Consider the following 57,671-nt stretch of genomic DNA (forward strand, 5'->3'; position numbering starts at 1 on the left):
GCATTGGAGACGTTTCAAATTGCCAGCGAAATTTCTGATTTAGATGATGCCCTAAAACAACAAGCCAGGTTCCAGCGGGCTTGGGTGTTGTATTATAATCAGGCGTATGAACAGGCACAGCCGGATTTTGCGCAAGTTCACAGCGAAGCCCCTCAAAGTGATTTGGGAAGCGAAGCCTTGTTTTGGAGTGCCGATGCTAATTTCCAGATGGGTGAATATGGCCAGGCCGCAACTCAGTTCAATTCATTTATCCGGCAATACCCTGAGCACGAACTGGTAGGTGCAGCAAAATACAGCCTGGGTTGGAGCTATTTTCAAATGGGTGATTTTGCTAATGCCACGGCTCCGCTTATCGATTTTCTGAATAATTATGAGCCGCCTCCAATTGTACTCTATCCGTACGAAACCGATACAAGATTACGAATCGGGGATTCTTATTTTGCTCAGGGGCAATATCAGGAAGCTCTTGAATATTATCGGGCAACGATTGGAGCCGAGCCCGGCGGCGATTATGCAATGTACCAGGTTGCCAACAGTTATTATAGAATGAGCCGGAATTTTGAGGCCGTAACGGAATTCCGCCGATTGTTGAGAATATATCCGTTCAGCAGTTTGAGAGAACAGACAGCTTACAATATCGCTTACATTTATTTGAATACGGGTAATTACGATCAGGCCATTGAGGAGTTCCGCGCTGTAATATCAAAATATCCGAATACGGAATGGGCGGCGCGTTCGCAATACAATATTGGAGATTCTTACTACAATGCGGGTCAGTATGAGGAAGCCATTGCTGCATATCGCCAGGTTTTAGAAGAGTATCCCAGAAGTGATTATATCATCGAAGCTATTGACGGTATTGAGTATGCACAGCTTTCTGCCGGAGGCGAAGATACCAGTACAGATGTTTTGGAGGATTTTCTTGGCGATAATCCAACGTCGACAACGGCCGACAGGCTTCGGTTCCGTCAGGCTGAAAATGTATTTCAATCAGGTGATTACGAAGCCGCGGTTCGGGAATTCCGACAGTACCTGCGGGTGACGAATAATCAGGAAATGATGCCGGATGCGTATTATAATCTTGCAAATGCTTATACGCGATTGGATAGCCTTTCACAAGCCGCAGATGTACTTCAAAGCCTGACAAATGATTTTCCGAATTCTGAGCGTGCGGCTCCGGCACTTGCCGAACTTGGGCGCATCCAATATGAAATGGGTAATTACGATCAATCCCTTCAAAGATACCAGGAACTCGCCGAGAAAGATGACAGATATCAGCAGGAAGCATATCTCGGAATTGGGAATGCCAATCTTGCTCTTGGCAATATCAATGAAGCGCGCCAGAATTTTGAACGGGTGTTGTCTGCCAACTCCGAGAATGCCGCTGCCAGGGTAGGACTTGGGAAGGTATTACTCAGGGATGGAAGAACAGACGAAGCACGGCGGTTTTTTGAGTTGGTTGCTGAAAATAATACAACCGAGGTTGGAGCAGAAGCTCAATATCTGATCGGGGAATCGTATGTTACTGATAACAACAGGGAAGCCGCGTTGGAAGCTTTTTCGAGAGTCAGTACACTTTTTGAGGCCTTTTCTCAGTGGGTGGCGGAAGCACAATACAGAACCGCAGAAATTTATATCCGCGAGGGCAGAAGAGGCGAAGCCAGAAATGTACTCAATTCAATTCTTGAAAATTATCCTGATACGCCCGGAGCACAAAAAGCAAGACGTTTACTGCAAAATAACTAGGAATGAATAAAGCTGTTAATCCGGTTGCTAAACTATCCGGAGAAATTCTACCACCACCTGACAAATCCATTTCTCACCGTTCGGCCATGTTTGCTGCTATCTCTTCGGAGGATAGTATCATACAAAATTATTCGCCGGCCGCTGATCCGCAAAGCACTCTCGAATGCCTGAAGCAGTTGGGGGTTGAAGTTCAAAAAGAGAACTCGACTGTAAAAATTTCAGGTGTGGGAAGAGACGGATTCCAAAATCCGGATGAACCACTTGATTGTGGAAACTCGGGAACAACCATGCGATTATTAAGCGGAATTGTAGCAGGAGCCGGTGTCGAGTGTTCAATGATTGGGGATGAGTCGCTGTCCTCCCGAACAATGAAGCGCGTAATCGCTCCCCTTCAAAAAATGGGATGTAAAATTGACGGGAGAGATGGCGTGTACGCTCCGCTTAACATTCATTCGCACCAAGGTGTAAAAGCAATACGGTTTCCATTGCCGATTGCCAGTGCCCAGCTAAAATCGTGTGTACTTCTTGCGGGACTTTTTGGCGAGGAACCAACCGCAGTGATCGAAAATGTTTTGAGCCGGGATCATACCGAGCGTCTTCTTGAACTGGATTCTGAACCCTACGGATCAGGAAAAATCATTCGAAGCAGTCGCGATCATGTTATTCCTTCACAGAATTACAGTGTACCGGGAGACTTCTCTGCTGCGGCTTTTTGGCTTGTAGCCGGGGCCATTCATGAAAATGCAGAGATTCATTTGAAGGGAACCGGGGTAAATCCAAGCCGTGATGCTGTTTACTATATTTTGGAAGAGATGGGGGCGAGCTTCAAAAAAACCAACAACAAGCTGGAAGGCAGAGAGCCGGTTTCAGATTTGTATGTTGAATCATCCGAACTTAAACCGTTACATCTGGACCCCGCGCTCATTCCCAATTGCATTGACGAACTTCCCATCCTGATGGTAGCCATGTGTTTTGCAGAAGGAAAATCTGTCATTACCGGCGCCGAGGAGCTTCGCCACAAAGAAACGGACAGGCTCGCAGCAATGGCAGAAATTCTGAATTTGGCCGGAGCGGATATTGAGCTGAAAAAAGACGGAATTGTCATTGAGGGAAAAAGAGATTTTAAACCGAAAGCTGCCACGTATCCTACCTATCACGACCACCGGATGGCTATGGCCGCAGCCGTATTGGCTACCAAAGGTACAGACAGCTCGACAATCACTCATGCCGATTGTACTGCCATCTCTTATCCAAATTTCTGGAATCACCTGCAGACTTTGAGCGATTCTGTAATCTAAACTGGCATGAGGTCACATTTCTGACTTTTTCTATGTCAATACGTCAGTGAAGCCTTAACGCAAGGTTAATTGGCATTGAGGTTGCTACTTACATGGTAAAAATGGTAAAACTATGAGCAATCTGAACATCGACTTAGAAAAACAACTTTCACGACTTGGCAAAGATATCCAGGGAATTGTTGAACGATTTGTTCCTTTGAATGTAGAAGCCGGTGACTTTAAGCCTGCTTGCGATATTGTAGAAAGCGAGGACGTCTATTCGCTTTTGATGGATTTGCCGGGTATGCAAAAGAAAGATATCAACATCTCTATGAAAGACAGGGTTCTCACAGTCAGTGGCGAGCGGGAACTTTTTCTGGAAGATAGTGAAGTGTTGAAACGTTCAGAACGAACCCAGGGATCTTTTTCTCGCTCATTTGCACTCCCCGAAAATGCAGATGTTTCGTCTGTAAGCGCCACATTTAAAGAGGGTGTGCTCCAGGTAAAAATTTCCAAGACAGGAGTGGAAGGTGACGATTCACAATCCATTCCCATCAACTAAGTAAGAATTTAAAACGAATAAAAATTAAGATAGGTAGATTATTATGGGTAAGATTATTGGAATTGACTTAGGTACTACAAACTCATGCGTTGCCGTAATGGAAGGTGGCGAACCTGTAGTTATCCAAAATTCTGAAGGTGGCCGGACAACCCCGTCAGTCGTTGCTTTTTCAAAAGATGGCGAACGATTGGTTGGTGCCCCCGCCAAACGGCAAGCGATTACAAATCCCGATAAAACCGTTTCTTCCATTAAGAGATTTATGGGACGGATGTACAACGAGGTAAAAGATGAAATCGGCCAGGTTTCTTATAACGTTGTAAAATCCGATGACGATGGTACGGCACGGGTAAAAATTGACGACAGAAATTATGCTCCCCAAGAAATTTCTGCGATGGTACTGCAAAAAATGAAGCAGACCGCAGAAGAATATCTTGGAGAGAAAGTAACGGAAGCCGTTATTACGGTTCCTGCATACTTTAATGATGCCCAGCGGAAAGCAACCCAGGAAGCCGGCAAAATTGCAGGTCTCGAAGTAAAACGAATTATTAATGAGCCGACTGCCGCTTCTCTTGCATACGGACTCGACAAAAAAGATCAGGATCAAACCATCATTGTCTATGACTTGGGTGGAGGTACATTTGATGTTTCTGTTCTTGATCTTGGTGATGGCGTATTTGAAGTGAAATCCTCCTCCGGTGATACTCACCTCGGTGGTGACGACTTCGACCAAAGAATTATTAATTTCCTGGCCGATGAGTTCAAGAAAGATGAAGGCATTGATCTGAGAAAAGATCCGATGGCCATGCAGCGATTGAAAGATGCAGCCGAGAAAGCCAAGATTGAGCTTTCAAGTTCACAAAAAACCAACGTAAACCTGCCGTTTATTACGGCTACGGATTCTGGACCGAAACACTTGAATATCGACCTCACCCGATCCAAGTTTGAGCAGTTGGTGGATGATCTTGTGAAGAAAACCATCACTCCGTGTGAAAAAGCGATTAAAGACGCCGGAATTTCCAAGAATGAGATTGACCAAGTAATCCTTGTGGGTGGTTCTACCCGAATTCCGAAAATCCAGGAAGTTGTTAAAGAATTCTTCGGAAAAGATCCGAGTAAAGGTGTGAACCCGGATGAGGTTGTGGCCGTCGGTGCTGCAATCCAGGGTGGTGTGATGAGCGGAGACGTTGAAGACGTTGTACTGCTGGACGTTACGCCGTTGACTCTCGGTATCGAAACGTTGGGAGGCGTAATGACCAAACTTATTGAAGGTAACACGACGATCCCAACGAGCAAGAAGGAAACTTTCTCAACCGCCGCCGATAGCCAGACGAGTGTGGAAATTCATGTTCTTCAGGGTGAACGGGCCAAAGCCCAGGATAACCGAACTCTTGGCCGGTTCCATCTGGATGGAATTCCACCGGCACCCCGTGGCGTACCACAAATTGAAGTAACCTTCGATATTGACGCAAACGGTGTTCTGAATGTAAGCGCCAAAGACAAGGGTACCGGAAAAGAACAAAGCATTCGAATTGAATCTTCATCTGGCTTAAGTGATGATGAAATCGAAAAAATGCGTGATGCTGCCAAAGAGCATGCTGAAGAAGACAAGAAAATCAAAGAGAAAGTGGAAGCACTTAACAAAGCAGATTCTCTGATTTTCTCCACAAGAAAGCAGCTTAAAGAGCACGAAGATAAAATTTCTGAAGGCAGCAAGCAGAAGATCGAAGATGCATTGAACAAGCTTGAAGAAGCTCACAAGCAGGAAAATATGGATGAGATCGAACCTGCTATCGAAGAACTGAACCAGGTATGGGCAGCTGCATCTCAAGAAATCTATCAGGCTGCTGAAGCCCAGCAAGGCGCAGAAGGCGGACCATCTCAAAATGGTGCCGGCGAAAGCGAAGCATCTGCTGACGAAGGCGATGATGCTGTAGATGCTGATTTCGAAGTTGTGGATGAAGACGAAGACGAGAAAAAATAAATATTGAATTCGTTGAATAATTCGAAGCCCTCCGTTTTTTAAACGGAGGGCTTTTGTATTTTAAAGCTCCGCAGAAAAAATTGTATCTTTATGTTTTTTAAGTTTATCGTTCGCACATCGTGAGCTTTACCATCCAAAAAACGGATTACTTAATTGTCGGTAGCGGAGTTGCCGGCCTGAATGCAGCACTTGAAGCAGCTAAATACGGAGAGGTGCTTCTTGTTACCAAAACCTCGTTGGATGAAAGCAGCAGTTACTGGGCTCAAGGTGGTGTTGCAGCGGTTCTGGAGGGATCCGATTCCTACGAAAATCATATAAAAGATACACTTGAGGCAGGCAGAGGTTACTGCAATCCGAAAGCGGTTGAAATTCTGGTAAAAGAAGGATCCGATCGAATCAAGGAATTAATAGATGACGGAATGCCTTTCGAGAGGAAGAATGGACGTCTGAATCTTGGCATGGAAGGTGGTCATTCGAATCGAAGAATTTTGCATGCCAACGGCGCGGCTACCGGTAAAGCACTGGTTGATTTTCTGATTTCGCGAATCAGGGAAACGGATCGGATTACCATTGCCGAAAATGTTTTTGTTTATGACCTGATCAGTGAAAATAGCCGATGTTTTGGCGCTCAGGCCTACCTCTATAAAGAGAACAAAACAGTTCAAATTCAAAGCAAGGCAACGATACTGGCCACCGGCGGTTACTCTGGATTGTACACACGAACGACGAATCCTCACACATCCACCGGCGACGGTCTGTGGCTGGCTTTAAATCACGGAGCGATACTTAAAGATTTAGAGTTTATCCAATTTCATCCTACCGTTTATACCGATTCTAAGGGCGATGGATTCCTGCTAAGTGAAGCACTTCGGGGAGAAGGGGCAAGGTTGTTCAATCTTAAATGTGACCGTTTTATGGAGAAATATACCGACATGGAATTATCACCCAGGGATGTGGTTTCCAGGGAAATTTTTAAACAGATTTCCAATCAGGAAGAGAATTTCGTCTACCTTGATTTCAGACATCTGAATACCGACAAGATCAAGAAGCGTTTTCCCGGTTTAATGCGCCGTATTGAAGAGCAGGGAATTGATATCAGTAAACAGGGAATTCCGGTTGCGCCGGCAGCTCATTATTGCATTGGTGGTATTGAAACCGATCTGGATGGACAGACTAATATTGAAGGACTTTATGCATGCGGCGAAGTTGCCGTAACGGGTGTCCACGGAGCAAACCGCCTCGCCAGCAATTCGCTTTTGGAATGTCTGGTTTTTAGTAAACGGGCGGTTGAGCACGCCATTAAATTGCCGGCCCGTTCCCATATGATTGGAATGACGCTTAAACCGTTTACATTGTCGCACGATCTGGAAGAGCCATTTATGGTGCAGAAAAAAACAGTGACTTCTTTACTGAACCGGTTTGCCGGAATTGAGCGGGATGACGCAGGCCTGCACCAGGCGCTGAATCAAATTGATAGCGAACTGAAATCTCCTCTTTATAACCAAGGGAATGAATATTTCTTTTTACGGATGAAAGAGATGGTGAATATCGCGGAACTTATTATTGTAGGAGCACTTCATCGGAAAGAAAGTCGTGGTGTACATTTCAGAATAGATTTCCCCGGACCGGATGATTCCCAAAAAGAACCCATGCGATTTTATAAAAACCGTTTCAATAAGATTCAGGCTGTATCATGATTTTTCCTGAGGTTTCAAATCAAAAATGGCTGGATGATCTTATTGATGTAGCTCTGGCTGAAGATATCGGCGGCGGTGATGTGACAACTGAAGCAGTAATTGATGATCAAAAAAAAACCAAAGCAGTTTGGGTTGCCAAACAAGCCGGAATTATTGCCGGGTTACAAATTGCACAACGGGTTTTTGAGAAACTGGATGAAAATATTGAGTGGCATCCTTTTTTTAATGGTGGCGATGAAGTGAGAACCGGAGAGACGGTTGTTGAATTTTCAGGAAACTGTCGTGCTGTATTGATTGCCGAGCGGACAGCACTTAATTTTGCACAGCGGATGTCAGGCATTGCCACAAAAACAAATGAAATTGTTCGCGAACTGAAAGGATTTCCCGCCAAGATTTTAGACACCCGAAAAACTGTGCCGGGACTCAGAAAGCTCGATAAAATTGCTGTTAAAGCCGGAGGTGGCGTTAATCACCGAATGGGACTTTACGATTTGGCTATGATCAAAGATAATCATATCCAGGCAGCTGGAAGTATTTCCAAAGCTGTAGAGCGTGTCCGGGCCAAAAATCCGGACATAAGAATTGAAGTAGAAACCACGAATCTCGAAGAAGTGGATGAAGCATTGAAATCCGGCGCTGATATAATTATGCTCGATAATATGAGCGTTGAAATGATGACAAAAGCAGTTGAACGAATCGGAACGCGGGCTGAAACAGAAGCTTCCGGGAATATCACCTCCAAAACCATTCGTGAAGTGGCCGGAACCGGAGTCAATTTTATTTCGGTTGGGGCGTTAACTCATTCGGTTCAGGCTTTTGACATCAGCCAGCGAATCAAAGAAATTTTTTAATCATATTCAGACCCATGGAAACAGTAGTAAATGAAGATTTAGCAACAGAAGTTCTTGAGTTGAAACGGCAAAAAAATGCGGTGATTTTGGCTCACAATTATCAAATCCCTGAAATTCAGGATATTGCGGATTATGTGGGAGATTCACTCGGTTTATCTCGTCAGGCGGCCAAAGCGGATGAAGACATAATCGTTTTTTGCGGCGTACATTTTATGGCCGAAACAGCATCGATCATTTCACCCCATAAAACCGTTTTGATTCCCGATCTGGATGCCGGCTGTTCGTTGGCAGACAGCATCACCGCCGGGCAACTCAAAGAGTGGAAAGCTCAGCACCCGGGAGCAGTCGTGGTTTCTTATGTGAACACCACTGCGGCAGTTAAAGCCGAAAGCGATTATTGCTGTACATCATCCAATGCGGTGGGGATTGTTGAATCAATTCCAGAAGACAAAGAAATTTTGTTTTTACCGGACAAGTTTTTGGGAGCTTACGTGGAAATGATGACCGGCCGTGATTTGAACATTTGGCAGGGTGCATGCCACGTTCATGAAAAAATCGGAGAACTGAACCTGGCTGAAAAACAGAAAGAACATCCGGATGCCGAGTTCCTGATTCATCCCGAGTGCGGTTGCTCAACATCATGCATGATGAAATCAGCTATGTACTTTGACTGCAAAGACGGCCATGTACACTCAACAAGTGGAATGCTGCAGCGGGCAAAAGAATCGGATGCGGAGGAATTTGTAGTTGCAACAGAAACGGGCATTCTTCACCGGATGCGGAAAGATAGCCCCGAGAAAAAATTCTATGCCGCCAGCGAAGATTCCGTGTGCGATTATATGAAAATGATTACGCTCGAAAACCTCCGGGATGCCCTTAAATTCAATCAGTATGAAGTGAAAGTGCCGTTCGAATTGGCTGAGAGAGCCAAAGTGCCAATCGACCGAATGCTTCAAATAGGTTAGTAATACGAGATTGATATTGGATGATTTTACTCGTTCCGCAGTTCCTGCTTCGGAACGACAAATTGAAGTTTCGCTTCTTTTAAAATGTTAATCACTGATCGAAAGCAGAGCGTCAGAGAATGCGGTCCGGAAAGAAGATATTCGGATCAAGAAAAATAGTAGGATAAAGACAGAATATGACTGTTTTAGGCATCGAATCTTCATGTGATGAAACGGCTGCGGCCGTTTGGTCGGATGGCTCCATTCTATCGAATATAATTGCCTCTCAGGCCATCCATGAACAATTCGGTGGAGTGGTTCCGGAGCTTGCTTCGCGCGCGCATCATAAAACCATTTGGAAGACGGTTAACCAGGCCTTGGAAGAAGCGCAGGTTTCTTTGGATGAAATTGATGCCATCGCGGTAGCACAAGGTCCCGGTTTGATGGGGTCTTTATTGGTTGGCCTGAGTTTTGCCAAGGGATTATCCATCTCTCAGGAGAAACCGATTATAGGCGTCAATCATATCGATGCGCACATGTATGCCAACTTTATTGAACACGAAGAAGTATATCCCTTTCTTGCACTCATTGTATCGGGTGGACACACGAGATTGGTACATGTTGATAAACTATTCTCTCACAATGTCTTGGGGAAAACCCGGGATGATGCCGCCGGTGAGGCTTTTGACAAGATAGGTAAACTGTTGAACCTGGATTATCCGGCTGGCCCGGTTATCGATAAACTCTCAAAAAAAGGAGATCCCGGTTTTCACGATTTTCCGCGATCTATGATTAACAAAGGTCTCGATTTTAGTTTCTCAGGATTGAAAACGAGCGTGCTCTACTACACACAAGAGAAAGGGGATGCGTTTGTTCAGGAACACTTGAATGACATCTGTGCAAGTGTTTCGGGTGCCATTACGGATGTGCTCCAGGTAAAGCTGAAAAGAGGGGTAAAAAAAACCGGGGTAAAAAATATAATGTTGGCAGGCGGTGTATCAGCTAATTCAATGTTAAGAGATAAAGTGGGAATGATGGCGCAAAAAATGGGACTAAACCTCATGATTCCTTCCAGTCAATATTGCACCGATAATGCCGCAATGATTGCCGTCACAGGTGCGTTAAAAGCAAGAGAAGGGCATTACGACGATTTGCATATCAAGCCATTTGCAAGGTTACAGGAGAGTTAAATCGGAAAATGGATCAGAGCGAGGGAGTGCAACGGCTGCTGCAATCTTCTAACGAGCGTCTGGAGATTACTTAACTCTGTTCGAAATGACAGAATCACATCCAAAAACAAAAGACAAAACTTGAAAAAAGGATTTGAAAAAACGCGTATACTACTTATTTAACGGTTTTTGCAAAATATTCGAATTTTAGACTTCCTTTTTATCATATTTTAAAAATGAGAACTTCGTTTATAAAAAAGGAGTTTAATAATAAATGAGGTAGATTTTTGAGTGCCTATGGCAAATGTGGATACAGACATTCGCAATCAGGTTGACCATTACGAGCTCGACAAGAAACAAATGAGCGGGTTGCGGGGATTGTTGCGTCTCTGTCACACCCATTTGGATGAGACGGACGATGATTTGATTACCCGGGCATTCAAGCTTTGCTGCAAATCACACGAGAATGTAAAAAGAGCATCCGGGGAGCCCTACTACGAACATCCGCTTGAGGTTGCTAAAATCATGGCGGAGGAATTTAATATTGATGATATCTCCGTTGCAGCTTCTCTTTTGCATGATACGGTTGAAGATACCAGCGTTACGCTGGATGAAATAGAAGAACTTTTCGGCACAACGGTTAAGCATATTATTGACGGTCTCACAAAGATTACCGGCGTTTTTGAAAACCGGGATACCAAGCAGGCAGAAACCTTTATGAAGCTGCTCCTGTCGATGGCCGAAGATATTCGTGTGGTTCTGATCAAGTTTGCGGATCGCCTGCACAATATGCGTACCATCCAGCATTTGCCAAAGCAGAAGCAGCTCAACAAGGCCACAGAGACGATTGAATTGTATGCACCGCTCGCGCATCGGTTTGGGCTTTTTAAGATCAAAAATGAGTTTGAGGATCTATGTTTTAAAGTCATTGATCCGAATTCATACAAATATCTGGTAAGAAAGCTCAGGGAGAAGCGTGAAGCAAGAGAGGCATTTATTGAAGAATTCATGCAGCCGATCAAAGGCGAGCTGGATAAACAGAAATTTAAATTCGAAATAAAGGGGCGACCAAAGCACATCTACTCGATCTACCGAAAAATGCAGACGCAGCAAAAGCCATTTGAGGAGATCTATGACTTGTTCGCCATCCGTATAATCCTTGAAGATCCACACACAAAAGAAGACTGCTGGAGAGTCTATTCCATCATCACCGATTGGTATACGCCCATTCCCAAACGGTTTCGTGATTTTATTTCCGTCCCCAAAGCCAATGGTTATCAATCGCTTCACACAACGGTAATTACAAAACAGGGACGTAAAGTAGAAGTTCAGATCCGAACCCGGAAGATGGATTATATTGCTGAACAGGGACTTGCCGCACACTGGAAGTATAAAGAAGGAAGCAGCGGGGGAAGTAATGAACTCGACAAATTCGTGAATTGGGTGCGAGATGTTCTCGAGACACCACGGCCTGACGCCGCTACGGAATTTGTAAAAGATTTCCAGCTGAATTTGTACCAGGATGAAATCTATGTGTTTACTCCACAGGGGGAACTGAAGACCCTGCCGAATGGTGCTTCCTGTATTGACTTTGCATTCGAAATTCACAGTGAGATTGGTGAACGTGCGGTTTCTGCAAAAGTGAATGGAAAAATGGCTCCGCTACGCCAGAAGTTGAAAATTGGTGACCAAGTTGAAATCATAACCGGAAACAGAATCAATCTGAATGCTGATTGGATGGAGGATGTGGTAACACACAAAGCCAAGGCTCGTATCCGCCAGTTTATCAAACAAAAAGAGAGGAAAGTTGCCAACGAGGGAAGGGAAGCCTGGGAAAAGCGGGCTTCTCGCGGAAAAGTTGAAATTTCTGACCAGGAGCTCACAAAAGTTGCCAAGCGCTTTAAGTTCAGCGATGCCCAGGACATGTTTTATGAAATAGGTTCCGGCGCGTTTGAGGTAAATGAATTGTTCAAGATCGTCAAGCAGCTTAAAAGCAAAGGCAGGTTGGATGACGAGTCGGAGGATCAGCAAAAGAAACTCTCGGATGAAGATATTTCAGAAGAGTATTTTACTACAGCCCGCTCTGTGGGCGATGGTAAAGCACTTTTGGTTGAAGGTGAACTGAGCAACGTTAAATATTCATATGCGAACTGCTGCAATCCCATTCCGGGAGATAACGTGATTGGTTTCATCAGCCGGAATGGTGATGTAAAAATTCACAGGTCTAATTGTAAAAATGCCCATCACCTGATACGTACCGACAGTGAACGAATTGTGGATGTTTCCTGGGCAAGAAATATTGACGAACAATTTTTGGGCGCTATAAAAGTTGTAGGAGAGGACAGGGTTGGATTGGTCAATGATTTAACTGAGGTACTCTCAAAGTCCATGCAAACAAATATGAAGAGTATCAATGTGAGCAGTGAGGGCGGTATGTTTGAAGGAATCATTACAGCTCATGTTAATGACCTGAAACACCTCGAAAAAATTATCAGGAAACTTGAAAAAGTTGAGGGAATTAAAACCGTTCTCCGGTATGAGTAAAATTTGCTATGTATCATAGGTGCAAACACTTATATCGCCACTACAGCAAGAAATTTCTATGGACTTACTTTAAATATTTTTATTTTTAACGAACGTTAAAGTGTTCGTTAATAATCAGATAGAGCGAAAAAAATAATAATAGGATGGTTACTTATACAAAACGCGATATAGTACGTACAGTCGCCGATAAAATGGATGTACCCCTGAATCAAGCAGAACCATGGGTTGACAATGTAATTGATTCTTTGAGAGACAAGATGATGGCAGCAGACCCTACTTGCAGAATTGAACTCAGAAATTTTGGTGTGTTCGAGGTGAAAGAGACGAAAGCGAAACCAAAAGCACGAAATCCAAAAACCAATGAAGTGATTTACGTTCCGGCCCACCGGAAAACGCATTTCAAACCGAGCAAGAAACTTAAGAAGTTCCTTAAAAAACCTCTCAGCGAGGTAAAAGAGGAAGATTGATTGACGGACTTCGGTAGAGTTTTGGGTGTTGATGTTGGAAGTAAACGAGTGGGTTTGGCCAGAACCGATCTGCTCAGAACCAATGCTAACCCTTTCGGCACCTTTGCACCGGATGAATCCATTATAGAAATTGAGCGGCAGGTGAAATCAGAAGGCCCGATCAAGGCTATTGTGGTTGGCTGGCCGCTTACTCCCCAGGGAGATCCGACAGATGCTACGGAATTGGTGGAAAACTATATTAACACCTTGAAAAACAAATTCCGTGATGTTAAAATCTATACGATGGATGAGCGTTACAGCTCCCGCCAGGCACAGAAGCTTATGGTCGATGCCGGTGTACCAAAAATGAAGCGCCGCCAAAAGGGCAGGGTTGATCAGGCGGCAGCTGCATTAATTTTACAACAGTTTTTAGAAGCATACCCCGAGATTTAAAAATGTCAGTTTTACCGATAGTTACATATAACGACCCGATTCTTAAGAAAAAGACAAAGCCGGTTTCTGAAAATTCAGAAGAACTTCAGGCATTGATTGACGACATGTTTGAAACCATGTACCATGCAAGCGGAGTTGGACTTGCTGCTCCGCAGATTGGCGAACCCCTTCAACTATTTGTGATGGACGCCGATGCAATTACCGAAGATATTGAGGATGAAGAAGATGTCGGTGCCATCGTATTTATTAACCCGGAAATCATCGAAAAGGATGAGGAAACTGTGAAAATGGAAGAAGGATGTTTAAGCATTCCTGAAGTTCGTGATGAAGTTTCCCGGCCGAAATCGATTACAGTTTCTTACAAAGACCGGGATTTTAATGAGCAAACGCTGAAAGCATCTGGATGGCTGGCGAGGGTGATTCAACATGAGTACGATCACTTGCAGGGAGTTCTTTTTCTCGATTATTTGAGTGCGTTCAAGCGGAGGCTTCATAAATCTACCCTGCGGAAGATTGAAAAGGGCAAGCTTGAAACAGAGTATCCTCTGGTTCCCAAATTATAGAATAGGTCATGCACTCGTTAAAGATTATTTTTATGGGATCGCCCGATTTTGCGATACCCAGCCTGGAAAAAATCCATGCCTCCAATCATACCATTCAGGCAGTTGTAAGCAATCCCGATAAACGGCGTGGACGAGGCGGAACACCAGAGCCGACCGCAGTAAAAAAACGCGCTCTTCAAATGGGATTGAAAACCATTGATGTGCAAGATGTGAAGTCAGATGAATTTCACAAAAGCATCCGCGACCTGAATCCTGATCTTCTTGTTGTGGTTGCTTTCAGAATTTTGCCGGTTTCCGTTTTAAAGATTCCTTCGATCGGGTCTGTAAACCTTCACGCTTCCCTTTTGCCGAAATACCGTGGAGCGGCACCCATTCATTGGTCCATCATCAAAGGAGAAAAGGAGACGGGATGTACCGTCTTTTTCTTGAATGAGAATGTAGATACGGGAGAAATTATCGCACAAAACCGTACAAAAATCGGGGAAAATGAAACGACCGGTGATTTGTATAACCGTCTGAAGGAGACAGGTGCAGATTTATTGTTGGAGGCTATCAATCAAATTGCAGGGGATTCGGTACAAACAACCAAACAAGATCACCAGCTGGCAACCCCGGCTCCCAAACTTTTCAAGGAAAATACACGAATTGATTTCACCCGGCCGGCAAAAGATGTTCACAATTTTATTCGCGGATTGAGTCCGTTTCCAACCGCCTGGTGTTTGTACGATGGAAGAAAAATGAATATTTATCGATCCCGATTAGCGGAAAAACTAAACCTGAAACCGGGTGAGCTACATTTTGAGGATGAAAAACTTTTTGTGGGATGCGGGGACAACCCGATTGAACTTATCTCCGTACAAGTGCCGGGTAAACGAAAAATGAGCGGAAAGGATTTTGCAAACGGTTATGATTTGGATGTTTATCTTCAATAACGAAATAAGACGATTATAAAACTGAAATTTAATACAGGAAAGTTGACTAAGAGCAGTTTTTTTGAGATATACACAACAAGAATTTTTCCAAGAACAAGAAATTTTAAGATTTAAAACAATTTAAAAATGGAGCTTTCATCTTTTTTACAGGCTGCCCGGGAAGGTGACCTAAAACGTGTTTCAGAGCTGCATCAGGAAGGAGCGGATATAAATGAAACAGCTAAAAACGGCTCCTCTGCACTGATTTATGCAGCAGAAGGAGGGCATATGGATATTGTTAAATATCTGATTGACCATGGAGCTGACCCCACGATTCAAACGAAAATGGGGGGGACGGCTTTAAACCGTGCTGCCGAAACCGGAAATCTTGAGTTGATGAGATATCTGCTCGATAATGGTACTCCCATCGGCGAACTCGCACTTATTGTAGCTGCCCGGGAGGGAAATATTGAGGCCGTTCAGCTGTTGGTGAAAAACGGGGCAAACGTCAATGCTCAGCAACGCTGGGGACAAACCGCGCTGATGCTCGCCGCAAGAGAAGGACATTCATCGGTCGTTAAATATCTCCTCGATTCGGGAGCAAATGTACGGCTGAGAGATAAAAATGGTGATTCAGCGCTCAACATTGCCCTTGATAATGACAATCCCGACATCGTGATGCAACTGCGACGGGCAGGTGCAAAAGCTCAGATCAAAAAGAGCAGTCCCGTACAAGGAGCTGATGAAGATGAGGAGGATGACGATGATTCCTCAGATGTGGATGAACTGATTTCTGATGATGATATTCCGGATGATGTAGATCTGGAAGATGATATTTAGAGCACATCTTCGTTCGGCCGGTTTTTGGATGTGGTGATCCTCTTTTTTGAGATTGCCACATTCACTCATTTTATTCATTAAAATCGTGCTGATCAGGTTTTTTAAAACTCATTTATAAGTTTAAGTTTTAACTGTAATTAGAAGCGCTTTCATTTCTTGTAAAAATGGAAAGAGAGCAGAGAATAAGTTATTTTATATTGATTCAACTAATACAGTCAAATCAAATAATTTGAATTGAAAAGGAGTAAAAATTTATGGCTAAAATTAAAGTAGGTATTAACGGATTTGGACGCATTGGACGACTGGTAATGCGTGCCATACTGAAATACCAAAGCGACAAAGTAGAAGTAGTTGGAATTAACGACCTTACCGATGCCAAAACCTTAGCACACCTGTTTAAATATGATACCGCCCAGGGCAAATTCGACGGCGAAGTATATGCCGACGGAACCGACTTGGTAATTAACGGGGCAAAAATTGGTGTAACAGCAGAGAGAGATCCGGCAAACCTGAAATGGGGCGAGCGTGGAGCTGAAGTGGTTATCGAGTCTACCGGTATTTTCCGAGATGGAAAAGGTGCAGGCAAACATCTTGAAGCCGGCGCTAAAAAAGTGATTATCTCTGCTCCGGCAAAAGGAGCTGACATCCAGACCATCGTACTGGGCGTTAACGACAGCGAAATTGATAAAGACAATACCATTTTCTCAAACGCAAGCTGTACTACCAACTGTCTTGCACCAATGGTAAAAGTACTTGACGAAAACTTTGGTGGCGTTCAAAAAGGTTTTATGACCACCATTCACGCATATACAGGCGATCAGGCTCTGGTTGACGGTCCTCACAAAGACCTGAGAAGAGCCCGTGCTGCTGCTACCAATATTGTACCGACTACAACCGGTGCTGCTGCAGCTGTTGGCCTTGTACTGCCACACCTTGATGGAAAACTTGACGGTGGCGCCGTTCGTGTTCCTGTTCTCACAGGTTCATTGACCGATTTTACCGCCATTGTAGGCGACGATACGACTGCAGATGAAGTTTTGGCTGCATTCAAAAAAGCCGCTGAAGGCGATCTGAAAGGAATCCTCGAATATACAGAAGAAGAGCTTGTTTCTACCGATATTATTGGTAATCCACACTCTTGTATTTTCGACAGTGGAACCATTAAAGTGGATGGCAACCTTGTAAAAGTAATTGGCTGGTACGATAACGAAGCCGGTTACTCTGCAAGAACCGCCGAATTGATTTCACGAATTGTATAAACTTTACCGTTCGTAATTATTGAACCCGTTCTGGAGCAATTCAGAACGGGTTTTTTTATGGCTGATTAACTCAGTGATGCAAAGCTGATTATTGAAAACACAAAACAACTTGAACGGTTTCTGTGCGAATTACAAAAACTGCTCCGGTAGGAGCAGCATATTTGTAAAAAGATAGTTTGTGCTTCATAAGACCCGCACCAGAGGTGCGGTATGTTTCTTTATGTGGAGATAGTAATTTGATATCCGTCTATTCCAGATTTTAAATATAAATGGTAGCATACTGCTCTTTGGGACAAACAGTAGGTGAGAAAAGATTCTTTCTTTTTAAAAATATCCCGCCTCTACCAAAGCGGGAAAAAGGTTATAAGGGTTTGAAATTAAACATTCTAATCGCACAAAAAGATCATTCACACTCACAATCAACGCAACCTTTTGCAGCACATTTTCCGCAGGTTTGTTCAAGTTGATCGTGCAGTTGCTGGCGAGCCCGATGTCTGCGAACTTTTAAATTATTACGTGTGATACCCAATTCTTTGGCTACTTCGTGTGGATCTCCCTCACCAAGTTCCATTTGCTTAATGAGTTGAGAATATTCAGGCTTTAATTTCGGCAGGATTTCCCGGTAGCATTTGCAAACCATTTTTTCATCCTCTGACGATTCATAAAAAGATGAGGCGTCCCGGACAAACTTCTCATAATGTTTTGACTGAGTTTTTGTTCTCCTGTAATGATCAATAATCTTATTACGGACAATCTGATAGAACCAGGATAAGATTTTTTTTTCATCTTCGAGATCCGGCAATGCATTCAACGCTTTTAAAATACTGTCCTGTAAAATATCTTCAGCCAACTCCCTGTCGGATACTTTGGACAAGATAAAATTCAGAAGTCGCTCCCGATGGGGAAGCAATTCTTCAGCTAGTAATTCTTTCTTTTTATACTCGTTCATCATTAAATAAATCTTACTAAAAGAAACTGATTAATTACGAAATTGTTATAAAGAAAAACAGTTGAAATGGTGAATGATAATCATCCTAAAAAAACTGTAACCGATCCAATTTTTTGCGTCTGTATGGGTGAATGATGAAACAGAATTCATCTGAATTTTTTAAAAATATTGTATTTAAGGTAGAGATATGAAAAACTCAATTGAAACAGACGAACATACAAAACAAATACCTGCATCTGAAGCAGATCCAAAGACGGCTCCAAAAGGCACTGACTCTATTCTGTTCGATGTAGAAGGAATGCATTGCGCCTCCTGTGTGAATAATGTTGAAAAAGCGATCAAAAAAGTACAGGGTGTGGAAGATGTTACCGTAAATCTGGCTACGGAAAAAGCAACGGTTTCTTATCGGACAGGAGAAACAGATACCACTAAAATTGTAGATGCCGTTGAACAGGCGGGATATCAAACCAGGGTTGAAACCTTACAATTTAGTGTGAAAGGAATGCACTGCGCTTCCTGTGTTGGAAATGTGGAAGGAGCCATTCTTCGAACTCCCGGAGTAAAAGATGTTTCGGTAAATCTTGCGACTGAAAAAGCGACGGTCCGAGTGATACCGGGAACGATAAATCCCTCGAAGCTTGTAGAAATCGTTCAGGATGCGGGATACCAGGCCGAACTTATCAATGAGGTGGACAGAGCCAGCCAGACGGATCGGCAAAAAAAAGAACGTGAGCAGGAACTGAACAGCATCAAACAATCGCTGATGATTGCCGCTACGTTCAGCATCCCAATCTTTCTGATTGAAATGGCATCGCATTTTATAACGCCGTTTCATAGCTGGCTGAGTGCTTCGGTGGGTATGCAAAATCTTTATTACCTGTTTTTTGTACTGGCATCAGTTGTTCAGTTCGGACCCGGTTTGAGATTCTACAAACAAGGCTGGCCATCGTTAAGAAGAGGCACGCCGGATATGAACTCGCTTGTAATGTTGGGAACTACAGCCGCGTATGGATATTCGGTTGTTGCTACATTTTTTCCACAGGTGTTGCCCAGCGGAACCGTGAATGTCTATTTCGAAGCTTCGGCGGTCATTGTCACTCTTATTTTATCAGGTAGATATATGGAAGCCATCGCGAAAGGGCGAACAAGCGAATCCATAAAGCGGTTGCTGAGCCTCCAGGCAAAGAATGCGAGAATCATCAGAAATGGAAAGGAAATGGAAGTTCCCGTAGAACAGGTTCAAATCGGGGATACCATTCTTGTCCGGCCCGGCGAGAAGATTCCGGTTGATGGAGAAGTGGTGGACGGAGATTCTTATGTGGATGAATCCATGATTTCCGGAGAACCCATCCCGGTTCACAAAACCAAAGGCGATGAGATGGTCGGAGGCACGATCAACAAAAACGGAAGCATTCGTTTTAAAGCGACAAAAATTGGCGCTGATACCGTTTTGGCCCAGATCATAAAAATGGTGGAAGAAGCCCAGGGCTCAAAACTGCCAATCCAGTCTCTGGTGAATAAAGTGACGAGCTATTTTGTGCCCGCTGTAATTACGTTGGCATTGTTAACATTCGGAATTTGGTTCATCTGGGGACCAGATCCCGCGCTCACATTTGCACTTGTAAATGCTGTAGCTGTTTTGATTATTGCCTGTCCGTGCGCGATGGGTTTGGCCACGCCGACTTCCATTATGGTTGGAACGGGGAAAGCGGCCGAAATGGGCGTATTGTTCCGTCAGGGTGATGCATTGCAAGCTCTCCGAAATACCGATGTGATTGTGTTGGATAAAACCGGAACGCTTACAAAAGGCGAACCTGAATTGACTGATTTTGAAGTCGTTGAAGGTTATGAATCAAATAAGATTTTGCAGCTTGTTGCATCTGCAGAAAATCGCTCAGAACATCCCATTGCCGAGGCGATTGTAAAAGCCGCCAGGGATAAAAAAGTTGAACTGGCGGAGGCGGATGATTTTAATGCAAAACCGGGTTTTGGAATTGAAACAACAGTTAATGGAACCAGGGTTTTTGTTGGAGCTGACCGTTTTATGACTCAGTTAAAGCTTGATATCAGCCACTTTGACGAAGTGCGGGATCATCTGACCAAAGAAGGAAAAACTCCCATTTATGTCGCGATGGATGACAAATTAGTAGCAGTAATGGCAGTGGCCGATCCCATCAAAGAATCCACCCCAGCCGCGATTAAAGAACTGCATCAGCTTGATTTGAAAGTAGCGATGATTACGGGTGATAATGAACAAACTGCCCGGGCAATCGCCAATGAGCTTGGAATTGATGAAGTTGTGGCCGAAGTATTGCCTGAGGATAAGGCCAATGCCGTTAAGCAACTTCAGTCCAACGGAAGAAAAGTGACATTTGTAGGCGACGGAATCAATGATGCTCCGGCCCTCGCTCAGGCGGATGTGGGAATTGCAATCGGAACGGGAACCGATGTGGCTATAGAAAGTGCCGAAGTGGTATTGATGTCCGGCGATCTCAGAAACGTTCCCAATGCGATTGCGCTTTCTAATTCTACGATACGCAATATCAAAGAAAACCTGTTTTGGGCGTTTGTTTATAATATAATATTGATTCCGCTGGCAGCCGGCGCTCTTTACCCGGCGTTCGGAATTCTGTTATCCCCGATCTTTGCGGCCGGAGCGATGGCAGTATCAAGCGTATTCGTACTTGGAAATGCATTGAGGTTAAAGCGGTTTCGTCCGCCGATGAAGGTTGTGAATGGTTAGATTAAGTTCTATTGGGTAAAGACTTTCTTTCGAGATCAATCTTTACAGAAGCAAGCGGTGAGTTTTTGAAAAAATTCCACAAGCGAGGTTTTAGGACGTTCCAATTTTTGATAAGCTTCTACAGATAGAATAATCAACTCTATCTGTATAAAAATTATTCTTCTTCTGGTTTTTTATTCAAGTTTACAGTCCTTTTTAATTCTAGTTCTTTTAACTCTAATTCGATTTCTAGAATTCTGTCTTGTTTCTTTTGATGTAAAAAGAACCATCCAAAATATCCTATAGCCGTCCAAACTATTCCAGCAATCAGAAATAGGATGGAGTATTTGTGATATTTTGATGTGCGTTCAATAGAATATGAAATAAGATTATTTTTTAATGCAATATCATTCATTTTTGAGTTGATACTGTGTGAGAGTTGAAAGATTGAATCAGTTTTAGATCTGAGATTTTGTAGTTCATTAGCGGTAATTTGATCTCGTTCAAGTAGTTTTTTTGAAAGAGAATCAATTTCGTCAATTTGAAATTCCCACATTCGATTATCAAACATTAGTTGAGAAGTTTGTCCCTCTAATTTGATTAAATTCTCATTATCTATTTCTATTCTTTGAATGAGATAATAAAAGGTTGAAAAAATTATTAATAATCCTGCCAAATATTGAAATTTATAAAAATTATCAGTGGGGATATTATTAAGCACTGGTTCTCTTTTTTAATTTACTATGTCTTCGCAATAAGTATTCTTACAATAAAATTTAAATAGTTAATCAGAAGTTTTATTGACTCGGTTGAAGCCACTTCACAGACACCAACGTAACCGGCCCCGCCATCCCCGATGGTTTTGGTGACCACCCCGAAGCATCAAAAATCCCCTGTTCATTCCTGTTTTCTTCCATTCGCGAGGGAAAATTAACATTATAGAATTTCTTCCATGGCAAATTTTCTCGCTCCATCCATGCAATACGATTGGCCATCAGATTACTGATTTCAATGATCAGCTCATTTTCATCATTCAGCCAATCGGGAGAGAGATAGAGGTTGTATTCAGGCCCGAAAAGTGTCCCTCGTCTTTCTCCATTGATGTAAACGGTGGCACTTTCATACACGTCACCCACGTCCAAAAGCCAGCCATCTTGATTTTCAGAAGGCCGGTTAAAGGTGATGCTGTAATGCGCTGTCCCGGAGAAATGACCGAAATGTTCACCATCGAGTTCTGTCCATAAAACAGGTTGATCCAAGGATTGTTCTGATGGAAGTTCAGGTCCACCTTCGATGAAACTTAGTGTCCAACTCCCAGAAATAGGTTGAGGTTCCCTGGCGGATTCCACATAAGGATAGGTTGGAGAGTTGTTTCCGGAGTCCAATGTTTGGACAATTACAGACTCACCTTTGTCGAGTTGAAGATAAATCTCCGAACCATTGTCTGTCTCATTCCGAAGAGCTGCATATCCGGTTTTTTCATGAAGCGGATCAAAAATGTAAGCTGAATTTGTATTCTTAGATAAAGGTATCCATCCGTCTATTTTTTGATCGCTCCAATTGGTGATAAAATAAATATGCCCGGTATCATTGCTTCGCCGGACAAACTGCAACTCCTCATCTACCATGGGCTCACGCGGTATATCTGCGTATTGCAAAAGATCTTTCAAACCATCACCACATATCAAGCGCCCTTCGCCAATCGCAGCTTCATCAATATTATTTTGGTTCGTGGAATTGAACTCAAGTCGTTTAATAAGATCGGTGTATTCTTTCTGTCGGGAGTCCAACTCATATATTCCCGGCACACTCTTGGGGAGTTCGCCGTATGCAATGATTGTTGCTCCATTATCAGCCAACTCTATCAATTTGTTGAATGTTTCAAGCGGAATAAACTGACTTTCAGGAATTACGATTGTTTGATACTCTATATCACCTGATTCAATTTTGCCATTCGAAAGTGAGATATCTTGCAACTGTGCATCAGAAATAAAATCGAACGTGTAGCCTTTCTCAATTAATTCCTCAGCCCCGGTTTTCAGAAAAGAACCATTCAAGCTTTCGCCCATTCCCCCGTCGAAATGACGTAATAATCCGGGACCAGGTTCAGCCCACTGATCATGGATTGGGTAGTAGAAAAGAATATCGTTATCGGGTTTGCCGGATTGCAGGAATGATTGTACCCGCGCAACATAGCTATTAAAATCTGCAAATTGATTCCAGAACGGATTGCGTTCATTGAAATGAACCGCCGCATAAAAAAGCCAGCCCGGCCATTCATCTTCTTCCGGAGAGTAAGCCGTACCATGATAGAAAATGTGGTTGATGCCACTGATGAAGAACCGGTCCACTGCACGCTTTACATCAGAAAGCGAGGATGAAAAATGTTCACCTAACCAGGTTGCAGCCTCGGCCGAAATCAACTTTTTGCCAGATACATTTCCTGCAGAGGAAGCCATCTTCGCCCGGATAATATCCGTTCCTTCTGTTTCGGGAATGTCGGAGGCAGCGTACAGATCCAGGATGTTTGCGGGAGATCCGTGAGCCTGGTTTCGGATGAGTGCATTATTCTCTTCAGCCCAGGAATTCCAGGGTTGTGTGAATTCTTCCAGCAGGAGGTCGGAAATAGTTTCGCGATAATCGGTTAGGACTCGAATTCCCGTCGCTGTATCACGTTGCTCCAGAAGAGCGTGCAGATGCGTTCGAAGGTCATAACCTCGTTTCTCTTCAAATTCATCAAAGAAGTTAAGAGTCCAGTTAGCTTCACCTTCGGCATCATCCACTTCATAAGAATCATTGAAGAAGGATCGAAGTGACTCGATATTTCGATCAGCAAAAGCGGAATCAAAAGCAGTGATGTAGCGGCCAAATGCTTCTTCAGAAAAGTGATCGATCACTAAACCTTCTCCGCCTGGCCCTGCCCGTTCAACCATTTTGCCGTGCCAGCCTTCAAACAGAGCGTAAAGTGTCCAGTTTCCCGGCGGGACTTCCCATTCCAGATGTCCGTTTTCATCAACTTGGCCGGTAAGATTGAGAACATCACCTGAATCGGAGTAGGCCATTAGAGTTTGCAGGGCCAGGGGTTTCTCAAATCGTATTTGTTCAATTGCCAGTTCCTGAAGATTTTCATTATCCCGGAGTGGCTCGTGGATATCGGAGATCTCAACCGGATCGGTTAAAGGATTTTGCCGGGGCTGATTCATCGTACCCTGTGGTTCTTCACCTTCCGCTTTTAAGAATCCGTACAGCTCATAAATCGTACTTCCGATGGTTCTCAAATAGGTTTCCTGGGTGAAGGAAATAGTTTGGCTGAATGGCTGCCCGCCACTCACCTGATAGGTTTTGTAATACATCCGTTTGGAAGCTTCATTTTCACCAATCCAGGGTCCACCAAACGGCCAGCCGGTACCGGTTGCCATGTCGATTCCCAAATTTAGCCGGTCCCCTTCAGACAATGTATGTTCCAGAACATCCATCCACTCCGGGGATAAAAAATCGATGAATTGATCCTCATATCCTCCAACTCCATAGATTGGTGTGATTTCAACGCCACCCAGGTTGGCTTCGCTGAGTAACTCCATTTGGCGGGTCAGGTCAGTCGCGTTCACCGCACTTCCCATCCACCACCAACGGGTCCACGGTTTATTCTCTTGTGTGATTTCCGGCCATTCAGGTTCGTTTTGGAAGCATCCGGAAACAAACAATCCCACAATAAGAACCAAACAAAGATTACTCCAAAAATAAATTTTCCAATGTTTGGTTATCGTTCGAAAGTTGTTCGCAATGATCGGTTTCATGTGGGAATATATATGATGAGAGGCAGGTTTTAAAAAAATTACCTTTTAAGGCATCTCTTGACCTTCTGATTACATCAGATCTAATCTTTGATTTGAGAGAAGGAAAATGAAACCAAAGTAACTCTCTTCAGGTTATAGTTTTTTACAAGTAATTTGCCAGAATTTTTGAGAAGCTTTGTGTTCAATATTTTTTGCCGGTTCATTGATTTCTTTCGCTTCTATCAAGTCGTACTTTCCGAATTCGTTGTTCACGGATTCAGCATTATAATAGAATAACCGGACTCCATGAGGTGTTTCAAATCTGTCTTTACTTAATTCGGTTCCCTCGCCAAAAGTGGCTGTGTTTTTGGAGATGGCTACAAATACCATCAGTCCACCGGGATTGAGTTGGTTGTAGCAATCCTGAAGCAGTTTTGCCCGCTCTTTTTTATCTAACAAATGGATTAAAGCATAACAAAAAATGCCATCATACTTTTTTTTATCGAACGGCATATCACTCACCGACCCATGATATATTTTCACAGTATCATCAAAGTGTTTTTTGGCTAAATTAATGGCCGTTTCTGAAATTTCGATTCCGGTCACTTTAAGGCCATCATCCGTAAAGACTTTTGCATTTCTGCCGTATCCAAATCCCGGAATCAGTATTTCTTTTAATCCATGTTTTTGAAATAAATCCACCGTCTCTATGGCTGAATCAGCAGGCGTAAATCCCCACATTTCCTGTTTCTCCTGAAAGCTTGATTCCCAGAATTCAGTCATATGAATTGTCTTGTAATTTTTTGAACGTGATCTTTTCCGGTATGATTTTAATTGATTTTTTCTGCTTCATCAACCGTTGTTCCGTTTTCTATAATCATCATTTTGATTACAGTACCATTCCTGTCTTCTGTGAATTTGAATTGGATATTTCTTTCCATAATAAAAAAAGTATCGTCAGATTCCGGGTAAAGGAGTGCCTGAAATCCACCCGATTGCAAAAATAATCGTCCGCTTTTTTGCGTGACGGTTGATACCCCAGTCTGAGACGACTGATAACTGCCTGTAAATCGCGATAATGTTTCTTCTGAAAGAGGTATCTCTGTTTTTTCCTGAGTAAAGGGGATTGGGCCATGATCGTAACTAAAAACCCGTGACATTTTCCACGTGTTGTTATGAAACCGCCAAAGGTGAAAGAATTTTCCTTTTCCTTCCGGGCGTTCGTTTGTTCCTGATTCTTTCACGAAAAAGTTATGATCACCAGATATGACAGCACCATAATTATCTATTGGGAATACTGAGATACTTTCTTCAACAGCCTCTCTTCTCAACCTCCACTCGTCATTGCTGCAAATTCCATCCTGTATACTTTTAATGAAACTATCCAATGACATTGAGACCCCATTTTTGTCATGATAGAACTCGAGATCGTCAGTGAAGAACGTACGCAATTGATCAATGTCGCAGCTATTGTAGGCTTCCCAGAATAGCCTGTCATGGGTCAAAATAATTTCTTTTAGATTTTGCGAATCAACAGGTGCAGAATTTGATTGGGCTTTTAAAACTGTTGGAATCAATATGAATAAACACAGCGTGATAAAAATGGATAATGGTTTCATATTTTTTTGGTGAGGGCACTATCAGGATACCGCCAATTCTTTTTATGTTATTGTTGAAGTAGCTGAGATATCAGGATTTTTGGAAATGATAACAGCCATATAAAAAGGACGAAAAAACTACTCTTGAGTTGCAACAGTTCTATGTGATGAGATCTGTTATTTTGCCAGAAGAAGGGATGTCTCGTTAGCCGTTGCCCGCAGCATGTTTACGATTTACGGGTAGAGAAATTTTATCGTAAGATAACTCGTCACATTGAGCACAGTCCTGTGTTTTCATGATGAAGTCGAAATGAGATCTCGACTCCAATCATCACTGTCGTTCCTCATTGCGCTCGACCTGACGTATCTTTCTACCCATTTATCTTACTCAGATTTAATCAACCCCAAATGAGTATGCTGAAAGCCATTCATATACTTCAGTCCATACCCTAAAATTCTATCCAGGCTGGAGTGTCCAAATAAAATAATTCCTGCCAGCTCAAGCCAAACATTTCCTACATACCATCCCAAACATAAAATAAGCAGAGCCGCAGCTTTGTGGTGAAACAGGTTGTAGGTAAACGCACCGATTTTATTTCCGGTAAGGTATCCGAGCATTCCAATATCGGGTGCGAGAAGCAACAGGAGATACCACCACCATGCGAAGTCAGTCATGTTAAAGAGGACAATTGAAAAGCCGAACATTGCGGCTTCTTCGATTTTGATCAGGTTTTTCATGGAATATAAATGTTAGTTCAAAAACAGATTCATATCGTCAGATTGAGCACAGTGTAGCAGAGCCAAGAACTCGTTTTACGCTTTAGCGGCTTCTTAACTTCACTTTCGTTGTGTTCGAAGTGACGTGACTTGATATCGAAGAAACTGTCACATTGAGCGCAGTCCTGGGTTTTCAGAACGAAGTCGAAATGTTGTTTCGACTTCTATCGTCACTGCCGTTCTTCATTGCGCGACCTGGCGTAACTTTCTTCCAATTTAATCTTTTACATCATTCCTCATATTTTCAACAACCTCCATACTTACCCAATAAATATCAGAAAAACGCGCATTGACTCCGGAAGAATCCCGCCTTGAAAAGAAAAGATACTTTTCATCCGGCGAAATATAAGGTCCGCTTTCCCAGTGTACGGTATTAATTTCACTGCCAAGATTGTACGCATCCGTCCAGGTATCATCTTCATTTTTGAAGGCCACATAGAGATCCGTTTTACCCAATCCTCCTTTACGTGCGGAACCAAAAACGAGATAATCTTCATTGGGTGAAATAACGGGATCACCGGCATCATCATGGTTAAATAGCCCATCGACTTCAATCTTTGAGAAATGCTCTCCATCAATGGAGGGAGATTTGAAAATTCTGCCATTCATTTCTAAAGATGGATCTTCGGGATTGTCAATAATCGTTTGCGCAAAATAGAGCGTGTTGTTTTTTGAGACCGATATAAACCAATCCCGGCTGTCTGTGCTGATGGAATCCATTTTAACTGGCTCAGACCAGTCTCCGTCACTGGCTCGTGTGGAGCGGAAATAGTCCGGCGGATAATCGGCAACAAAGTATAAATTCTTGTTATCCGGGGAAATCATGGGTTCACCAATAAACCAAAAATTTTCATATTCAAAATTGTGGACAAACCGGGGTGTATCCACAACAGCCTCATTATTTCCGCTGCTTTTGATCCGTAAAATTCGCTCATATCTCCACATTTCGGAGTCCGTTTGGGTAATGAGATGCTCCCTTCCATCGGGACTCATCGTTATATTTTGCTGCAACCTTCCTTCAACATTTATGATACCCTGAGCATATTTTTGAGGAGTTAGACCGGGGTAATTACGATCAAGATAATGCACTTTATCAACACAGGAAATGCACATGAGTGTCAGGAGAATAATCAGAACATAGCTAATATTTTTCATGCGATAAGTTTTAAGGGGTTTTATAAGAGACTTACAGTCCGGCTGAGCGAATAGCAATGGAAGGAAGCCCAGGTCTCTTGTTATTTCCTGACGAGTACCCGACTAAATTCCACAGTGCTCCATGCACCTGCCTGTATTAAATAAAACATCAGAAGACAGGTTCGAAGTGAAGGATTGTATCATCCTTCATTCTGCCATTAAATTGGAACGTTTCTCAGTGTTCTTTGCAGTTTCACCTTTTTTAGTGACAAGAACGCTACGAAAATGGTCTTAATCATCAATTGCCTGGAATACCAACTGCCGGAATTTCCAGCCGGTTTTTGCAGGCAATGTAAAAATCACAAATTAATTAATTTTCAGCATTCCATATTTTAATATACACCACAAAGCCCGGAAACCGTCTTTGGTATTAATTTTTTTCCCTTCATCATACGTTCTGCCATAGTACGATATACCTACTTCGTAGATTTTAATTTTGGGGATCCGTGCAACCTTTGCAGTAACCTCTGGCTCAAAACCAAATCTCTTTTCTTTAAGATGAATCCCTTTGATAATATCACTTCTGAATAATTTGTATCCTGTTTCCATATCGGTAAGATTTAGATCAGAAAACATATTCGACAGAAATGTGAGGAATTTATTGCCAATGCTATGCCAGAAGAAAAGAGTTCGGTGTGGATTTCTTCCCATGAATCTAGAGCCATAGACAACATCTGCATTATCATAAAAAACGGGTTTAAGCATATCGTTGTACTCATTTGGGTCGTATTCCAGGTCGGCATCTTGAATTATTAAATAGTCACCGGATGCCTGTTTAATTCCCCTGTGCAGTGCAGTCCCTTTGCCCATGTTTTTATCCTGGTTCAATAATTTTATCTCCAGTTGGGGATTCTCCCGAATGATTTTTTTTACGACATCTTCCGTTCTGTCTTCAGAGCAATCATTAATAATGATAATTTCTTTTTCAAGTTCATGGATGAGCTGAACCTCAATAAGAGTATGTAGTAATTTCGCAATTGTATTTTCCTCATTGTAAGCAGGAATTACGATACTTAATTTTGATATATACATATTTTAAAATTAACGGAACACATTAAGCGAGTTGATGAACGGCCATTATTTGAAGTTGCCATGGATAGAAGAATTATCATTGCAGGAATTCTTTTTGCTTTAGCCGCCGATACCAAACTGTCATCTTAAAGAGAAGCGCAATTAAGCTCCACACCAGCGCTGATACAACAGGACCTTTTTTCCTGTAGAGCATGCGAGACATTGTTGTACGGATCTTTAATTGCTTTAATACCGGATGCTTCAAAATTCTTTTTTTATAAGTGAAAAAGCTGAAATCATCCTTCTTAAATGCCTCGTTAATCTCAGCCGCCGCAGCTTCACCATAAGCTATAGCAAAGGAGATACCTTCACCAAGAAGGGGGTCAACACCAGCTGCATCGCCGGCTAAAAGAATGCGCGGTCTGGAAAATGATGCATGGCGGTTAAAACATTGAATGGGATATCCCTTTAATTCGAAATCATCCAGATTTCGTCCGCGGCTGTTTAATACTTTTCTGAATGTCTTTTTAAGAGATACAGGTTTCTGATTCTGCCATGTACGGCTGTCAAAAATTCCCCTGTTCATAAATGGTTTGTCTTTAATCATACTTGGGAAATCCCAATAATAGCCCTGTATGCCGGAGTCGATATGGCTGAAGTCGAACAGCGCTGTCCGATCACGAAATTCAGGCTGTTCGTCGGCATTTTCCGGTGTCAGAATTTCAAGTAATCGGGCCCTTTTTTTGTGAGTTTCCCATTGTAAGCTTTGTCGCACAAAACTGCGTGAGCCATCCGCTGCCACAACTGTTTTTGCATGAAAGGTTGTCTGTTCAGTCATAATCTCCACATAATCAGAGTGGGCATAGATTTTTTTCACAGCCTCATTCTGCCGGACAGTCACCCCCTTTTTCTCTGCCTGAAGGACCAGCCAGTGATCAAATTCATCGCGCCGCACAATTCTGAACGCGGGGTCATCACGGAGGGAAAAAGAGCGATTATGATAGATCATTCGTATTTCGCGTATCGAAACATGAGGAGGATCAAAAGGTAGCCCTAAACTCGCAAGAAGATCGGCCCCCAAACTTGTGATGCCGCCACCACAAAGCTTTTCCCTGGGATGGGTTTCCTTTTCTAAAACCACAATTTTCTCAGCCCATTCTGGATTTATTTTAACCAGATGTAATGCAGTGGAAATACCTGCCGGACCGGAACCAACAATTAAGATGTCAACCTGTTTCGCTTGATCTTTTTTAAGGTCCACTCTACTCCATATTAATTCCCGGAGACAAGGGGCTCCGCCGATTGTATGTTGTCCGTGAAAATTGTTTTGCCTCTCCTTGCCTGGTACAGCAAAATGATATAAATGATATCAATTACGGCAATTAAACCGCCCAAAGCGCCCACCAAAAATATATTTCGGTTGAAGTAAAATTGAATGGTAACCACCAGTGTGCCAATCCATTTGCAAACGGCGATAATCAAACTTTGTCCCTCTGCCCCCCGCCGTTGGTAAAACATGTTAATAAACAGGATAGACATCATCAGGTTTTGGATGAATGCTGCATACAGAGGGCCCAGAACAATCCCGAATTGTACAATAAACGCCCATTGAATAGGGAAACTGATTCCAAAGATGAATACGGACCAGAGATAGAATATTTTTTTACTCAGATTGTGTGCGAAATATTTATAACCGTATTTAAAGAACGTATAAACAATAAAAGCGTCCAGAATGGCACCGATAATATTATACTTGACCTGCATTGAGAATCCGAATGCGGCATGGCCCAAAACGGAGTCAACTACCTCCCAGGCAAAATTCAGTGCCAGTGCAAAGAGAGGCATTGCATAGGTTTTTTGAGTAAAACCAATACGAATTGCCTCCAGGTAGGTAATGATCCAAAAGATTGCAGAAAGCGTTAATAGAAAAGTTGCCATAATCGGTATTAGTAAAGGGTTATTACACTGAGGCTTATAATCGCAACAATTACACCGTATAGAAGTCGGTACTGTGTGCGAAAGCGTTTAATTGTATGATAGTCTAACCCCTTCCGGGCCACCGCTATGGCCATGAAAAGATAGGCCGGATAAAAGAAGACCAGGTATTTGAGAAATGAAGGGATCAAATTTATATAACCCAACCAAAAAAGGTAAATAAATGACAGGGTAAAAATAATATTTGCTGTTATAAACATTTGATTAGGGCCAAATTGAACAGCGTGGGTACGAATACCATTTTTTTGATCTCCTTTAAAATCTTGCACCTCTTGTACCAGGTGGCCCGCTACAAAAATAAAACTAAAGTAAAACGCTATTAGCAATCCTTTTTCATCAATTTCAGAAAACAGTACATACCCAAGTAGAAAAGCGATTGAGCTGCCAATGAAATGCAATACGGAAGAGAGAATGGGTATCCGTTTTCCCTGTAAGGCTTGAACCGGGAATGAATAGACCAGGCTTAGCACTATTCCAATACTTGAGAGAACAAGTAATTGGTAAGAAAGCATTGCGAAGATGAGCACACTAACAATGCCCAGGATTATTGATATGCTTAGCATCTCTAAGTGGGCGATTCTTTTTGACAGAAAATTCGACTCCTTTTTACAAGGGTCCCGATAATCCACCATCTTATCTACCCAGTCGTTAAATGCAAAGATGTGGGCCATTAAAAAGAAAGACGCGATTGTACAAGACAGAATTCTCGGAAACATTTCTACAGTCAAACTCTCAACCGAAAATAGAATGCCGGTCAGGGCCGGGACCTGGGCTACGATAGCATCCTGATAACGGATACAGGATAACCAGGACTCTGTCTTATCCCTCACATCACTAAGTGTACTTGTATTAAAAATAGATTTATCGATCATTTTTTGGCAAACTGTTTAATCAATTTTGTTTTCCTTTTTTTCGACTATGTTAACTACGGGGGATTCATCTTGAAGCCGTTTGTACTGGTTTAACTTCATTAATATATCACGGGTCGCGTTAATTCTTTGTTCAAATCGGCCGGGCAAAACCTTCAGGTATTCTGGCTCACGGTCTATTCCTTTCAAGCTGCCTGTGAAATACCCCGACAGGATTTCATTGAGATGATTCCGATCTGTTATTTTGGGTGAGGTTAAAATGACCAATTCGTTGGTATAATAGGGATGGACAATGACTTCTGTCGAAAAATATTTGGACCAAATTTGTAGAGCTTCGGGATGATTAAAAGTGACAATAATCAACCGCCCCGACCGGGTGAAATTACCATAGGGTTTTGATTGCGTACTAACCAGGTTAGTGATTTTAATGTATTGAGATTTTAGGGGTCTGTTGAGGATAAATCTCAGATGATCCGGGTCTTCCGATAATACATCATTCGGTTGAATAATCTCATTTAGCCGTTGAAGGGCAATTGATGAACCGTGCGGTTCTGTAATAATAGGTTCTAATGTGTTTGCAGGGGAATAAATCCAATTGCCAAAAATGAGTGCCGTGGTAAGGAAAACAGCTGTGAGTGTAGAGTATTGAGGAACAAGCTTGCGGCTGATAAACAAAAGGGCGGAAGCAATCAGGATAAAATGTGCTGGAAGTACCAGGATTAGAAATCGTGCAATAGCAAGGTCAGGCTGATTCGTTCCGGTCAGGAAAAAAAATATAAAGGGAACAGTTGCCCATAAAATCAGAAATCGCCCGGTTTCTTTATAACGCTTAATGGCAATCAGGCAACCCATAAGGAGTAAACCGAGCATTACAACGGCTGTATATGGATGCAATATTTTAAACACTCCAAAATAGACCCCAATATTCCATTGGTTCATATCGCTTGTTAGGGCTGCCAGCATAGGAGGGATTTGAACGAGTATCTGACTGTAGAAAAGTAAACCCAAGAGAAGGGAAAGGATAAAACTCCAGCAAAAGTTCAGAAAGAGTTTCCAGTCACGTTTAGATGGAATGAGTAAGGTTTCGATTACTGCAGAACAGAATTGAACCAGGATTATATAGGAAGAAATACTTGAGAAAGTTAGAGCCAGACCATTCGCAATACCAAGCCAAATAAAATACCTGCTTTGTCTTTTTTTGAACGCCTGGTAATACAAATATATAACCAGTATAATTACAAGAAGCAGGATAGAATAAACTCTCGCGTAACGCGAAAATTCAATAAGAAAAGGGTTGAAGGCAGCAAATAATATAGCCAGTATGGCAACCCTCTGATTCAGCCACTTTTTTGTCAATTGGTAGAGAGCCGGAAGAATTAAAATTCCCGCTAACAGTGAAGGTGCTTTGACGATAAGGGGCGAATTACCTAAAAAAAATGTCCATACCTTCATAAAGAGCAGGTACATGTGCATACTCAGGCCTGTTTCCAGGTGAGTCATCAGGTAACTTACCGAAGAGTTTGAAAATCGAAGAGTCCACACTTCATCACTGTAGAAAGAGAGGTGCGGAAGGGTAAATAATCGCAATAGAATTCCGCAGAAGATCACTAAAAAAAAGCCCGTAGAAAAATTTGTCCTAATCCTTGCTAATGGATGTATGGTATTAAGGAGAGGACCCCTGAAATCATTTTCCAATTTTCAACCTGAAAAAACTTTTAAGCAGTTATGCCACTTCTTTGGAATAGGATTATTAGTCGGACACCGGCCACAGACATATTCCGCCTAATCCTTATACAAACCAATATAGTCTATTTATTCAAAAAACTTCATTAGGGTTTATTCAATCATCAATGGCCTGGAATACCAACTGCCGGAATTTCCAGCCGGTTTCATCGCCGGTGGGGCCCTGGGTTTGTTTGAAGATCAGCCCGATGACATTTTCATTCGGATCAGCGAAGTATTGCGTGTTGAAATATCCGCCCCAGTCAAATGTGCCGGCGTATCCTCGTCCGCCGGAACGTTCACCGTGATCAGTAAGAACGGCAAATGCCAAGCCATGCCCTCTGCCGGGCTCTCTGAAAAGATCATCAATTTGGTTTTGCATCATAAAGTTGACTGTCGTTCTGCTGAGAAGCCGGATTCCGTCGTATTCTCCATTATTCAGATACATTTGCAGGAATTTGGCATAATCTTCTACCGTGCTGGAAAGCCCCGCGCCGCCTGAGAAAAATGTCATTTCGCCGGTTCGTGGATAATTGGGATCATAAAATGTAACCGGGTAAGGTTCCCAATTGCCATTCTGGTCTTTTCGCTGAACGGTTACCAGCCGGTCGTGTTTGGATCGCGGCAGGTAGAACCAGGTATCGTCCATTCCAAGCGGATCAAAAATGTGGGTTCGGAGAAATTCGTCGAACGGCATGCCGGACATCACTTCAATAAAATATCCCAATACATCCAGCCCTTCGCTGTACGTATATTTTGAACCCGGTTCGTGATGCAGCGGAAGTTTGGCGAGTTTCGTCACACTCTCTTCGATGGTAATATCTTCCGTTGTAAACAGGTCGGTGACCCCGGCTTTTTTGTAGATCATTTGAAATCGATCATCGCCGTCAATGACGCCATAGCCAAGGCCGGAGGTGTGAGTCAGCAAGTGCCGGATCGTAATCTGGTTTTTGGCGGGAACGGTTGTGTAGGTTGTATCATCAGCATTGAACGTATCCAGGATTTGAGCTTCTCCAAAAAAGGGCAGGTATTTTGAGATCGGGTCGTCCAGTTGGAAAAGTCCCTCTTCCCAAAGCATCATGACAGCCGTGGAAGTGATGGCTTTGCTTTGGGATGCAATCCTGAAAATGGTATCGGTTTGTAACCTGCGGCCGGCCTCGTTATCGGCCATGCCAAATGCTTTTTTATAGATGATTTTGCCATCGCGGGCGATCAATGCAACGGCACCGGGAATCTGGTTTTCGCTGACGGCATTTTCGATCATTTCATCAATTCGTGAAAGCCGTTCGTCGGACATCCCAACGTCTTCTGCACTTCCTTCTTCCAGCGGGGGAGTATAGAGGATGGATTCTGTTTGAGCAAAAACTGTGAATGAAGAAAAAGTGAAAAGAATAGCAATCAGGTATTTCATGGCAACGATCATTGATTAATAAATAGCTACAACTTCTTTCTCAATATACATCAAAAATGAAAAGAGAAAAGCGGATGCTGTAACCAAGTGATCCCTCTATTTCTTGGAGATGAAGGGTATATTTAACGAAAATCATGAAAATGTAAATAAATTTAAAGTTTATATTATCTACTTATTTAAATACCATTATGTCGTAGAATATTGGTATGTGAAAAAATGATAAAAAGAATGTATGTCCTTTAATAACAGACTCTCCTTATTTCTGATCGTATTTGTAGCAGCCCTTCCGTTGCAAGCTCAAAAAAATCCCAATGTACAAGAAGCATTTTTGCCTTTCGATACGGGCATCAGTACGCCTACCCGAAGTGCCAGCGGCCAACCGGGGCCGGAGTATTGGCAGAATGGAGCCGATTATTCCATACAGGCTGAACTGCATGCGGAAGAGCATTTGCTAACAAGTTCAGTCACAATCTCTTACGTAAATAATAGTCCGGATGAGCTGAACTTTGTATGGCTACAAATGGATCAGGATTTGTTTTCATCAGATTCCTGGGGTGCAAAATTGACTCCCTACAGAGGCGCAAGATTTGGAAATAGAGAATTTGATGGCGGTTATGAACTCACGCAAATCCGGATTGAACAAAATGGAAAAACCTATACTCCTGTATCTCATAAGGTAGATACCAATCTGAAGCTGAATCTTGAAGAGGCTATGAAGCCGGAAGGGGATGAAATTACCATCCATATTAAGTATGAATTCGAGATTCCTGAATATGGCTCGGACCGTATGGGACGGCTTGAAACCAAAAACGGATGGATTTATGAATTGGCACAGTGGTATCCCCGACTGGTTGTGTATGACGATATACAGGGCTGGAATGTACTTCCTTATTTAGGCGCCGGAGAATTCTACCTGGAATTTGGTTCTTTTGATTACTCGATTACTCTTCCGTCTGATTTTATTGTAGTGGCTTCCGGCGAGCTTCAAAACCCGGAAGAGGTATTAACTGAAGCTCAAACGGATCGGCTGGAACAGGCGCGAAACAGTGATGAAACCGTTACGATTTTAGGGGTTGATGAGCTTGGCACCGAAGAATCCCGTCCCCGGGAAAGTGACAAACTGACCTGGCATTTTAGAATGGAAAATTCCCATGATATTGCCTGGGCAGCGTCCAAAGCATTTATCTGGGATGCCGCCCGAATCAATCTGCCAGACAATGACCAGGCATTGGCGATGTCTGTTTATCCGGAGGAAAGTTCCGGGGAAGAAGGATGGGGGCGATCAACCGAGTATGTGAAAGGCTCTATCGAATTTTACTCAGAAAAATGGCTTAAATATCCTTATCCGGTTGCTGTAAATGTTGCCGGAATTGTTGGAGGAATGGAGTATCCCGGCTTGGTCTTTTGCAGTTGGAGAGCAAGGGAAGGAAGCTTGTGGGGAGTGACCGATCATGAATTTGGCCACATCTGGTTCCCGATGATTGTGGGATCAAACGAACGCGAATATGCGTGGATGGACGAAGGTTTCAATACTTTTATCAACGGATATAGTACCGAAAATTTCAACAATGGCGAGTATCAAGCCAGAAGAACAAGTGCCCGGCAGATTACAGCATGGATGGCAGGGCCGGAAGCAGAGGCTATTTTTACGGCTCCCGATCAGATTCAGCCAGGCAACCTTGGCACTGTAGCCTACTATAAACCTGCTTTGGGATTACGAATGTTACGTGAAACCATTATTGGCAAAGAGCTGTTTGATGAAGCATTTAAGGCGTATATCAATCGCTGGAAATACAAACATCCCACTCCGAATGATTTTTTCAACACGATTGAAGATGTAAGCGGACATGACCTCGACTGGTTCTGGAGGGGATGGTTTGAAACCACCTGGACATTGGATCAGGCAGTGGATTCTGTAAGTTACGTGGAAAATGATCCCGCAAATGGCGCCCTGATTTCCATCAGCAACCAACAAAAAATGGTGATGCCGGTGATTCTTGAAATAACGGAAGAAAATGGGAATACGAGCAGGGTGGATTTACCGGCGTATGTTTGGAGGGATACAAATGAATGGACATTCAGATTCGATTCCACCAGCCCGATAACCAGTATCGTTCTCGACCCTTACGAAGAGTTGCCGGATATTCAACCTGCCAATAATATCTGGGTGGCTCCTGTAGAAGAATCGGACGACACCCATACAGGAGGATAATTCAGGAAGGATTTTCGTGTTTTGTGATTTACTGTTTTTTCTGATGAAGCCACGCCGTGTAAAAGACAAACCCGGCAAGCGGCAGCACAATCATCAGGTAGCGGAGTGACATATCAAAAGCCGTTTCGATCTGGCCTGAGGCGGAAATCACAAAGCTGGAAAACGAGGTGATAATGTAGAGGAGCCCGCCCATCAGTCCGCCGGCAATTCCCGCATTGTTGGGGAAATAGATCATGTTGTGCGTGAAATAGTTGGTGAACAGAAATCCACCAAGAATCAGGATAAAAAAGGCAAAAGAGATCAGCACCAGAAGATTGTCGGCAAGAGTTCCGGCGCCAATAAATACCACTACGAAAACCAACTGGGCTGTTGAAAACGACTGGTTCTTCTTGGCAAACGAGACCGATGTATAGTGCTTGCTGAGGAAACCGCCAATCATCCACGCCACGCCTAATGCCAGCGTACAATAGCCGATGACCACTTCGTTGTAGCCGAAATGTTCCTGTACCACAAACGGCCCGGCGATGTTGAATACCATGACCACGGAATAGGCCAGCCCGAGAACCATAACTCCCGTCATAAATGCTTTATTGCGAAGCATGACGCCGTACAAAATGGTCATTTTTTTGACGTTGAACGGTTTCTTCTGGCGAATGGTCTCCCCGCTGAAAAAGGCTTCCGCGATGAGCAAAAGGCCGGAATAAACCGCAAGAAAGTAGAAATTGGCCTGCCAGTTAAAAAGGCTCTCCATATAGCCGCCAAGGAATGGCGCAATAATGGGTCCGCATGACCAGATGACCGTAAAATAGCTAAGGTAATATTTTCGTTTTTCGCCTTCGTACAAATCCACAAAATAGGCGCGCTTGGCTACGATGATAAACGACGTTGCCAGCCCCTGGACAATGCGCCAGAAGCAAATCATCCAGATGTCTGTGGTAAAGGCGATGGCCAGGCTGCTGATACAAAGAACGGCCAGTGAAACCAGCATGGCTTTGTACCGCCCGATGCTGTCTAACAAACTGCCTACAAAAAGCTGGGCAAACCCGTAACTGAGGAAAAAGCAGGTGAGTGTGAGCTGAATGCTTTGTTCAGAAACGGCGAGATTCTGAGCCATAGCCGGAAACGACGGCAGATATATATCCGTCATAAAACCGGACAGGGGAATGCCGAAAAGAGTAATAATGGTTGCCGTTCGCCTTTCCTGGCTGGAGGCAGAGCGTAAATGCATGAAGGAAACTTCTGTCTAGAACCTTGAGAAGAAATATAAATTAGTTAGATAGAAGGTAAGAAGATAATTGGGTTAAATGCACTTGCTTTCAATTTGACGAAACTGCAGTTTAAAGTTCAATCGTGGTAATTCATTACTTCTGTGGGAAACGTTAAATATTATAACCCTCACTTTTTAGTTTAATTCTTCTTTTATATTCATCATCATATTGTAATGTCCCTCGTGTTTAGTTAAAACGAAAATTTCCTTAAATACTTTTTTATAAGCTTCGATTGTTCTATCCTGAAGTTCAACATATAAATCATCATTAATGCTGTGTGAACCGTCATTAATCCAAGAAATAAGAGAGCGACAAATTTCTTGCTCTTCTTTGGTGTGGAATTGTAAGATTAAGTCATCATCTCCGTATTTTCCAAGTAGTTTAAAGTAATGTTCAATTATTCTACGCATTATGTTTTGAATTGTCAGACTGGATTTTACCTCATCGCTTTTCAATTCTTGCCATAGAAGCTCATATGAAGATTGGATTGGATTATCCATTCCAAAACTCTGTAGGCTCGTTACCTTATTGTTTTTTCTTAAAATCCAGAAATTGGTTTTATTGCAGAATTTTGTTCTGCCATCAATGAAAGAAACTTCTTTGTGGAAATATACATTGTGAGTTAATAAAATCAGTTGCTTAATGTTTCCATTATCTATTTTAATAGATCTTATTATCTCTTTTAAAAGTGTACTGACAACAAACAAAACATTACTGTCCAAACTTGAAATGGGGTCATCAACTACTAAAACTCTTTCATTGTTTACCTCATCTTCTGAGATTCCACCTTTAGCCAATTGCAAATAATAGAGAAAAGTGATAAAAGTAATTTCACCCTCGCTTAATGTAGATTCTGCAATTGTACCATCTTCACGTTGAATTTTGTAAAATCCTTCTTCTTGCGCTGGAACGATTTCAAAATTTAAAAATCCGTACGATTTTAATATTCTATTAATTTCGTCAATTGTTGGCTGAATACTCGTAACATTTTTGCTTAAATTTTTGATCTCGGTATCTAATGTTCTGTATTCATCATGTTTTGCTTTATGTTGCATTTCTAAATTTGTAATACCTTCTACTAAACCATCCTTTTTTTTAGTGAAAGTCATTATCTCCGTTTTATATTCCTCAATTACGTATCTCCAAATGGCTTTAATAAGATTGTTTTTTTCATTTATATAATCGAATACAATATCATTGTGTTTTTTAATCTCAGCATTCGCTTGATTAATTAGCTCAATAATTAAATCATATTGCTCTTTAAGTGAGATTAATTCGACTCTTCTGCTAGGTTCAAGAATTTTATTATTTAGATACTCATTGTTTGTGGTAATTTGGCTTATCAGGGTTTTTAAAAAAGCAGAGAATTTGTCGATTTCAAGTTTTGTGTTGTCTGAATCTTTTTGATTTCTTTCAATTGTGTTTAATTGGTTAATGACATTTTCTGTCAAAGTGTTATATTCATTTTTTAGTTTTTTAAGTGAATTGATATCTTGTAAATAAGCTTCATCGAAGAAACTCTCTAATTGTTTTTTGAAATTATCTGTTATGGTTCTTTCCTGACAAAATGGACAAATGTCCTCTTGAATAAAGTCTCTGCCTTGATTTACCCAATCATGAATGTTTAGCTTTCGAATCAATTTGGCGATATTAACATCCGCTTTTCCGACAATAATCTTTTCCCAAATCTCATTTGTTTCAATTTCCAAAATTCTATCAAAAGAAATTTGAGTTATAGGTTCAATTCGTTCAGGTTGTTTGCCAAAAATAGTTTTGGCTTTTTGTTTTAAATTTTCAAGAGTTTCTAATGGGGCGGTATTACTTATTGATTCCTGTAAAAGTTTGTTTTTAAAAAGCTCTTTTTTTCGAGTATTCGTAAAGGCTTCTTTGAAGTCATGTTCATTTTTTTTGTAGGCTTTTGTCCAAGTAGTTTCTTTAAAGTCGGTTTCTAATTTCTCTTTTTCTCTTTTTTGAGATTCTAGGGCTTCTTTCTTCTTTATACCCTCCGTTTTAATAGTTTTTAGTTCTTCGTTTTTTTGTTCTATTGCTTTTATTTGTTCTGCTGTAGCTTCACCAAGGGTGAAAACTCCGTTTAGTTTGCCATTTCCAAAATTTCTTTCTCTAAATCCTTTATTATAAACTAAAACCTTTAGAGGTACATTATTTTCCCAAACTATTGAGCAGTTACTAAAATTTATATCTGACTTGTCATAAATAAAGTTAGAGATTGTAGTCTTTCCACTAGCATTTGCACCATAAATAAAATTGATTTTTTTTAAGTCGTTTAATTGTATTCCTTGAGGATCATAAGTCGCGATGTTTTTTATCTCAACTGATTTTATCATATTTAATTTTATTCAGCTTAATTGTTTATATAGGCTTATAGCTAATAATGGCACAACACCAACAGTATTGAGGTTATCCTTGCTCCACCGCAAGTTTTATTAATACTGTCATTTAAAATGGTGGAATAAACAGAAGGAAAGACAGTTCATTACATCATGTTCTGTTAACCTAAAAAAGAGTCTCATCTACATCCATCCTTACTTGTCATAAGCCAGACAAACTCTCAACTCCCAAAACTCCCCGAATAGACTGGCCTTTATTTTAATTTGAATTATATCGGGTAAAAATCCAATATCAGATTGTTTTATGAGGGAATTTTAACAAATAAAGAAAGGCAACGGCGCCCAGAAGGAGAGAAGAAAGAAAATTAAGATTAAACCGCCGAAGCGTTGTACCCGAATTTCTCTTTGAAGGAGGTGGAAAAGTGAGAGAAGTTTTTAAATCCCACATGCATGTACACGTCTGACGGTTTTTGGTTTTTCTCTTCTATCAGGAAGTGTGCTTTTTCTAACCGCATCTCTTTGAGCCATTTTTCAGGGGTTTGGGAGAAGGTTTTTTTAAAATCACGGTTAAAGGTGGAGAGGCTTCGTCCGGTCAGTTTTGCAAACTGTTCCAGCGAAACGTTATAGGTAAAATGGTTCATCATGTAGTTTCCCAGGTCAATCTTAAACGGTTCGCTGAAATCAAACAGTAAACTCCGAAGCCGCGGATCATGCGCAAGAAGCAGTTCAATGGCTTCCCTGGTTTTCAGTTCTCCCAGGCGCTCCGTCAGTTTTTCCGGCTGATCGAAATAGGGGAGAAGCGAATCAAAAAAACCAGCCAGAAACCGGTCGGGCTGAAGGTGCAGCATCCCTTTCCCGGTATAAGGCGTGGCGGTTACAATATCATGCTCAAGGCTGTATTGTTTCAGTGATTCCTGGTCCAGCATAATGCCAATCGTTTTAAACGGTTTGCCGTCTTTTGAAGGCATTTTCAGCGATTTTGCCAGTTGGTTCCGTTTTAACAACCCGATGGAGCCGGGTGTGTAGATATGCGTTTCGTCATTGTTATACACCCGCCCTTCACCGGATATTAGCATGGACAGCGAATGTTCTCCTAAAAAATGCTCGTGACTGAATTGCCGCTTGCTGGTCCACGAAAGTAGAATATTATGCTGAACGAGGTCCATCGGTTTCATGAGTCTGCGTTTTAACTGAACTGGCTGGCCAGAATTTTATCCATCACTTTATCGGAGGTTATTTTATTTACAAAAAGTATGGGTGTGGACAAATGCCCTTTTACATATCGTGTTTTTGGATTTTTTGCTTCCACCGACGTTTTGATCAGTTCTGCAATCACTACAGGATCGGTTCTGTTACCCGTGCTGTTTTGAATGACGTCCACCAATTTTTCAGCCATTTTTTTGTAAGGTCCGTCACCCGAAGCTTTCAATAGGTTTTCGTGAGCGATATCGCCCCACTCTGTTGCGATGGCTCCCGGCTGAATGACAATCACATCAATCCCAAATGGCTTAATTTCATTTCGTAAACTATCACTTAAGCCTTCTAATGCAAATTTACTTGCATGATACCATCCTGCTAAAGGTCCTGCAATTTTTCCGCCTACCGAAGATACATTTACAATCTTACCGAAGCGATTTTTTCGCATTCCGGGAAGAACAAGCTGTACCAGCCTCATCGCACCAATCACATTCACTTCCAGTTGATAGCGGGCGTCGTCCATAGAAACATCTTCGATGGCTCCGTGGGAACCGAATCCGGCGCTGTTTACCAAAATGTCGATGCGCCCGGCTTCCTCTAAAATCTGTTGTACACCGGTAACCATACTTTCGTCATCCGTCACGTCCATATACAATGGTTGTACGCTGACAGATTTTAACTCGTCCATCTTTTCAACCCTTCGCGCGGCGCCATACACTGTATATTCGTTTTGGGCTAATAATCTTGCGGTCTCTTTTCCGATGCCTGCCGAAGCTCCGGTGACCAATACTACTTTATTCATGGGATTTCTTTTTTAAGTTTGTTGATTTACCATCCCAAATTAAAGCAACGGATATTTCTATGTTTTGGTGAGAGCGTCAATGTTGTTTGGTGAGAATGTCAGGATTGTACAGGCAGGATATTTGTGCAATCCGAAAAAGAAGGGACGGCTTGGCTTGTATAGAGACTTGAGAAGGGGGTTTAGGAAAGCAGGAGCGCTTGGGCCAAAATTTAATAACATGCAGGGGTTGTTTTAGAATCTAAGTTCGTATATTTTGACACCTATAGGTATCAAAATGATAACTTATTTACTCATTATGATACGAATATACCACATAAAATTTCTAAAGAAATGAATCATAAAACTAAAGCTTCCAGTGCAGATCATGCCGATACTCACAAACGGCTGCTGTTTATTTCAATGTTCTTGCTGTCTTTAATTTTTGCTGTGGAGACAGGATCTTACTTTGTAAGGGAACCCGTTGAAGATTTTTTCTCGGTTACCGCTAAGGTGTTAGTCGGGTTATTTATTGTCTCCATTTTTTCCACAGTCTTTTGGAATATAAAATTTATTCCGCGGGATCAACGGTATCTCCTGAACTCAGAAGATAATTTTGTAACCCATGCTTTAAACAGGGCTTGTAAAATATCCTGGATTCTGACTTTTATACTTCTGACCATAATTACAGTTACTACCGGCAGGGAGAGTTCAGCGTTGCCGGCGCAATTTTATATCAACCTGGCACAATTTTCCATGACTGCCGTGTTCAGTATAAGCTTCTTCATTTTATTTCGTGACAGCGGAGAGGAAAACTCTATAAAGGCAGTCACATGAATGTTTCATTAGAAAACAGAATTCATGTATTTCGCGCTGAACACCGGATGACCCAAAGCGACCTGGCGAATGAAATCGGGGTCTCCCGAAAGACCATCAGCACTATTGAGGTGGGCCGGTTTGTGCCATCCACAGTCATTGCGCTCAAGATCGCTCAATATTTCGAGGTACCCGTTGAAGAAATTTTTTCGTTGAAGGAATTATCCGAAGATTAAATGGGATGGAGTACCCTCCGCTTGTTCACCATCCGTATTTATTCAGAGAAGGATTAAATTCCATTCTTCAGGATCAGGTTAAAACGCAGGCAGTCGATTTATCCCTTCCTTTTGCGTTTGTTATACCACACAAAAAAGCCGGTGACAGGAAGGCTGGCACAAACGAGACTCACAATGAAAGCCAGAATTTTTCCAGGAAGTCCCCAAACTATTCCTGTGTGGATATCATAATAGAGGTGATCCATCTGGTCGGCAAGTCCGGCCTCGGAAAACCGTTCCACATCCAGCAATTCAAGCGTATGCTGGTCGTAATAATACTCATCGTGATGGTAGAATTTGCCTTTGTATTTATACATCACAATTTCGATGGCGTCATCTGCTTCTTGCAAAGTGGGACTCATGTAAATCCGCTTGGGGTCCGGGTACAGTTCCAGAGTTTTGTAGAATGCCTGGTCAATGGCGGGAATGCTGTCGGTTTCTGCCAGGCCGGCATTGTCGGGATTGGAATGCGGATGAACATGCTCCTGTTTGGAATCTCCCCCCGACGCCAGGTAATACAGTCCGTTATTGAACCATTCGAAACTCCAGACCAGCCCGGTAACTGCAAGAATCAAAGATAAAATCAGTGCATAAAAACCGGGCACATTATGGAGGTCGTAATTAAATCGTTTCCACTTTGCCGACCATCGGATCTTGAAGCTTTTCTGACGGCCCGAAGCATTCCATTTCTTCGGCCACCACAGGACGAGACCTGTGATTAAAAGCACGATAAAAATAAGCGTTCCGATTCCCACCACCATTTTTCCAATGGATTGCGGCAGCCAGAGATATCGATGGCCTTCAATAATGAATTCGAAAAAATCGAAATCACCGTCCAGGATGGATTCATTTTTATGAAGGAATTCGCCGGTATATGGATTCATAAACACAACCGCGAAATCGAGCTGATCTTCCCGTGTATAGTAAAAACCTACAGCAGCAGCCCCGGTTTCATCTTCGTATGTGAGGCCGGACGGAGTTTTCCCGGGCATGTGAACGGAGGCTGTATCCACCAGAACACTTGGAGGCACATATTGCTGATTTTGTGCTTCTACAAACCGCCAGGGCTCCAGGCTGTTCATAATTTCGGCCTGGAATACATAAATACATCCCGTAATGCTGACAATAAAAACAACAATTCCCGATGCCAGACCTAACCACAAATGCAGCCAGTTGACAACCGCCTTAAACGTTTTATTCATGTTTTGTTATTAACAGAGGACTTTAAAACACCAGAAATATTTCGACTTCGCTCCGCTCAATAGGATGTCTCTTTGAGCGGAGCAAGGTAGTACGACGAATGAAGTCGAAAACTAAATGATGCTTCTGCAAAGCCCTCTTATAAATATTCAGATCCGTGAGAACGTTTTATCAGAGCTTGAAGAACCCGGCCACAAAATTCGCCTGAACTTCAGCGCCTTGAGTTGCGGTGTAATTTTCCGGGTCAATTTGATACACGTATGAAGTTTCATTTTCGGGAACAACCAGGTAAATATATTCACCGTCCCAGAGACTGGTAGCAGCAAGTTTTCGGCCGGAGCCGGCATGATCCGGAACCCCATCGATGTAGTTGATGGTTTGTGAAGTAAGATCGATGATAGCTGGCTGTAGCGGGCCGTCAGACCAAATCACCTGCTCTGAACGGTCCTGCGTATTCATTTCAACAAATACTTTATTGTCTCCGAGGTAAACCATGTGGGCGGTGGTTTTTCCTTCGGTTATTTCATTGAAATCAAACAGGTAGTCTTCGTTAAATTCACTTTCTCCACTGTCGATTCTCAGAATGGCCGGATCTTTCGTGAACTGGCTGTATCCGTTGGCGGGGTTGGAGTGGGAAAGTGCGTAGACATTTCCGTTTTCATCTTTGATCAGTCCGGAAAGAGTTCCGAATCCTCCGATGGGGCCGGTTCGGTCGTCTTTAATGACTTTCTGGAATTCCAATCCTGGGTAGCTGAAAACGGCAACACGGGCGGTATCGGTTAAGGTTGTTGCAAACGATGTGGGATTGCTGGCGTAGTAGCTCACGAAAAGATAATCGCCGGTTTGAACCATGCCGGAGTACGCGCTGGTGGAATCAGAAAGGTTGGATGCTGCCGTAAATGTACTGTTTTCCAGGGTAACGGTTGCAGGGTCGATTTGGTGGAGAGCGATCACATCAGAATCAGAGGACATTTCAATGCCGATCAGTTTTCCGTCTTCGGCTTTTACAACATCCTGCAGGCTGTTATCAAACGAAGAGATTCCGCCGGTTTCAATCAGTTCGCCTTCATCAGTTTTGGTAATAGCAATAATGTCTGTGAGTTCAAATCCGCCTGTTGCGTAAATGGCATCGTCAACTTGATTGTAGGTGTAGTAGCCCAGATGATCGAGTCCCTGGCCAACGGCGGAGAGGCTTCCGGTCATGACATCATCAAAAGGAACGGTGTAGTAGGTAAACGTACCTTCCGTTCCCTGGTAGGCGAGCGAGAGTACAAACGACTCTTCAGTTTCGCCGGGTTCTGGTTCGGGTTCAGGATCACTTACGCTATCTTCACACGATGAGAGAAATGAAGAAGAAACGGCAAAGAGAAATCCTATGAGAAGAATTCTGAGTGTTGAGTATTTTTTCATTTTGGTAATGGATTATAAGAGAGGTTATTTAATATTAAATCTGAATTTTATGCTAAAAGCCCGTCCCGGCTTCTGCAGATAGTATTTGTCATAAAGTTTTGAGTCGAACAGGTTGCGGCATTCTGCTGTGATATTGTAGGTGCCGCCGCCGAATGTATACCCAAGTTCCACATCGTGAGATAACTGTTGCGGGATGATATATTTGTCACTTCCGGATCCAAGCTCGGTCCAGGTCAGGGAATATTTCTCCACGAAATTCACAAAATAGTTCAGGTTCAGGGCGGAATTCTGTGAGAGTACATCGTTGAAGGTGAACCCGGCATTCATGTTTGCAAACAGGTAAGGTTTGTTTGGAATGCGGAACCCATAGTGATAATTGGTTTGCCAGCCTGTTCCGGTGTAGGAACTGTTATAAACTCTTCGGGCGCGGTCGGTAATGTCCTGGTAGGTAAAGTTTCCGCCCAGCCTGAAAATTTCTTTCCACTGGTATTGAAGACTTCCTTCCACACCCATGACACGCGTTTTGCTGAGATTGTCGTACCTGGTTTTGGGGCTGGATATGGTGACGATAGTATAGATCAAATCATCCGTTTCGCGGTAAATACCACTTAATCCCAATGCTACAATGTGATCATTATGGATATTTAACCGGTATTCGGTTCCCAGGTTGAGATTGTGGCTTTTCTCCGGGCCAAGGTCGGGATTGGGATCAATGAATAATCCATCTCCGAAAATCTCTTCCGGAATGGGCATGCGTGCCGTTCGTTCGTAGGAGAGTTTCACCTGCCAGCCGGGAGTAACGAAATAGGTAGAAGCCAGTCCATAGCCAATATCATGCTGCGAATTTTCGACGGCTTCTGTGCGGCGGGTATCAAGCCCGAAATCAAACTCTTTCGATGTTTTTGCCAGAATGTGAAACCACTTTCCAAAAACCGTCGTGCTCCATTTATTTGAAATATCGAATTTGTAGGCCAGTCCCAAAACCTGCTTGGTTTGTGCTTTTGGAAATCGATTGTCGATGTTGTCGGGGTGTTCAGTATCGTGGGCTTTCCGGTGGAAATAGTTTAGAGAATAATTCAAGGCCAGCGAACTTTTTGTATTGATGGCATACCCGGCATTTAACTGTGTGTTGAAATCCTCTTCATTGTGAGTGGTATTGGTTCGGTAGAGTTCTCCATCATTAGAAGGAGTGCCGTCCGCCGTTCGAACAATGGTTTTTTTACCCAGCCAGTTGTACCGGACGCCCCGAAGCGTGTCGGCTACCTGGGATTCATTGAGGCTCAAAGCGCTGTAGATGCTTACATCAAGTCCATCGGCAAACAGGTTTTTCTTGCTATACCGAAGCGAAGGTGTGATTGATTGGTTCTCTCTTGTGATTCCGCCATACACCGTATTCATCGTGGCGCCGTGCTGAACCTGTTTGTCGTTGGCAGAAACTGCGATGCCCACTAACAGATTATCAGCAAAAGGTTTGTTCACGTAGCCGGCTTCTGTTTTGATTGTACCGGAACGATAACGGTCGTGAAATCGCGGAACCCAGGTTGTATCGACAACCGTATTGTTTTCCACAATCCGTGCCAATACATTGTAATCGTTATCAGAATAGTTGGCAAACAGGTTGCCTCTGACTGTAAACCCGGTTTCCGGATTTGTGGAGGCTCCGTTGACTGATGCCCGATGAGTGTTAAATGAACCAAGGGAGTAAGAAATATCGGCGTAATTATGGAGGCGATTGGTATGAATATTCACCGCCCCGCCCAAAGCATCGGTTCCCAGCCAAACCGGTACAACACCTTTGTAAACGTCGATACGGTCGACCATGTTAACTGGAATGTCTCCCAAATCCATCGAGCTGGAAGAAGCCATTGGAATGCCGTCGATAAAGAATTTTACCTGGTCTCCTGAAAAACCATTCAGCGAAAAATTATAATCAGAACCCAATCCGCCTTCCTGTTGAATACGAACTCCGGGCACGCGGTCTAATACGGATTTTGCATCGCTGGTGCTGTTTGCCAGACGTTGTGCGGAAACAGAACTCACCTGGTACGCTTGTTCAATGACCCGCCGGGTTGCAGATTTGGCCTGTACAACCAGATCCTGTCCCTGGTAGCGTTCGTATTCTAAAACGATATCAACTTGAACGGATTCGCTGCCTGATATTTTGATCTCCTGAATCTGAGTCCGGAATCCAACAGAACTGATTTGCAACTGGTAGGAACCGGGCTTAATGGTGGGAATCTTATAGTTTCCTTCAATATCAGTGCTTGCACCTCTGGTGGTTCCAATAATGAGGATGTTAACGCCGGGCAGCGTTTCTCCTGAAGGAGATGTTACCTGTCCGTAAATAGTGGGGGAACCATTTTCTTGAGCAGAAAGAATGTCAGGGAATAATAAAACCGATAGTGGCAAGAAAACAGCCAGTATGAGACGCAGGAAGAACTTCAAAATTCTGGTTTACAGAGAATCATTATCAATTTAGATTAAATCTAAATAAAGATACAATGAATCCAAGCCCAGAACAACCTTAAAATAAACCAGTGCTACGAATCTGCGGATTCAAAAAGCAGCTTCACATTTGGATCTAAAGTGAGGCTCACTGGTTTTTCTTTTACCGGAAGAGTGATGGCTTCCTTCTCTTTGGTGATGGAAAGTGTTTTGATTTCGGAAGAGTTGTCACCGTAGGTAATCTGAACATCGAGAGGGAAGTTGAAGATGGTTTTGGAAGCTTGTGTTTGAGTGATTTCCAACTCAAGGTTTCCGTTAGAATACGTCCAGTCAGTTTCTAGTTTTGGCTGACCACTTTCAAAAAGCCATTGATGGAAAAAAGTGTCCAGGTTTTGTCCGCTTACTTCTTCGGCAACGGTTTCAAAATCAGCACTGGATGCATTGCTTAATTTATACCTGTCATAATAGGACTGAATCGTTTTATGAAAATCTTCATCCCCGATTTCTTGTCGAAGCATGTGCAGGATCCATCCTCCTTTTTGATAAGAGTTTGCATTCAACAGGTCCATATAATGGGTGGTGATCGTATCTACCACAGGTGTCAGGCTTTCTGTGGAGAATCTGATGACCCGTTCACGCTGCTTCTTTAACTGAGATTTCAGAGAATCTGCACCCTGGCTGTGCTCGATATAGATGTTGGTCATGTAGGTTGCAAATCCTTCGCTGAGCCAGAGGTGCGGCCAGTCGATTTCTGAAGCCGAATTCCCAAACCATTGGTGAGCAATTTCATGCGCCAGTAAATTTTCCACACCTCCTTTTCCGGATACAGATTCCTCGTAGTAGAAAATATTCCCGGCATTTTCCATCCCGCCGAATCGGGTTTTGGATTGCACATTCGCCAGTTTTTGATAGGGATAGGGACCAATATAATCAATGAAGAAATTCAGAATTTCTGCCGCCGGTTGATAATCGTGAAAACCTTCGTCCGTATTTTGCGGATATACCCAGGTGGAGACTTCCGCGCCATTTACTTCCTGTACATTTTGAACCGCAAACCGCGCTGCTGCTATTACCGCTACTTTCGTAGGCAGAGGAACGGACGTTTCCCATTTGTATCGAGTTATTTCATCCGTAAGGTTGATCTCTTCTTTAAGCAATCCGTTGGCGATAACCTGGTAATGGGTTGGTGCCTCCACAATAAACGTAAAGTATGCTTTGTCTGAAGGGTGATCGACACCCGGAAACCAGTTGTGAGCACGGTTCGGCCAGTTATCCCCAAAAAAAGTTCGGTCGCCAAATTTATTGGTACTGATGACTAAACCATCTTTGGGAATGCCGGAATAGTCAATGGTGAACGTTTTGGTTTCATGTTGTTTTGAAGGAGATTGAATGAGTAGCCGGTCGCCATCCTGATTGAAAGGGACTTCTTTGTTCTCTTCAGAGATTTTTGAGACTGTCATTCCTTCGCCAGATTTATCTTCAGAAGTCAGGTCTAAGTAAAATTCATCTACAGTCTGAAGAAATGTAATCGTGGCTTTTGCGTGTCCTTCAATCCGGTCGGTGGAGTCATTCAGAACAATGGAAAGTTCATATTTTTGAACATCGATCTGTTTCTTTCGGGCGAGATATTCCTGTGCGGAGGCAGGCGTAGCAAACGCCAACATGGCAATAACAATGAAAAACATACGCGAGTCTGAAAACATAAATCCGGTCTCAAAGTTTATAATAAGCCTGAAAGTGCTAAGATCAGGGCACATTTCAAAGCGAGATCAACGTGCCGGGCGATGAGAAGTACGGGATTAAAATCTGAAACTTCGATTGAGCGTTTTAACCCGCGTTCGTTCATTTAAGTTCGGAAAGGATTAATTTCTTCTGCTTAAATGTATTCGTCATAGCTTTTTCTCTGACAGCCGCATCATCGCTGTGTATCAGTTCAAAGTATTCAACGGGAACAACCTGCCACGACAAACCATATTTGTCTTTGCACCAGCCACATGCTCCTTCTTCTCCTCCATTTGAAGTAAGAGCTTCCCAATAGTAATCAACTTCGTCCTGGTCTTTGCAATTTATGACGAGTGATATGGCTTCATTGAATTTAAAAAAGGGTCCTGCTGCAAGAATGGAAAACTCTACTCCCTCAAGTTCCATTACAGCCGTTTCAAAGCTGCTGGGTTCACTGCTAAATTCATTTGGGGGATTTTCAAGTTTGCGGTAGTCTTTCAGTTTGCCATCTTTAAATATGGATAGATAATATTCAGCCACCGCTTTGGCATCTTCGTCAACCCAAAGGCATGGAGTGATTTTTTGATTATTCATTGTGTATAGGTTTTGTCGTGTGAATTATTTTTCAACAGAGAACCGATTATAGAAGCCAAAATTGTTGCAGCATGTTTTAAATTAGACACAACATTGGCTTAATAACAATACTGTTCATATGAAGTTTCTTTTTTGAAGAGAGTCCCAAAGAGATTGACGCTGAAGGCCTTCCATAACTTCCGCCAATAATAATGACATCAAATCGTCTCTTTCTGTTCAATTTCAGTTAATTTCTTTTGCGCATGGGAAAGAGCCGGTTCAATGTTTTCAAACACATCTTCTTCAGGAATCAACAAAAATAACCCATTTGTAATGAATTCCTGACGCAGTGTTTTGTTTACACCCGATAAAACTACATCGATTTTTTCTTCCTGAAAAGTGGTTACTACATCTTTTAATCTTTGATAACCAGTACTGTCTATAAAAGGAACATAACGCATTCTGAGGATTACGATCTTGGGTTGTGTGTTGGTATTTACCAGAGCGTCATGAAATTGTTGAGCAGCGCCAAAAAATAAGGGGCCGTCAATTTCATAGAGAATAATTTCCTTTGAAGATGAAAACCCAAGTTCCTGCTGAAACAGAAGCTCTTTGTCATCATTTTCGGGAGTGATGGCTTCCACCTGAACCGATTCACTCATTCGCTTCATAAACAAGAAACTGGCGAGCACCATCCCGATTTCGATGGCAATAATGAGATCAAAAATGACTGTGAGAAGAAAGGTGCTCATGAGTACCATAATATCCATTTTGTCACCTTTTAAAACCGAGCGAAATTGTCGCCATTCACTCATATGATACGCAACCACAACCAGCACACCAGCCAGACAGGCTAATGGGATCAATTTGGCGTATGGCATCAGAAATAACAGAATGAGCAACAGCACCACGGCATGAATAATCCCCGCTATGGGAGTTCGTCCACCGTTTTTGATATTAGTAGCCGTTCGGGCAATGGCTCCAGTGGCGGGAATGCCTGCAAACAAAGCAGAAAAAACATTGGCCCCGCCTTGTGCAATCAACTCCATATTGGGCCGATGTTTACCTCCTGTCATACCATCAGCTACTACCGCTGACAATAATGACTCGATTCCGCCTAAAATAGCGATGGCAAATGCGGGCTGAATCAGAGATTGTATGGTATCAAAATCAAAAGAGGGGAGACTTGGTTTTTGCAAATTGCCAGTGAGATCACCAAAGGTACTTTGGATGGTGGATACCGGAAAATTAAACCACTGTACAACAACTGTTGAAAGTAGAATAGCTATCACAGAACCGGGAATAACGGTAGTAATTCGTTTAAAATTGACGATAATAACTATGGTGGCAATGGAAATGCCAGTGGCATACCAGTTCAGCCCGGGGAGGGCCATGATGTACGTTTGCCATTGGCTAAAAAAACCGGAAGGGATCTCTTCAATAGTCAGCCCAAAAAAATCCTTAATCTGAGTGGAAAAAATAATGAGGGCAATTCCACTGGTAAATCCGATGATAAGCGGGTAGGGGATAAATCGCAGATAATTTCCTAGCTGGGCGGCGCCCATACCTATAATGATAAAACCCGCCATAAATGTGGCCAGGGTCAATCCTTCTATGCCATGAGATTGCACAATATCATAAATAATAATAACGAAGGCACCGGTTGGTCCACCAATTTGAACCCGGCTTCCTCCGAAGGTCGAAATGATAAACCCGGCTATAAATGCAGTTATTAGGCCTTTTTCGGGCGATACACCCGATGCAATGGCAAAAGCAATAGCTAAAGGAAGGGCTACAATACCGACAATGATGCCAGCTAAAATATCTTTTAAGAGTTGTTCTTTGGTAATGCCTTCACGGATCAGCGTGAAGAGTTTGGGGGTAAATTCGTTACGCATGGGCAACTTGCACCCCACGAAAGTAACACGGCATCAAAACAGAAATATGTAATAATAGTGGTTAACAGGAAGCCCTAAGAGTACTAAAATTTATGGACTTTAAGTATACCGTAGGATTTTTTTTGTTCCCTTTTATTTTTATTTAATGACCTCAGCCACATAGTTATATAGAAATACGCTTTTTCTTTTGGAGAAATATGAGGCTTAATTATTTAGTTTCGTTTTACGATTGATTTGAAGAGTGGTGAGGTTACCCGGCTTGAGTAAACCGAATAATCTCTCAATCGGTAATATACACACTCTAGCCATGTCTTGATTCCCGCGTAAAAATGTCGCTTTTTCCTGCTGCTAAAGTTTTGAAGGAACTGTATTATTGATGATTAATCTTTAAAAAAGGAAGAGAAATGAAATCAGTAGAAATAATCATGGTTCCTGTGAAGGACCGCCAAAAGGCGAAAGAGTTTTATCTGAGCCTTGGTTTTGAAGTAGTTACAGAAGCATCGGATGCGCATGGCGATGCATGGATTCAGATGGGATTGCCGGGAAGTTCAACTACGATATCGCTTTCTGGTTTCCCGGGAATTATTTGTGAGACGAACGATATTGAGGGCAAAATCGAAGAATATACAAGCAAAGGAATTGAGGTAGGAAAAGTGGATGAGACGCCATGGGGAAAGTTTGCGTGGCTGAAAGATCCGGATGGAAATAGCTTATGTCTTCATCAAAAATAGCCACAATCTTGAACGGATAGCCTTACACCCGCTTTGGAGCGAACGGCCCACTGAATGTAGATTCGGTCAATTAACTTCCCAGCGCCTGTTCCACATCTCTGATAATATCTTCAGTATTTTCCAGGCCTACAGCAATTCGAATCAAACCGGGTGTAATTCCTACGGCCTGACGCTCTTCTTCGGTCAGTTTGGAGTGGGTGGTGGAGGGCGGGAGGAGTGATAATGCTTCGAGTATCTCCATGATTGGCTAGAAGGAAAGACCGAATATTTTCTGTGTTCTTTTAGTCTTAATTATACCTGATACAGCTTTACAAATCTTATAACTGAACTAATTAGGGCTTCTTCAGAAGATGTTAATCTATTGCAAATCAAGTGTTTATAAAGAATTTTATTTTTATAAATGGCTACTGTTTTCATTTGGTTTGATATTTACCTATTACTGGAAACTGAACCTGACCCATATTGATACTCAAAGCTTGCGAAACAGGATATCCGTTGTGCAGCAAAAAATTGATCTGTTTTCCGGGAATGTGCTGGATAATATTGTGGTAGGCGTGTTTGATCCAAATATGGAGAAGATCATTAACATCTGCGATGGGATTCTTGGTTTTATTGAAAATTTGCCCAACGGTTTGATACACATCTCGTTGAAAACGGCGCAGCATTTTCCGGCGGACAAAAGCAACGAATAGCCATTGCGCGGGCACTCTATAGAGAGCCGGAAATCTTGATTTTGGATGAGGCAACTTCTTCCCTTGATTCGGCATCTGAACAGTATGTAAAGGACGCAGTGAAATATTTACGTGAGAAGGGAAAAAGCGTTATCCTGATTGCTCATCGGCTCAGTACGGTATTTATGGCTGATCAAAATCTGTGTGCTTGAGAAGGGTAAACTGGTGGAACAGGGTACGCACAGGGAACTCGTAGGTCAGGAAGGCCACTACCTGAAGCTGTGGCAGAATCAATTTCTATTTTTGAATGGGGACTTACAACAAAAAGTTCAACCTTCAAACAACTAAAGAGAGGAATAATGGCACTATATAACTACCTGAACAGAATAGAGCGATTGGATGTACTAATCAGACAAAAAAGAACAGGCCCGCTCAAAGAGCTGGCAGAGAAGTTGGGTATTTCAGAACGCTGGCTGTGCTTAAAACATAACTGGATTGCCCGATTCGTTATAGCCGATGCCGGAGAAAATTTCCAAACTTTTTTCTCACTGTATGTATAGGTGCAGTAGTGTGAATTATACTACGAATGCAGCCAAAAAGATTGGTTGTTGTTTAATAAACTAAAATAAAAAAGTCTAAAATCATGAAATATAAAAAAAGATATATTTACTTGAACTAAATTACAATCAGTCAAAAGAAATTTATGGTGGAGGAACTATCCTTGAAGCGATAGCATGGTACTATGGAGCGGCTAGGGGATTTAACAAAAGGTTAGCTGCAACATTAGATTATGATGAAGTTGACTGGGAAAAAACACGAGCCCTTGTAGGGGGTTAATTAAATTAATTAATTTAAAAAAATTTAAATATTATGGATGACAAATTAAAGCAGTTAACTACAGAAGAAAATAAAAATATAAATGGTGGTAGATGGGGAGGTCCAATTACAATAATTATTTATGAGATAGTTGATGTTATCACATCAGGAGGCGATAATTTAAGAGAAGCCTTTGAAAACGGTGAAGACTTCATGTGTGGTGATGTCTGCTAACAAAAACCTCATTAAAACCATTAAACAAAGTCAATAGAAAACTATTTCATCTCGAAATAGTTTTCTATTGTGAAAGTTTTATGAAGAAAAATCTATCAAACTACATAGCGATTTTAGTCGTATTCTTTTTTTATTCACTGTACTATTATTTTACCAGAGAAAATTTTGTAGAAAAATTAATTGAAATCATAATAATAACTCTAATTATTGTCGCTATTTTTGCATTCATAGACTTTAGAAAGAAGACTAAGCATTAATTTGTGTTCTAAAGATATTCTAAGTTTAATTCTTGAATTAAATGATTTTCTTCAACCTAAGAAATTAATTTCTGAAACAATACCTGAGAACCAAATTAATTTAATTAGGGCAGCTGCGCTTACCGTTATTATCAATAGATAAAAAAATCCGTAGAGTGAGACACGAAAGGACGTTCGCATCAATTTTGACTGAGCTTTGCCAGTCTTTAAGTCACACCCCAGTTCTTACAGCAGAATATTCTCACCCCAAAGCTTGTTCCACATCTCCGATAATATCTTCTGCATTTTCCAGTCCTACCGCAATTCGGATCAAGCCGGACGTAATCCCTACAGCTTCTCGTTCCTCATCACTTAATTTGGAATGGGTTGTGGATGCGGGGTGAGTTACAATCGTTCGGGTATCGCCGAGGTTGGCCGACCGGGAAAGCATGTTCACTTTATTGATGAAGGATTTGGCTTTATCGTATCCGCCGGCAATTTCAAAACAAACGACACCGCCACCGCGCTTCATCTGTTTCTTGGCAAGTTCTACCTGTGGATGATCTTTATGATGCGGATACTTCACAAAATTTACATCCTTGTGATCACCCAGAAAATCTGCAAGTGTTTCGGCATTGTCGCAATGTCGTTCCATACGAACCGGCAGCGTTTCCAGGCTTTTGCTGAAAAGCCACGCATTAAAAGGGGAGAGAGCCGGGCCGGTTTGCCGCGTAAAGAACCGGATATCTTCCATATACTTTTCACTTCCCACAATTACACCACCGATGGCGCGTCCCTGACCGTCTATAAATTTGGTAGCAGAATGCTGTACAATATCAGCACCAAATTCAATTGGCCGCTGCAGGTACGGTGTGGCAAAACAGTTGTCCACAACAAAAATCAGATTATGTGCTTTTGCCAGCTTGCCGGCCCATTCAAGATCAATCAAATCCAGTCCCGGATTGGAAGGTGTTTCGAGAAACAGCATCCTGGTATTCTCCTGTATCAGGGATTCCCAGTTTTCGGTTTTATTCACATCCCCATACGTAAACGTAATTCCCCATTTTGGTAAAATCTGACTCAAAATCTGGTGCGAGGATCCGAATAGTGACCGTGATGCAAGAACGTGATCTCCCTGTTTCAGCAAACCGGCCAGGCAGCCAAAAATAGCAGCCATCCCGGAACCGGTTGCCACTCCGGCTTCAGCTCCTTCCAGTTTGCACATTTTAGCCACAAACTCATCCGTATTGGGATTGGAATAGCGGCTGTATACGTTCCCCTCAATCTCGTTGGCAAATAATGCGCGGGCATGCTCGGCCGATTCAAAAGTAAAGCTGGAGGTCATATACAGCGGAGTGGAATGCTCGCGCTCGGCTGTAGTTGGGGTTTGTGTGCGAATCGCTTCGGTTTCGAAGTTTTTCTTATCAGGCATGTTTCAGGATGCAGGGTTCGGGTTTCAGGATTGATGATGAATACAAAAACAGAAATTGAGGGATTCGCTATTTGCTACTTATAACCTCAAAACTGCTGGTTACTTTCGCTGTTTTTTCGAGCATTTTTGTAACGGAGCAATA

At 42.5% G+C, this 57,671-nt stretch carries 49 protein-coding genes and 1 pseudogene (2 of these 50 running past the window's edge); 23 read left to right on the forward strand and 27 right to left on the reverse strand.

From position 1 onward, the window contains the following. The 15 genes from L0B18_RS05740 to gap form a co-directional block, all read left to right on the forward strand. On the forward strand, nucleotides 1-1,746 hold the 3' portion of the coding sequence (locus L0B18_RS05740) for a tetratricopeptide repeat protein (RefSeq protein ID WP_234569624.1). The gene continues 1,248 nt to the left of window position 1, outside the view; 1,746 of the gene's 2,994 nt are visible here — the last part of the coding sequence; the start codon falls outside the window, past its left edge; it ends in the stop codon at nucleotides 1,744-1,746. Between the two features lie 2 nt (nucleotides 1,747-1,748). Continuing rightward, nucleotides 1,749-3,044, forward strand: coding sequence for a 3-phosphoshikimate 1-carboxyvinyltransferase (gene aroA / locus L0B18_RS05745; protein WP_234569641.1), 1,296 nt, complete (start codon nucleotides 1,749-1,751; stop codon nucleotides 3,042-3,044). A gap of 112 nt (nucleotides 3,045-3,156) precedes the next feature. Further along, on the forward strand, nucleotides 3,157-3,585 hold the full coding sequence (locus tag L0B18_RS05750; protein ID WP_234569643.1) for an Hsp20/alpha crystallin family protein: 429 nt from the start codon (nucleotides 3,157-3,159) through the stop codon (nucleotides 3,583-3,585). A 43-nt stretch (nucleotides 3,586-3,628) separates the two neighbouring features. Then, nucleotides 3,629-5,566 (forward strand): molecular chaperone DnaK, encoded by a 1,938-nt coding sequence (gene dnaK / locus L0B18_RS05755; RefSeq protein WP_234569661.1) that lies wholly within the window; start codon nucleotides 3,629-3,631, stop codon nucleotides 5,564-5,566. 119 nt (nucleotides 5,567-5,685) lie between these two features. Then, nucleotides 5,686-7,263, forward strand: a complete 1,578-nt coding sequence (gene nadB / locus L0B18_RS05760; RefSeq protein WP_234569665.1) for an L-aspartate oxidase — start codon at nucleotides 5,686-5,688, stop codon at nucleotides 7,261-7,263. After that, nucleotides 7,260-8,114, forward strand: coding sequence for a carboxylating nicotinate-nucleotide diphosphorylase (gene nadC / locus L0B18_RS05765; RefSeq protein ID WP_234569669.1), 855 nt, complete (start codon nucleotides 7,260-7,262; stop codon nucleotides 8,112-8,114). The genes nadB and nadC overlap by 4 nt, the downstream gene beginning before the upstream one ends. 14 nt (nucleotides 8,115-8,128) lie before the next feature. Beyond that, the gene (gene nadA, locus L0B18_RS05770) at nucleotides 8,129-9,079 is read left to right on the forward strand and encodes a quinolinate synthase NadA (RefSeq protein WP_234569672.1); all 951 of its coding nucleotides are present in this window, start codon (nucleotides 8,129-8,131) and stop codon (nucleotides 9,077-9,079) included. Nucleotides 9,080-9,255: 176 nt separating this feature from the next. Beyond that, the gene (tsaD, locus tag L0B18_RS05775; protein WP_234569675.1) at nucleotides 9,256-10,248 is read left to right on the forward strand and encodes a tRNA (adenosine(37)-N6)-threonylcarbamoyltransferase complex transferase subunit TsaD; all 993 of its coding nucleotides are present in this window, start codon (nucleotides 9,256-9,258) and stop codon (nucleotides 10,246-10,248) included. A 276-nt stretch (nucleotides 10,249-10,524) separates the two neighbouring features. Further along, complete coding sequence (locus L0B18_RS05780) at nucleotides 10,525-12,771, forward strand: RelA/SpoT family protein (RefSeq protein ID WP_234569678.1); 2,247 nt, start codon at nucleotides 10,525-10,527, stop codon at nucleotides 12,769-12,771. Nucleotides 12,772-12,914: 143 nt separating this feature from the next. Continuing rightward, the gene (locus tag L0B18_RS05785; RefSeq protein WP_234569693.1) at nucleotides 12,915-13,238 is read left to right on the forward strand and encodes an HU family DNA-binding protein; all 324 of its coding nucleotides are present in this window, start codon (nucleotides 12,915-12,917) and stop codon (nucleotides 13,236-13,238) included. Further along, the gene (gene ruvX, locus L0B18_RS05790; RefSeq protein ID WP_234569752.1) at nucleotides 13,239-13,670 is read left to right on the forward strand and encodes a Holliday junction resolvase RuvX; all 432 of its coding nucleotides are present in this window, start codon (nucleotides 13,239-13,241) and stop codon (nucleotides 13,668-13,670) included. A 2-nt stretch (nucleotides 13,671-13,672) separates the two neighbouring features. Beyond that, on the forward strand, nucleotides 13,673-14,233 hold the full coding sequence (gene def, locus L0B18_RS05795) for a peptide deformylase (RefSeq protein WP_234569755.1): 561 nt from the start codon (nucleotides 13,673-13,675) through the stop codon (nucleotides 14,231-14,233). 8 nt (nucleotides 14,234-14,241) lie between these two features. After that, complete coding sequence (gene fmt, locus L0B18_RS05800) at nucleotides 14,242-15,165, forward strand: methionyl-tRNA formyltransferase (protein ID WP_234569758.1); 924 nt, start codon at nucleotides 14,242-14,244, stop codon at nucleotides 15,163-15,165. A gap of 126 nt (nucleotides 15,166-15,291) precedes the next feature. Then, complete coding sequence (locus tag L0B18_RS05805) at nucleotides 15,292-15,984, forward strand: ankyrin repeat domain-containing protein (protein WP_234569760.1); 693 nt, start codon at nucleotides 15,292-15,294, stop codon at nucleotides 15,982-15,984. A gap of 254 nt (nucleotides 15,985-16,238) precedes the next feature. Further along, nucleotides 16,239-17,243 carry a type I glyceraldehyde-3-phosphate dehydrogenase gene (gene gap, locus L0B18_RS05810; protein WP_234569778.1) on the forward strand — a complete coding sequence of 335 codons (1,005 nt, stop codon included), beginning with the start codon at nucleotides 16,239-16,241 and terminating at the stop codon, nucleotides 17,241-17,243. 403 nt (nucleotides 17,244-17,646) lie between these two features. On the opposite strand, the gene L0B18_RS05815 is transcribed toward gap, so the two are convergent. Further along, nucleotides 17,647-18,195 (reverse strand): RNA polymerase sigma factor, encoded by a 549-nt coding sequence (locus tag L0B18_RS05815; protein WP_234569780.1) that lies wholly within the window; start codon nucleotides 18,193-18,195, stop codon nucleotides 17,647-17,649. Nucleotides 18,196-18,379: 184 nt separating this feature from the next. Between L0B18_RS05815 and L0B18_RS05820 the strand changes: the two genes are divergently transcribed. Then, on the forward strand, nucleotides 18,380-20,935 hold the full coding sequence (locus L0B18_RS05820; protein WP_234569783.1) for a heavy metal translocating P-type ATPase: 2,556 nt from the start codon (nucleotides 18,380-18,382) through the stop codon (nucleotides 20,933-20,935). Nucleotides 20,936-21,089: 154 nt separating this feature from the next. Here the strand turns inward: L0B18_RS05820 and L0B18_RS05825 are convergent, their stop codons facing one another. The 12 genes from L0B18_RS05825 to L0B18_RS05880 form a co-directional block, all read right to left on the reverse strand. Beyond that, the gene (locus L0B18_RS05825; protein WP_234569814.1) at nucleotides 21,090-21,635 is read right to left on the reverse strand and encodes a hypothetical protein; all 546 of its coding nucleotides are present in this window, start codon (nucleotides 21,633-21,635) and stop codon (nucleotides 21,090-21,092) included. 76 nt (nucleotides 21,636-21,711) lie between these two features. Next, the gene (locus L0B18_RS05830) at nucleotides 21,712-24,711 is read right to left on the reverse strand and encodes a glycosyl hydrolase (RefSeq protein WP_234569818.1); all 3,000 of its coding nucleotides are present in this window, start codon (nucleotides 24,709-24,711) and stop codon (nucleotides 21,712-21,714) included. A gap of 132 nt (nucleotides 24,712-24,843) precedes the next feature. Next, nucleotides 24,844-25,473 carry a class I SAM-dependent methyltransferase gene (locus L0B18_RS05835; RefSeq protein ID WP_234569821.1) on the reverse strand — a complete coding sequence of 210 codons (630 nt, stop codon included), beginning with the start codon at nucleotides 25,471-25,473 and terminating at the stop codon, nucleotides 24,844-24,846. Between the two features lie 47 nt (nucleotides 25,474-25,520). Beyond that, nucleotides 25,521-26,309, reverse strand: coding sequence for a nuclear transport factor 2 family protein (locus L0B18_RS05840; protein WP_234569823.1), 789 nt, complete (start codon nucleotides 26,307-26,309; stop codon nucleotides 25,521-25,523). 363 nt (nucleotides 26,310-26,672) lie between these two features. Continuing rightward, nucleotides 26,673-27,026, reverse strand: coding sequence for a DUF4260 domain-containing protein (locus L0B18_RS05845; protein WP_234569825.1), 354 nt, complete (start codon nucleotides 27,024-27,026; stop codon nucleotides 26,673-26,675). Between the two features lie 255 nt (nucleotides 27,027-27,281). Further along, a complete protein-coding gene (locus tag L0B18_RS05850) occupies nucleotides 27,282-28,220 on the reverse strand; it encodes a hypothetical protein (RefSeq protein WP_234569845.1) in 939 nt (312 codons plus the stop codon). 345 nt (nucleotides 28,221-28,565) lie between these two features. Next, nucleotides 28,566-29,291: a glycosyltransferase family 2 protein gene (locus L0B18_RS05855; RefSeq protein ID WP_234569849.1), complete on the reverse strand. Its 726-nt coding sequence runs from the start codon at nucleotides 29,289-29,291 to the stop codon at nucleotides 28,566-28,568. Nucleotides 29,292-29,367: 76 nt separating this feature from the next. Next, nucleotides 29,368-30,531: a geranylgeranyl reductase family protein gene (locus L0B18_RS05860; RefSeq protein WP_234569851.1), complete on the reverse strand. Its 1,164-nt coding sequence runs from the start codon at nucleotides 30,529-30,531 to the stop codon at nucleotides 29,368-29,370. 11 nt (nucleotides 30,532-30,542) lie between these two features. Continuing rightward, entirely contained in the window at nucleotides 30,543-31,208 is a 666-nt protein-coding gene (locus tag L0B18_RS05865) for a transmembrane-type terpene cyclase (protein WP_234569867.1), read from the reverse strand. A gap of 8 nt (nucleotides 31,209-31,216) precedes the next feature. Next, complete coding sequence (locus tag L0B18_RS05870; protein WP_234569868.1) at nucleotides 31,217-32,137, reverse strand: UbiA family prenyltransferase; 921 nt, start codon at nucleotides 32,135-32,137, stop codon at nucleotides 31,217-31,219. Between the two features lie 15 nt (nucleotides 32,138-32,152). Beyond that, the gene (locus L0B18_RS05875; RefSeq protein WP_234569870.1) at nucleotides 32,153-33,721 is read right to left on the reverse strand and encodes a glycosyltransferase family 39 protein; all 1,569 of its coding nucleotides are present in this window, start codon (nucleotides 33,719-33,721) and stop codon (nucleotides 32,153-32,155) included. Between the two features lie 253 nt (nucleotides 33,722-33,974). Next, nucleotides 33,975-35,267, reverse strand: coding sequence for a serine hydrolase domain-containing protein (locus L0B18_RS05880; protein ID WP_234569873.1), 1,293 nt, complete (start codon nucleotides 35,265-35,267; stop codon nucleotides 33,975-33,977). Between the two features lie 232 nt (nucleotides 35,268-35,499). Between L0B18_RS05880 and L0B18_RS05885 the strand changes: the two genes are divergently transcribed. Then, entirely contained in the window at nucleotides 35,500-37,479 is a 1,980-nt protein-coding gene (locus L0B18_RS05885; protein WP_234569876.1) for a M1 family metallopeptidase, read from the forward strand. Between the two features lie 28 nt (nucleotides 37,480-37,507). On the opposite strand, the gene L0B18_RS05890 is transcribed toward L0B18_RS05885, so the two are convergent. The 4 genes from L0B18_RS05890 to L0B18_RS05905 form a co-directional block, all read right to left on the reverse strand. Continuing rightward, the gene (locus L0B18_RS05890; RefSeq protein WP_234569889.1) at nucleotides 37,508-38,707 is read right to left on the reverse strand and encodes an MFS transporter; all 1,200 of its coding nucleotides are present in this window, start codon (nucleotides 38,705-38,707) and stop codon (nucleotides 37,508-37,510) included. A 174-nt stretch (nucleotides 38,708-38,881) separates the two neighbouring features. Next, nucleotides 38,882-41,092 carry an AAA family ATPase gene (locus tag L0B18_RS05895; RefSeq protein WP_234569891.1) on the reverse strand — a complete coding sequence of 737 codons (2,211 nt, stop codon included), beginning with the start codon at nucleotides 41,090-41,092 and terminating at the stop codon, nucleotides 38,882-38,884. A gap of 374 nt (nucleotides 41,093-41,466) precedes the next feature. Then, complete coding sequence (locus tag L0B18_RS05900; protein WP_234569893.1) at nucleotides 41,467-42,270, reverse strand: helix-turn-helix domain-containing protein; 804 nt, start codon at nucleotides 42,268-42,270, stop codon at nucleotides 41,467-41,469. 11 nt (nucleotides 42,271-42,281) lie between these two features. Beyond that, nucleotides 42,282-43,094, reverse strand: coding sequence for an oxidoreductase (locus L0B18_RS05905; RefSeq protein WP_234569908.1), 813 nt, complete (start codon nucleotides 43,092-43,094; stop codon nucleotides 42,282-42,284). A 330-nt stretch (nucleotides 43,095-43,424) separates the two neighbouring features. Here L0B18_RS05905 and L0B18_RS05910 point away from each other — a divergent pair, with 330 nt between their 5' ends. Beyond that, a complete protein-coding gene (locus L0B18_RS05910) occupies nucleotides 43,425-43,907 on the forward strand; it encodes a hypothetical protein (RefSeq protein WP_234569925.1) in 483 nt (160 codons plus the stop codon). After that, nucleotides 43,904-44,122 carry a helix-turn-helix transcriptional regulator gene (locus L0B18_RS05915; RefSeq protein ID WP_234569940.1) on the forward strand — a complete coding sequence of 73 codons (219 nt, stop codon included), beginning with the start codon at nucleotides 43,904-43,906 and terminating at the stop codon, nucleotides 44,120-44,122. The genes L0B18_RS05910 and L0B18_RS05915 overlap by 4 nt, the downstream gene beginning before the upstream one ends. A gap of 98 nt (nucleotides 44,123-44,220) precedes the next feature. Here the strand turns inward: L0B18_RS05915 and L0B18_RS05920 are convergent, their stop codons facing one another. From L0B18_RS05920 to L0B18_RS05945, 6 genes are all read right to left on the reverse strand, one after another. Further along, complete coding sequence (locus L0B18_RS05920; protein ID WP_234569943.1) at nucleotides 44,221-45,363, reverse strand: PepSY-associated TM helix domain-containing protein; 1,143 nt, start codon at nucleotides 45,361-45,363, stop codon at nucleotides 44,221-44,223. 169 nt (nucleotides 45,364-45,532) lie between these two features. Beyond that, nucleotides 45,533-46,771, reverse strand: a complete 1,239-nt coding sequence (locus L0B18_RS05925) for a DUF4374 domain-containing protein (RefSeq protein WP_234569946.1) — start codon at nucleotides 46,769-46,771, stop codon at nucleotides 45,533-45,535. A 24-nt stretch (nucleotides 46,772-46,795) separates the two neighbouring features. Next, nucleotides 46,796-49,216: a TonB-dependent receptor gene (locus tag L0B18_RS05930; protein WP_234569949.1), complete on the reverse strand. Its 2,421-nt coding sequence runs from the start codon at nucleotides 49,214-49,216 to the stop codon at nucleotides 46,796-46,798. A gap of 95 nt (nucleotides 49,217-49,311) precedes the next feature. Beyond that, complete coding sequence (locus L0B18_RS05935; RefSeq protein ID WP_234569964.1) at nucleotides 49,312-50,901, reverse strand: M1 family metallopeptidase; 1,590 nt, start codon at nucleotides 50,899-50,901, stop codon at nucleotides 49,312-49,314. 157 nt (nucleotides 50,902-51,058) lie between these two features. Continuing rightward, nucleotides 51,059-51,532 (reverse strand): VOC family protein, encoded by a 474-nt coding sequence (locus tag L0B18_RS05940; RefSeq protein WP_234569968.1) that lies wholly within the window; start codon nucleotides 51,530-51,532, stop codon nucleotides 51,059-51,061. Nucleotides 51,533-51,729: 197 nt separating this feature from the next. Then, entirely contained in the window at nucleotides 51,730-53,409 is a 1,680-nt protein-coding gene (locus L0B18_RS05945; RefSeq protein WP_234569969.1) for a SulP family inorganic anion transporter, read from the reverse strand. Between the two features lie 404 nt (nucleotides 53,410-53,813). Here L0B18_RS05945 and L0B18_RS05950 point away from each other — a divergent pair, with 404 nt between their 5' ends. Then, the gene (locus L0B18_RS05950) at nucleotides 53,814-54,140 is read left to right on the forward strand and encodes a VOC family protein (RefSeq protein WP_234569986.1); all 327 of its coding nucleotides are present in this window, start codon (nucleotides 53,814-53,816) and stop codon (nucleotides 54,138-54,140) included. A 70-nt stretch (nucleotides 54,141-54,210) separates the two neighbouring features. Here L0B18_RS05950 and L0B18_RS05955 read toward each other — a convergent pair. Both L0B18_RS05955 and L0B18_RS05960 read right to left on the reverse strand, forming a co-directional pair. Beyond that, a pseudogene (locus tag L0B18_RS05955) lies at nucleotides 54,211-54,394 on the reverse strand (PLP-dependent transferase); the annotation flags it as partial. 159 nt (nucleotides 54,395-54,553) lie between these two features. Next, complete coding sequence (locus L0B18_RS05960; RefSeq protein WP_234570006.1) at nucleotides 54,554-54,907, reverse strand: hypothetical protein; 354 nt, start codon at nucleotides 54,905-54,907, stop codon at nucleotides 54,554-54,556. Here L0B18_RS05960 and L0B18_RS19820 point away from each other — a divergent pair. The 3 genes from L0B18_RS19820 to L0B18_RS05970 all read left to right on the forward strand — a co-directional run bounded on the left by L0B18_RS19820 (nucleotide 54,829) and on the right by L0B18_RS05970 (nucleotide 55,861). Next, nucleotides 54,829-55,023, forward strand: a complete 195-nt coding sequence (locus L0B18_RS19820; RefSeq protein WP_370647531.1) for a hypothetical protein — start codon at nucleotides 54,829-54,831, stop codon at nucleotides 55,021-55,023. The two genes, L0B18_RS05960 and L0B18_RS19820, sit on opposite strands and share 79 nt — an antisense overlap. A 147-nt stretch (nucleotides 55,024-55,170) precedes the next feature. Next, nucleotides 55,171-55,371, forward strand: coding sequence for a hypothetical protein (locus L0B18_RS05965; RefSeq protein ID WP_234570009.1), 201 nt, complete (start codon nucleotides 55,171-55,173; stop codon nucleotides 55,369-55,371). A 310-nt stretch (nucleotides 55,372-55,681) separates the two neighbouring features. Then, nucleotides 55,682-55,861, forward strand: a complete 180-nt coding sequence (locus L0B18_RS05970; protein WP_234570012.1) for a hypothetical protein — start codon at nucleotides 55,682-55,684, stop codon at nucleotides 55,859-55,861. 498 nt (nucleotides 55,862-56,359) lie between these two features. On the opposite strand, the gene L0B18_RS05975 is transcribed toward L0B18_RS05970, so the two are convergent. Together L0B18_RS05975 and L0B18_RS05980 are read right to left on the reverse strand one after the other, a co-directional pair. Then, on the reverse strand, nucleotides 56,360-57,529 hold the full coding sequence (locus L0B18_RS05975; protein WP_234570025.1) for a trans-sulfuration enzyme family protein: 1,170 nt from the start codon (nucleotides 57,527-57,529) through the stop codon (nucleotides 56,360-56,362). A gap of 67 nt (nucleotides 57,530-57,596) precedes the next feature. Further along, nucleotides 57,597-57,671, reverse strand: partial view of an OsmC family protein gene (locus L0B18_RS05980; RefSeq protein WP_234570026.1) — the final stretch only. 348 nt of this gene lie beyond the right edge of the window; the window shows 75 of its 423 coding nt (coding positions 349-423); its start codon lies beyond the right edge, outside the window — the gene reads right to left on this strand; its stop codon occupies nucleotides 57,597-57,599.

The organism is Rhodohalobacter sp. 614A (genome assembly GCF_021462415.1).
Lineage (GTDB): Bacteria > Bacteroidota > Rhodothermia > Balneolales > Balneolaceae > Rhodohalobacter.

Bases quoted from the DNA above. Each gene is read 5' to 3' on its own strand.
- L0B18_RS05835 (WP_234569821.1), bottom strand. From the start codon at position 25,473: ATGACTGAATTCTGGGAATCAAGCTTTCAGGAGAAACAGGAAATGTGG.
- dnaK (WP_234569661.1), top strand. From the start codon at position 3,629: ATGGGTAAGATTATTGGAATTGACTTAGGTACTACAAACTCATGCGTT.
- L0B18_RS05900 (WP_234569893.1), bottom strand. From the start codon at position 42,270: ATGAAACCGATGGACCTCGTTCAGCATAATATTCTACTTTCGTGGACC.
- aroA (WP_234569641.1), top strand. From the start codon at position 1,749: ATGAATAAAGCTGTTAATCCGGTTGCTAAACTATCCGGAGAAATTCTA.
- L0B18_RS05890 (WP_234569889.1), bottom strand. From the start codon at position 38,707: ATGCATTTACGCTCTGCCTCCAGCCAGGAAAGGCGAACGGCAACCATT.
- L0B18_RS05945 (WP_234569969.1), bottom strand. From the start codon at position 53,409: ATGCGTAACGAATTTACCCCCAAACTCTTCACGCTGATCCGTGAAGGC.
- L0B18_RS05870 (WP_234569868.1), bottom strand. From the start codon at position 32,137: ATGATCGATAAATCTATTTTTAATACAAGTACACTTAGTGATGTGAGG.
- L0B18_RS05915 (WP_234569940.1), top strand. From the start codon at position 43,904: ATGAATGTTTCATTAGAAAACAGAATTCATGTATTTCGCGCTGAACAC.
- L0B18_RS05850 (WP_234569845.1), bottom strand. From the start codon at position 28,220: ATGAAAAATATTAGCTATGTTCTGATTATTCTCCTGACACTCATGTGC.
- L0B18_RS05940 (WP_234569968.1), bottom strand. From the start codon at position 51,532: ATGAATAATCAAAAAATCACTCCATGCCTTTGGGTTGACGAAGATGCC.
- L0B18_RS05845 (WP_234569825.1), bottom strand. From the start codon at position 27,026: ATGAAAAACCTGATCAAAATCGAAGAAGCCGCAATGTTCGGCTTTTCA.
- L0B18_RS05885 (WP_234569876.1), top strand. From the start codon at position 35,500: ATGTCCTTTAATAACAGACTCTCCTTATTTCTGATCGTATTTGTAGCA.
- L0B18_RS05750 (WP_234569643.1), top strand. From the start codon at position 3,157: ATGAGCAATCTGAACATCGACTTAGAAAAACAACTTTCACGACTTGGC.
- L0B18_RS05840 (WP_234569823.1), bottom strand. From the start codon at position 26,309: ATGAAACCATTATCCATTTTTATCACGCTGTGTTTATTCATATTGATT.
- L0B18_RS05880 (WP_234569873.1), bottom strand. From the start codon at position 35,267: ATGAAATACCTGATTGCTATTCTTTTCACTTTTTCTTCATTCACAGTT.
- L0B18_RS05975 (WP_234570025.1), bottom strand. From the start codon at position 57,529: ATGCCTGATAAGAAAAACTTCGAAACCGAAGCGATTCGCACACAAACC.
- L0B18_RS05910 (WP_234569925.1), top strand. From the start codon at position 43,425: ATGAATCATAAAACTAAAGCTTCCAGTGCAGATCATGCCGATACTCAC.
- L0B18_RS05965 (WP_234570009.1), top strand. From the start codon at position 55,171: ATGGCACTATATAACTACCTGAACAGAATAGAGCGATTGGATGTACTA.
- tsaD (WP_234569675.1), top strand. From the start codon at position 9,256: ATGACTGTTTTAGGCATCGAATCTTCATGTGATGAAACGGCTGCGGCC.
- def (WP_234569755.1), top strand. From the start codon at position 13,673: ATGTCAGTTTTACCGATAGTTACATATAACGACCCGATTCTTAAGAAA.
- L0B18_RS05785 (WP_234569693.1), top strand. From the start codon at position 12,915: ATGGTTACTTATACAAAACGCGATATAGTACGTACAGTCGCCGATAAA.
- L0B18_RS05960 (WP_234570006.1), bottom strand. From the start codon at position 54,907: ATGCCGAATCAAGGGAAGAAGTTGCCTCATCCAAAATCAAGATTTCCG.
- L0B18_RS05855 (WP_234569849.1), bottom strand. From the start codon at position 29,291: ATGTATATATCAAAATTAAGTATCGTAATTCCTGCTTACAATGAGGAA.
- L0B18_RS05950 (WP_234569986.1), top strand. From the start codon at position 53,814: ATGAAATCAGTAGAAATAATCATGGTTCCTGTGAAGGACCGCCAAAAG.
- L0B18_RS05815 (WP_234569780.1), bottom strand. From the start codon at position 18,195: ATGATGAACGAGTATAAAAAGAAAGAATTACTAGCTGAAGAATTGCTT.
- L0B18_RS05920 (WP_234569943.1), bottom strand. From the start codon at position 45,363: ATGAATAAAACGTTTAAGGCGGTTGTCAACTGGCTGCATTTGTGGTTA.
- L0B18_RS05935 (WP_234569964.1), bottom strand. From the start codon at position 50,901: ATGTTTTTCATTGTTATTGCCATGTTGGCGTTTGCTACGCCTGCCTCC.
- L0B18_RS05925 (WP_234569946.1), bottom strand. From the start codon at position 46,771: ATGAAAAAATACTCAACACTCAGAATTCTTCTCATAGGATTTCTCTTT.
- L0B18_RS05805 (WP_234569760.1), top strand. From the start codon at position 15,292: ATGGAGCTTTCATCTTTTTTACAGGCTGCCCGGGAAGGTGACCTAAAA.
- L0B18_RS05780 (WP_234569678.1), top strand. From the start codon at position 10,525: ATGGCAAATGTGGATACAGACATTCGCAATCAGGTTGACCATTACGAG.
- L0B18_RS05830 (WP_234569818.1), bottom strand. From the start codon at position 24,711: ATGAAACCGATCATTGCGAACAACTTTCGAACGATAACCAAACATTGG.
- nadC (WP_234569669.1), top strand. From the start codon at position 7,260: ATGATTTTTCCTGAGGTTTCAAATCAAAAATGGCTGGATGATCTTATT.
- L0B18_RS05820 (WP_234569783.1), top strand. From the start codon at position 18,380: ATGAAAAACTCAATTGAAACAGACGAACATACAAAACAAATACCTGCA.
- fmt (WP_234569758.1), top strand. From the start codon at position 14,242: ATGCACTCGTTAAAGATTATTTTTATGGGATCGCCCGATTTTGCGATA.
- L0B18_RS05895 (WP_234569891.1), bottom strand. From the start codon at position 41,092: ATGATAAAATCAGTTGAGATAAAAAACATCGCGACTTATGATCCTCAA.
- gap (WP_234569778.1), top strand. From the start codon at position 16,239: ATGGCTAAAATTAAAGTAGGTATTAACGGATTTGGACGCATTGGACGA.
- L0B18_RS05905 (WP_234569908.1), bottom strand. From the start codon at position 43,094: ATGAATAAAGTAGTATTGGTCACCGGAGCTTCGGCAGGCATCGGAAAA.
- nadA (WP_234569672.1), top strand. From the start codon at position 8,129: ATGGAAACAGTAGTAAATGAAGATTTAGCAACAGAAGTTCTTGAGTTG.
- L0B18_RS05970 (WP_234570012.1), top strand. From the start codon at position 55,682: ATGGATGACAAATTAAAGCAGTTAACTACAGAAGAAAATAAAAATATA.
- L0B18_RS05865 (WP_234569867.1), bottom strand. From the start codon at position 31,208: ATGGCAACTTTTCTATTAACGCTTTCTGCAATCTTTTGGATCATTACC.